Genomic DNA, 42,832 nt, shown 5'->3' with positions numbered 1-42,832 from the left:
CTCATTTTCCGATTGGCGTTCCTATGTCCATAAGGACGCGACACCTTGGACCGCGTTGTATCCAATCTTTCAATGGCGAGTGGTTTATGATGTTTAACGGCATAGTCAACGAGGGCCATGACCTCTGCTTCTATTATTTTCGTTGTCTGTCCACTCGTTTTACCCTCTAAGTTAAACGGGAGAGTAAAGGTATCCACACATTGACCAATGTCGTTGACATTGGCGACAGCGAGATGATTCACATTCAAATCAACACCAACCATACCCGTTGATGTTGAGGTATTCAAATAGGGTGAAGCCGGTACATCAATGAAGCATTTAACGATATAGTAGTCACCATGGTCCTCAAGCGACCATCCAATCGACTTCCCGTACTTCTTCTTATCTTTCAGGTTCATTTGTGTCTGAATGGCACGATTGACATGGTCTTGGCCATAAGGAAAAACAACGTTAGAGAGATTAATCACACATTGATCAATTGTCTTGAAGGTAAGGGCATGCATCTCTGGGTGATAATGAAAGACAAAGTTACCTGATTTGGCATCTTTGCGCCCAGAAATGGTCGTCTTACCGTAACGTGCTGCTGCCCAATCTTTCTGCCAACGCTCAGGATGAGCGTGATAAGACTTTTGCGTTAACCGGCCGCGCGCGAGTTTCTTACTCCCGAAACACACACCCGTCACTTTGTTTGTCAATTGAATCAATTGTTTTTCATATCGATCTTTCTTAAAGTTCAATTGGCCCAAGCGAGACTTTAGATATTTGATTTCAACATCAAGGTGTTGATGTTCAAAATCATAGGCGCAGTAAAATAAGCGTGTGTAGCGCTTATATGTCACAACAAAAAAGGCCCCTTTTTGTTGTTCACGTGATGTCTTATTGAACATCGGTGTTTCTTTGACAAAAGAGCCTTTTATTTTTTGAAGTGTCGTCAAGCGCGCCTTCGTCGCTTTTATTTTTCTTTTAACGGCGTTGATTTGTTCTTTTTTATTACGCATGTACATGTTCTTCAATTCTCTTTGCGCGGATAGAAGCGCCCGTCCTTCTTGAACAGCGCTGTTCGCATAATAATCATTTAATCCGTAACGTTGCTTTAACCGTTGATGGATGGAGACGGAACTTTTCGCTTTCGAGCCCCTAAGCTCACGGACCTCCGCTTGATACCGAAAATGTTTGGCTTGATTAAACACCCGGAGGGTGTGATCCATGGACATAACAAAATCAGCGTCGATCGTATGCTTATATAAGCGATTTGAAAAAATGGCCTTCATGCCCATGATGCCCACCCTCTCTTTGTTTTGTGATGATCATTGTTAATGCTTTAATTATACCACGCGGAATATATGTTTGTCACTTCAAAAATATTCAAAAAGAAGCGATTCATCACCCACCTAGTGCTAACGCACTTGAGGAAGGTGTCTTCTCGCCCTAAAACGATAAATCAAATAATGAGCCATTTAGAAAACGAGCGATATGTTAAAGTAGTTAAACAAAGACCAAAGGAATATAAAGTAACTGATGATTTTTTGGGAAATATATTAATGAACTAAGCAGTGGATAGACGACGCTATACTAGACAGTTTCGCTGAGGTTAATTAAACCTATGAGGCTCATCACTCGAGGGAGAGGCTACCCATGGAACAAGAGCACGCCAATCGTTCTCGAAAGCATTTGAAGAACAAGTCGTCAAACGATTCTTAGCCGGAAAAACTAGAAACGAGATTATTAAAGCGTTTGAGGTAGTGTCATCAGCCTTTGATAAGTGGATTCGTCGCCGATAGAGAAATCTATTATAAAAATAGGGGGAATGGATTAAGCATTAGATCAAACGTTCTCTCTCAGCAAAAAGCACACCTCATCGTAATGTCGTCGCAGAAGCAGCATTTAAAACACTAAAAACAGAATGTATTTTACGCGAACCATTTGTTTCACAAGAAGCGTTAGCCGTGGGTGCATTTTCAATTGCTCTGCTAAATTTAAAGACAATGCATTCAGGAATGAGTTTAAGTGCGCTGAGAGAGAAAGTGCCTGTTCTTTCTTTCGCGACGTCGATTAAAACGACCATGATCCTTAGTGAAAGATTAGTTAAACCGGTTAATCGCAAACGGGGACAGATCGACGTTTGCTTTACCAGAGATTAATAGATCGCTTAAAGCTTTACCAACCGCACTACTAAATTTAAATCCATGTCCAGAGAATCCGGCCGCAATAGCAACATGGCTATAGCTAGGGTGGAGATCAATAATGAATTTTTCATCAGGTGTCTGTGTATACATACACGTTTTTCCGTAGTTGAGTTCATGAACATTTGGGAAATACTGATGTAAAAATTGTGTTAAGTCGGTTTGATCTTCTAGTTTCTCACCAAAGGGCTGTATTGATTGGTTCGGATCTATTGATTCGCCTCCGTCATGTCTACCTAACTTTAACCCTGCTTGGTTGATACTCGGGAAGCCATAATACATGCCAGCGTCAGTATCGAATGAAAAGGCAGGAAACGCCTGGTGGTTGTATTGTTCTTCATCCGCATCAAACCAGGCAAACGTCTTTCTTACCGGTGTCAAAGGAAGCTCTAAATCTAGCCTTTCAAGGACCTCATTCGACCAAGCACCAGCTGAAACAATTAAGGCATTTGCCTGACAGGTGACTTCATCGGTTTTAACCGTGACCTGGTGCTCTTTTACTGATATATCACTGACCTTACTATTCGGAAGAAGAGTCGCTCCGTGTCGTTCTGCCAGTTCTCGGTAAGCTGTAATAGCTTCTTCACAGGCTAACACCCCAGATGTTGGTTCATAGCAACCGGTAAAATACTTGGGAATCGTAAGACCAGGCCAGCGCCGTTGAATCGTCTCAGCCTCATCACTTCTAGTGGTAACGCATAATCATTGGCACTTGAAATCGTCGATCGAATAAAGTCAGAATCAGGCTCTCCTACATTTAATACCCCTGTCTGCATAAAGATCTTCCTATCAGACGCTTCTGCTAAATCCTCCCAAAGTTTTTTTGCTTCAAGCACTAAAGGTACATATTCAGCCCCCTCACCATAAGCATAGCGTATTATTCTTGTCTCACCGTGGTGACTACCAGATTGGTGCGGTGGATCAAACGCATCGATTAATAAGACATTCTTTCCACTTTTAGCTAAATAGTACCCTGCCGCCATACCAACGGACCCGGCACCAATCACAATCACATCATAATGCATCGTTTCTTCCCCCTATGTATTTAATCGGTGACGTTTTAAATTGTCGCTTCAGCCTGATAGAGTGATGGCTGTAAACGTCGCCTAATCGTTTCTGTTTAATCATCATTGTATCATACGCATACTTGTATCTTGACACAGTATGCTTTTCCCTCTGTCATCAAATGAAAAAGTTGACCCAGACGATACGGTCATTGTTCATCGTCAACAAACAGCTGAAACAGGTGACATTGTGATTGCGGTGATTGATGATGAGGCAACTATGAAACGTTATAACCCAATGGCTCGCAAGTGATTCTCCAATCAGAGAATCATGCGTATGAACCCATTTTAATGGACAGTGCGGATGTGAAGATTAACGGAAAAGTCATCGGTGTACTAAAAGGAAAGTGATACGTTTAATAAGGCTCGGGGCATGGGAGAAACGGTGCCCCGAGCCTTATTTTTGATGACATGCTTCTTTAAAAATCGTTCGGTGAACAGTCGTGGACTTTCACTTGTCCATTTCGTCATTAAGAAAGACTAACGAAAAGAAGCTTGCCAAATGAACAGGCAAGGTTCTTCTAGTCGGTTATATTAAATTGAGCTGACGACTAAGTGATTGACTTAGTTATTAGCAAAAGCTTAAACAGTCGTCACATTAAATTTTACCGATAAGATAAGGTTGTTTACCGTCTCTTAAGAAGATAGGGATCGTGTCTATACTTGCGATTACCTTTTGCCACTGACCACCTTCAAATACTTGACCCGTTTGTGCGTCTGTCCATACAGCTCCCTTTGGTAAGAATACGTGACGCTCAGTCGCATACGCTTCTACTATTGGGGCGACTAAAATGTCCGGACCGTACATATATTGCGTGTCTAAATCCCATGCTTCTTTCTCTTCAGGAAACTCATAAAACATGGGACGTATCACGGGTGCGCCTACTTTATGGGCTTCTTTCATGAGTTGTCTTGTATAATCACGCATGTCCTCGCGTATAGCAATGAATTTTTTCATAATCTGATAATTCTCTTCGCCGTAACTCCAAACCTCATTCGGTGCGCCTGTCCATTCTGTCGGTTCACCGTCGGCTTTAAATAGCTCTTCATGTGGCATGCGACTGCCATGTATACGCATGACCGGACAAAATGTCCCGAATTGGAACCAGCGAATAAGCAAGTTTTGAAAATCCTTGTCGTAAATATTGCCACCGTGGAAACCACCAATGTCGGTCGTCCACCACGGAATACCCGACAAGCCCATATGGAGTCCTGCGACAATTTGGTTGCGGAAGTCTTGGTAGGTTGAGTGAATATCACCGGACCAAACTAACGTACCGTATTGTTGACTACCAGCCCATGCACATCGCACCAAGTTCACGATGTCGGATTGTCCATTACTTTGTTGTCCTTCATAAAAACCTCTGGCGTATTCTCTAGGATAGATATTTCCTTGTTGCAGCACGCTTCCTTCATAATACCGATAATTATCAAAATCATAGGTTGAAAATTCAGGTTCGGCTTCATCTAACCAAAACAATTTAATCCCATGTTTGCCGTAATGCTCGTGGCATTTTTCCCACACATATTTTCTTGCTTCTGGATTCGTCGCATCATAAAACACATTGTTGCCATGAAAACTCATTTGAACGTTAAGGCCACGGTCTGTTTGGACTAAGAGTCCTTTTTGGTGCATATCTTGGAAGTTTTCACTACGCCAATCTATTTGTGGCCAAATAGAGACCATGACTTCCATCCCGTATGAACGTAATTCATCTACCATCGCTTTAGGATCTGGAAAGGACGCTTCATCGAATCGGAAATCTCCGCAACGTGGCCAGTGGTAATAATCGATGACAAAAACATCGACAGGAATGTTGCGACGGTGGTATTCTCTAGCAATCTCGAGGACTTGCGCTTGATTATGATACCGTAATTTACATTGCCAGAATCCTAATCCATATTCAGGCATCATCGGCGTGCGCCCTGTAACAGCACTATATTGTTCTTCGATCTTTGCTGGGGTATCTCCAACGGTCAGCCAATAATCTAATTGCTTTGTACTGTCAGCACGCCATTCCGTTGTATTGTTACCAAACGACACGCTGCCAATCGCTGGGTTATGCCAAAAGAAGCCATAACCAAGATTAGAGACATAAAAAGGAATAGAAGCTTGAGAGTTGCGGTGGGCTAATTCGATATTACATCCTTTTAAATCTAGTAGGTCTTGTTGATACTGTCCCATCCCGTATATTTTTTCATTTGGATTAGCTTCAAATGTGGCTTTTAAGCGGAAATCACCACCAATATGCGCTTTAAAGAAACGGGCTTTACGAACAAGCGCGCCTCCACCGTTTATTTCTCTTAAAATCGGCTCTTTCTTATCATTATAGAAAGTAACAACAGCCGCACTGTTCCAGCCTCTCGTGTCAATCGTCGCAGAAATATTACCATTAGTTATGGTAGCGACATCCTCTTGGATCTCAATGGTGGCGGTTGATGCTTGTGGAAGTAGGGCGCTGCTTTTTAAATCTAACGGGCCATTTGGAACGGACACGACTCTGAAACTATTCTCTCCCCAGCTCATAATACGTAACGTTTCACCGGCATGATGGTACTCTAAATATTCTGGTCCTTTTGTGAAAACTGACATAGGACGCCTCCTCTTATTGTTATTAATGTAAATTATAGAGAGTAGACGGTGTTATATCCTTTATTATCATGTCAAATAGTATGACGATCGTGTCATTTTACGATAGTGTGTTGGCGTTATGCCGGTCACTTTTTTAAAGACAATCGAAAAGTAATTACTACTGTCAAAACCGACGTCTAAAGCAATATCAATAATAGGAGAATCAGTGTATTTAAGCTGTTCCATTGCCCGTTTTAAACGGAATTGTGTGACATATTGCATCGGTGTGGAATGAAACGATTGTTTGAAAAATCGGCAAAATTGTTCCTTACTTAAGGATAAGACCTTTGCCATTGTCTCTAAGTTAATGTCATCTTGATAGTGCGCACTTATAAAGGTGAGAATGTTCTTTTTTCTTTCTTCATTTACATCATTAGGTACGATTCCTATGTCACCTAATGGTCTGCCTTCGAGGATCTGATATAACATCAAAAAAAGATAACCTTTCATTTCTGTTTCAGCATAGTTCCGTCTGTTTTGATAGCTTTTTTCAAATGCATGTAACAAATGTATAAGGGCTTGGCTATTATGATCGTCTTGATTGATGACATACGAGGGAAGAAACGTCTGATTTAAAAAAGGTTCTAATTGAGTTGTTTGAATTTTATCATCGCGCTTACTTGCGATAAAATCTGGATGAAACACAATAGATGAGAACTGGCATTTTTTATTACTCGAAAGGTAGGCGCCATGAATAATGTTGGGTGGAATTAAAACGATCGTCTGTTCTTTTGCGACGAACGAGACTTCATTTATGACTAAATCAATGTCTCCTTCTTTTACATAAAACAACTCCGCTTCATCATGCCAATGATTATGAAAGATGAGTCCCTTTTCGTAATGGGTAATATTTTGATACAATTGCAGCGGAAAACCTTTGTTCCCATGTTGTGTTTGTTCCTTAAACTGTAAGGTAGGTTGTATGCGTGTATTCACCGTGATAACTCCTTCATATTATTTGTCTGACATGTATCAACGTCGTATCTTTTAAAATGGAAGTGCTTTCTTAAAATTATAGCTGATAGATAATCAAATGAACATCCTCCTTTAGAAGAACGAATGGTATCAGTCGCATTTTATGGGGAGTCACGTTACAATGAAAGTAAAGAAGCTCAGACACAGAAATAAGACAACATGTGTTATTTAGGGAGGAATGAACGATGCGACGGGTAATTTTTCATCTTGATGAATCTGATAAGTGGCAATTGGCGCTTAATAATGTCAACAACATGGTCGACTATGCCAGCGAAGAAGTGATTTTGTTAGTGAATGGACCGGCAATTAGTGGGTTAGTCAAAACGAGTGAAGTAAGTGATCGACTTAAACATGTGTTAAATAAAGAAGTGAAAGTGAAAGCGTGTCTGGTGTCATTAACGAATAAAGGCATCAGTCAAACGGATCTTGTGGAAGGCATTGATACTGTGCCATCAGGTGTTGTTTATTTAAGTGATCAACAACATCACGGGGCAAGTTATATTAAGCCGTAATATATAAATAAGTCATTATAAAGAGCACACACGTCTATAAGGTGTGAGGTTATACCGCTATTGATTAATCTTAATAAGATTAGTCAATAGCGTTTTTTATGTTCTTAATGCTTTGGTTTATTGATACAAGGAAAGCTTAACAGAGAAATTATATGCATTAATTAGACGAGAAAACACTGATTAAAGAAAATTTTTTAATTTAAAATAAAAAAGAAAACTATTTACAATGTGGATATTCTATGATAAATTGACAATGTAAGCGAATACAAAAACGAAAGAGGGGTTGGAATTGGACGTCAATCAATTTAAAGGAGTATTTCCCGCATTCTATGCTTGTTACGACGATGAGGGTCATGTGTCTGAAGAACGTACGATCGCTTTAGCCGATTATCTTTATCAAAAAGAAGTCAAAGGACTGTATGTCGGGGGCAGTTCTGGTGAATGTATTTATCAGAATTTAGATGAACGCAAAGAAACATTAAGAATCGTTGCAGAACGTCTCAAAGGAAAACTAACATTGATCGCTCACGTTGGAGCACCTTCTACGCGAGATAGTATCGAGTTAGCGAAGTATGCAGAGGCATTAGGGTATGACGCTTTATCTGCGATTCCACCGATTTACTTTATCTTACCGGATGAGTCAGTTATGTCTTATTGGTTGGATATTGTAAAGACAACGTCGTTACCGTTTATTGTGTACAATATCCCGCAACTAACGGGGTATCATTTAACCGAAAAAGTATTAGGTGAATTAATCAAAAATCCTAAAGTTGTCGGTGTGAAAAATTCATCGATGTCGACAATGGATATTGAACGGTTTAAATACGTTGGTGGGGAAGACTTTCTCGTTTTCAACGGACCAGATGAGCAGTTTATTGCCGGTCGTGCGATTGGCGCAACAGGTGGTATTGGTGGTACGTATGCGGCTATGCCAGAGTTATTTTTAGCTGCTGATAAGGCATTTACAGATGGCAATTTACACCTTGCTCAAAAAATCCAACAAGAAATCAACAACATTATCCAGTTACTTGTGTCTCAAAACGGACATATGTACGCGGTGATTAAAGAAATTTTACGACAACGTGGGGTTAACGTGGGCTCGGTGCGGGCACCACTAAAAGCCATTAAACCAGACGAAGTAAGTAAGATTACATCTATTAAAGACCGGATTGATCAAGCAATTGATACATTTACTAAATAAGGCATAAGGAGCTGAATGAAGATGAAAAAATTAGGTTTAATGTTCTTAAGTTTAGTATTGTTGTCTGTTATGTTAACAGCATGTGGTGGGGATGATACTGAAGGTAATGGCGGAGAGTCAAGCGATGAAGTGACGATTTCACTATGGTTAACACCTCAATGGAAAGGCGTTGTAAGTTCAGACGAAGAAGGCGCAGATTATGATAGTTTCTTTAAACATGCGGCTGAACGTTTCGAAGAAGAATATGATAAACATAATGTGAATGTTGAGATTGAAGTGATTGCTTCTGATCAACGTGATGAGTTACTAAACGTTAACCTGAATGGTGGAACACCACCAGATGTTTTCTTTGAAAGTACCTTTGCGATGGGTGATTATGTTCACCGTGGCGCGATTGCACCAATTACGGATATGATTGATGATGAAGCAAAATCAGATATCGCTGAATCGTACTGGGATGTTGTGAGCTTTGGCGATGATATTTACTTCTATCCATTCTCAAGTAACCCAGGAACGTTATCGTACAATGCTGATATGTTCCGTGCTGCAGGATTAGATGATTTTATTGCGGGTGAAGATGAGATCGCCACATGGACATTAGAAGAATTTGAAAATATCCTGTATACCTTACGCGATGATTTACCAACCGATGACTACTCTAATGCATTCCCAATGTCATTATTTGCTTTAAATAATCAAGGGGATACGTGGAATCTGTCTTATCTAAGAATGTTCGGTAACGACTTCTTTGATGAAGATGGTAATATCGTACTCAATGATGAAAGCGGTATCAAAGCGATGGAATGGTTAAAAAAGATCAAGGAAGAAGAATTATCAAATCCTGGACCAGAGTCTGTATCATCTAATGATGCTTTAGCGATGTTCCAAAACCAACAAATTGGTGTGAACTTTACGAACGCGATTCTCTTTAACAACATTAAAAATGATATGGCAAACGATGTTTCGCCAACATTTGATATGCGTTTAGCTAATATTCCGTCCGCAGATGGTGGCGCGTTAGAATTTACTTATGTCACTGGATCAGCTGTTTTTGACACGGGTGATGCCACACGTATGGAAGTAGCAAAAGACTTCGTTAAGTTCTATTCATCAGATCCTGAACTCGTCGTAGCTCAAACAAACGGTATTCCTGTGCGTTCATCTGTAGCAAGTGAATATGCGAGTGAGAATCCTAAATTTGAAGCTTATGAACAAAATGCTCAATACTTGTTCAACTTCTCAGGTAACGTACCTGGATATAACGAATTACGTCAAGTCCTTTATCCTGAACTTCAAGCCCTTTACACTGGTGAGAAAACACCAGAAGAAGCAGCGGCAAGTTATCAAGAGAAAGGTAATGAGGTTATTAATAACGCAAAAGCAGATTCTGTTATTTACTCAGAATAATGAAGTTGAAAGGAGTTGAGTCCATGGACTCAACTCCTTAAAAGAAAGAGAGGGATAAAAATGAAACGGTTGGAATCGATGAAAGACCATATCACGGGCTATCTGTTTATTGCCCCGCAAATCCTATTATTTCTAGTTTTTTTAGTCTATCCGATTTTTGAAGGTTTACGTCTAAGTTTCTATAATGTGTCATACGGAAAGGAAACGTTCATCGGATTTGATAATTATCAACAGTTGTTTGCTGATCCAGTGTTTACCAAGTCATTAATCAATACTGTCATTTTTGTTGTGGCCATTGTGGCCCTAACGGTTATTTTCTCACTGTTTGTTGCATCGGCGATTTTTGATAAAAATGCACGCTACGTGTCAGTTATACGGGGAAGCTACTACGTTCCAGTTATGGTATCGATGGTTGTTATGAGTATGATTTGGAGTTTCTTATTAAATCCAGCCAACGGTTTAATTCCTTATCTTACCCGTGAACTCGGTATGGGACATATTAATCTCTTAGGTAACTCAAAAACCGTGCTACCCGTGATTATCTTTGTCACGTTCGCTGGTAATGTCGGGCAAGCGATTATCTTATATGTGGCGTCTATGATTGGTGTACCAAAGGATTTATTTGAAGCGGCCGAAGTAGACGGGGCGAATCGTATTCAAGTGATTTTTAAAATTCTTATTCCAAGTATTCGCTCAACAACCATTTACATTACGATCTTAAATATTATTAATGTACTTAAAATCTTTGTCGTTATCCAATTACTTACCGGTGGTGGACCCAATAACTCTTCCACAACGTTAATGTATTTCCTCTACAATAATGCATTCAAATACAACCGCTTAGGTTTAGCTTCTGCGGTAGGTGTGATTATGCTTCTAACAGCATTACTGATTTCTTTACCATACCTGCGCTCAATGCTTAAAGAAGATTAAGGGGGTTAACAATTATGGCAACGGAGAAAAAAATAAAAAAAGGACCGTATGATATTATTTCTAATGTGATTGTGTCCTTTTTCGCATTACTTAGTTTATTTCCTCTTTACTGGTTATTAACAAGCTCATTTAAATATAGTTCAGATGTTGTAAAGATGCCACCCGATTGGTTCCCAACCAGTTTTACCTTAGATAACTATGTTGATTTATTTAATAATCAACCGCTTTTAGATGGGCCTTTAATAGTTTAACGGTGTCACTTGTATCCACACTGTCTCTGATTATTGTGAGTTCACTTGCGGCTTATGCTTCTCAAAGTTACGCTTTAAAGGTAGAAAACTCATCTTTATCATCTTTATTTCTAGCTTGATGATTCCAAAAGAAATTATTATTGTCCCGCTATTTAGAATCATTGATCAAATGGGCTGGGTGAACTCATTAAACGGGATGATTTGGCCAAACGTGGCGATAGCTTTTGGTGTGTTTATGTTGAAAGGATTCTTTGATCAGATTCCTGATTCGTTGCGTGAAGCCTCACGAATGGATGGCGCGAACGAATTTACCGTCTTTTATAAGATTATGTTACCGATTGTGAAACCAGGTATTGGTGCTTTATTCATTTTAAACTTCGTTCAAGTCTGGAATGATTATCTATGGCAATTAGTTATTGGTCAAGAAAGTGATGTGAAGACATTACAAGTCGGGATTGCGACTTTAATGCAAGACTTAAATCCAAACTTTGCCTATAAGATGGCAGGGGCGGTTGTTGCGGCCATTCCAATGTTACTTGTCTTTGGTTTCTTCCAAAGTTACTTTACAAAAGGAATCTCAGCCGGTGCAGTAAAAGAATAATATGACGTAAGGAGAGAGTGAGATGCAGTCAACGATCTTAGAAAAAATTAAAGGCCACTTAGTCGTATCGTGTCAGGCATTACCTGAAGAGCCATTACATAGCCCGTTTATTATGGGGAAGATGGCATATGCAGCGATGCTTGGAGGAGCGAAAGGTATTCGCGCCAATAGTGTAGCAGATATTAAAGAAATGAAACAAACGGTCGATTTACCGATTATCGGTATTATTAAAAACGTGTACGATTCTTGTGATGTATTTATTACGCCAACGTTTAAAGAAGTAAAAGCCTTGGTTGATGAAGGGGTGGATATGATCGCCTTGGATGCGACAAAAAGGGATCGCCCCGATGGTAAGACGTTAGCTGAATTGTTTAAAGAGTTAAAACAAGCCTTTCCCGACCAACTATTTATGGCGGATTGTTCCACGTTTGAAGAAGCGGTTTTTGCTGAATCGATTGGATTTGATTGTGTGAGTACAACATTAAATGGTTATACCGCTTATACAAAAGGAGAGTCACTACCGAATTTTGATTTACTAGGTCAAATGATTAACCATTGTGATATTCCTGTCATTTTAGAAGGTGGCGTATGGGAAACGGATGATGTTGAAACAGCGCTTATGCTTGGGGCACATGCAGTTGTTGTAGGCACAGCTATCACCCGACCGATGGAAATTACGAAGCGGTTTGTCGCCAAAACACAGGTGCAATCGCTGCATCACTAATGTTTAGGTAAGAAGGGAGGGAAAGTGGTGCGATATTTTGTTGCGGATATCGGAGGGACTTCCGTTAAAATAGGCGTGATTAATGAAGCAGGGCAATTTCTTAGTGAGAATAGCTATCCAACGGAAAGTGCTCAAGGTGGACAAGCCATTATTGAGAAGCTCATACGTGTAATCGAAGATTACTTGCCGATTGATGGGATTGGCATTAGTACGGCAGGTCAGGTTGATGAGGTCGAAGGCGTCATTAAATACGCCAACGAGAACATTCCTCATTATACTGGGGTGAGGATTAAAGACAGGTTGCAGTCAGTCTATAGTGTGCCGGTCATTGTGGAGAATGATGTTAATGCTGCCGCACTAGGTGAAGCGGCTTTCGGTTCAGTGACTGGAAAAAAAGATTTTCTATGTTTAACTTACGGTACGGGCATCGGTGGGGCTATTTATTTAAATGGAGAGTTACACCGAGGGTCGTCACAGGTTGCCGGAGAATTCGGCCACATGATTACACATGTCAACGGCTTACGTTGCGCTTGTGGGTTAGATGGCTGTTATGAACAGTATGCGAGTGTATCGGCTTTAATAAGACAAGCTCAAGCGGTCAATCAAACTATCACAAATGGCAAGGCACTCATGAACGTATACCACGAAGGGAATCAAGCCGTTCAACACGTCTTTGATCAGTGGATTGTGGAAGTAAGTGCAGGACTTTGGTCCTTGATAAACATATTTAATCCACGTACAATAGTACTTGGAGGAGGATTGATGGAACAATCCTTTATTATAGATAAAATCAACCAAGTCCTGAATAAGAACATCCATAAGAGCTTACACCCAATTGACATCATCCCGGCAATGTTAGGGAATAAGGCAGGTATGTTAGGGGTAGGTGCACAGCTAATCAAAGAAAAATAAGTCAAGAAGAGGTGGTTTTGTGGCGGAGTTTATGTCGAAAATTAAAACCCAGTATACATCGTTTACTAAAGCAGAAAAAAAGGTCGCCGACTATATTTTAAAACATCCGAGTGAAGTCGTATATATGTCGATTACCGATGTCGCTGATGCGTGTCATATTGGTGAGTCAAGTGTCTTTCGCTTTTGTAAAAGTATGGGATTAAAAGGCTATCAAGAACTTAAAATTATTTTAGCGCACACACTGCATACAGATCAAAATCAGACAGAGTTGACCGATGAAATATCATTAGACGATTCATTTGAAGATGTGGCTCAGAAGATACTGACAAGTAACAGTCATGCCTTGACTGAAACTTATCAACTGATTGAAAAAGAGCTGTATTTAGAAACAATTGACCTAATGATTAACGCTAAAAACATTTATTTTTTTGGTGTAGGTTCATCACAACTAACCGCTTTAGATGCCAATAATAAATTTTTGAGAATTACTAAGAAAACCCGCTGCATTACAGACCCTCACTTGCAAATTATGACGACATCGCTACTAGATGAACAAGACTTAGCGATATTCTTTTCTTACTCAGGTTCAACCATTGACACAAATGAAAATGCGCGGATTGCGAGTGAGAGAGGGGCAAAAGTTATTGCGATCACCCGCTTTGCGAAATCGCCTTTAACTAATTATGCCGATATATCGCTCTTGTGTGGCGCAAATGAATCCCCCTTCACGGTGGGAGTCTTTCAGCAAAGATTTCACAACTGTTAATCATCGATATTTTGTATACAGAATATTTAAGACGAACGAACAAAGAATCGACCGATAATAAACGGTTAACGTCAGATGCTGTACTTGGAAAGCTCTATTAATGTATGAGAAAGCGAGGTGTATCTATGAAAAGAGAAACAGTCGACGTATTAGTCGTTGGTGCTGGTATTGCTGGTGTAAGAGCAACTAAAACGTTGTTGGATAACGGCCATCGTGTGGCTCTTGTAACAAAAACTCAACTCGCCTCAGGTTCAAGTTTTTATCCGCTTAAAGCGTCCTTAGGTACACAAGTGACCAATGGTAAAGAAGATGTGGCTGTATTTTTAAAAGATATTGACGTGATGAGTCGCGGTATGCATCAAGAAGAGATTGCTAAAGTATACGTCAACGAAATTGAATCAGCCGTTAATGAATATGAGACGATTGGTATTGATGCGACGCCATTATCAGGCGTAAGAAAGGCGTGTTTTGCTGAACATCAACGACGGATTTATTTATTAAAAGATTGGAATAAGATTCGTAAAAATATGCGGGAGATTTTAGAAGAGTATCCATGGCTTACACTGCATGAGAAAACAACCGTTTTTTCGTTGTATAAACAAGACGGTCGTATTGTTGGAGCTGTGATGCTAGATCAGAATAATGACTATATTTACGTAGAAACAAAAGCGGTGATTTTAGCGACCGGTGGCTTTGGTAATATCTACAAACATAACCTCAACCCAGTAGATGTCGACGGTTCGGGTCATATTCTTGCCCTTGGTGCGGGAGCCTCTTTAGTGAACATGGAGTTTATTCAGTTTATTCCCGGGATGACGCAACCAAAATATAAAACGCTATTTGGCGAACATACGCTCAATTATTGTTTAGATGTTGTTGATGAGAATAATCAATCGTTGTTTTCAGAGTCGCAGTTAACAGAAAAAGAAATAAAAGACATACTTGCGATCAGAAGTACGCACGGGCCTTTTACTCATACATTGGATTCTCGAACATTTGATATCTTAATGATGAAGTCTATCGTTAAACATAATAATGAAAACGGTCTCAGATTGCTGTTTGATACTGCGTTGTATGAGAATAAAACAGAGTTTTATACTACTTATTTAGATTGGTTGAAAGAGCGTGATATTGATTTAGTAAAAGATCCGATTAAGATTAGCCCGTTCGCTCATGCGAGTAATGGTGGTGTGTGCATTGATGTAAATGGTCAAACAGAGGTAGAAGGATTATACGCAATAGGTGAACTGTCAGCAAATGTAGAAGGTGCTAATCGTCTAGGAGGCAATTCAACCGGTGCCAGCATGGTTTTTGGAAAGCGGGCAGCAAATCATTGTCATCATTATATAGGGCATACTTCTCAATATTCAGTGACGGATCAGTCTGTGCTGGAGCATATTCATGACGTCTTGAGAAATAACGTATCTAATAAGTCAAAAAGATTATTAGATGATACAAAACTGAACCAAATAATATCTGAAATTAAAGAATTACTTTGGTATCATGCGAATGTTGTAAGAAACGAGCAAGACTTAATGGCTGTACTTGATCGCTTACATGCATTAACGCACCAGATCAATCCCGAAGTATTTCTTGAACATAAACAGCTACGGAAGCTATACTTAAAAGCAAATAATTATTTACAGCTTGGTGAAGTATTGATTCAGGCAATGCTCATGAGAAAAGAGAGTCGCGGAGCCCATTACCGTGAAGACTACCCTCATGAAGACCCGATGTATGCTAAGCCCATTGTCATTCATCAAAGAACAGGAAAGTTAGCGTTTCATTTTGAAAATAATGAAGTTGAAGGAGAATAAGGATGGAAGGAAAAAGTGCATTTATGTCAGGGTTATACGTCGTCACCGATTGGTTTGTCAATCTAGCCTTTTTGAATTTTCTCTTTTTTGTTATGACGTTGCCATTTTGGTTACAGCTGATCAACACTATCGCAGCTGAGGCTCTTTCAGTCTGGCATGTTGGTGTGCTCTTTATATTAGGAACGAGTTTACTTTTTCCGTCCTTTCAAGCGATGTTTGTCGTTTTAAACAAGTTGTTAAAGAGTCCAGATTCAATGAAGTTAGTAAAAACCTATTTGATGGCATTAAAGGAACATTATATGCTTAGCTTAAAGCCAAGTGCTTTTTTCAGTGCTATGTGGTTGTTACTTAGTTTGGATTACTACGTGCTAAACCCGTTACATTCTGTAATTGGATGGGTATTATTGTTTATCGGTATCATCTTTTTTGTCTGGACTTTTAACTTTTTTGCGGATATTGTCAATCAAACAATGCCCTTAAAGAAACAGTTAGTGTCTTCTTTACAGGATACGATTAAACGGCCAAAGGTGATGGTATTATTTCTTTTATTAAATACAATCATGATGTTTTTAGTCGTGATGAGTGCATGGTTTCTTATTCCCTTTTTCGTGGTGAGTGTCAATGCGGTACTTGCTTTAAAAATAAGAGAAATGTCACTAACAGTAACCAATTAAATACTAAAGAAATGTAACTGTAAGAGGTGAATCAATCACTTTTTACGGTTTTTTTATTGGAAAAATAAAGAAATGAAAAATATGTACCCGCTTTATCTGCATAGCGGTATAATATCAACAGTGTGTTGAGTTATATGACGATTATCAATAGTATAAATGTGATGTAACTTTTCCATAAGCCGATTAAATAGATAGAAGTTAAGCTGTTCCACATTAATGTGGAAGAAAGATGTCATGGTTGAAAAAGAAAGCGTTTACTATAATGAAAGTGTAAAAGGTAAAGGGGACATGGATATGAATAAAACAGATGCGCGAAGATTTCATCTTTATAAGTTGTTAGCAGAAGAATTAGATTACCGGCCGGCTAATTTTTTTAGTAACCAATTATCCGTTTCTACAAAAACGATTTACGATGATGTTGCGTTTTTAAATGGTGCAATGGATGGGACAACTTGTATCGAAAAGATGCCTAGAAAGGGCTTGCTCTTAAAAGGTTCAGCTCAAGCAAAAGAAATTTTTGAGAAGAAGCTCATTGAACAATTATCCCCCCGTCATTTATCTTTTTCACCTGAAGAAAGACAGCGTGAGATTGTCAAACGATTGTTTTTACAAAATGAACAGATGACCTACGAACAATTATCAGCAGACTATGTCGTCAGTGCTAGTTCACTAAGAAAAGATATGGAAGAGATTCAAACGTTTTTGACTGGCAAAGATGTTCAATTAATTTCAGACCATTTTGGCACACGCCATAGAGGAGAAGAGAAAGATATTCAACATGTTTTAAAACGTTATATTTTTTCACTATTGGATGATGCACCATTAGTAGATGTAGTGAAACGTATGTCTATTTTAGAGGATTTGGCTGAGCAGTTTTTTAATCCAACGGTCATTCAATTTGTTCATCAAGTCTATGGCAATCTGATCGCCAAAGCGGGTAGACCTTTAAGTGATTATTACAAAGACTCGCTCTATATTAGTTTATTGATTTATGTTCAACGCCTTTATATTGGCTGTCACACGACAAAGAAAAAACAAGTTTTATTGAGAATGTGACGTATATGGAGTCGTATTTGATTGCGGTAGAACTTTCGGAATGGATGCATCATACGCTTGGTTTAGTGTTAGAAAAGCATGATATTGAGTATTTATCAAGTTTATTATTTGCTCATGACATTAAACCCGTACTCGAAATGCAACAAGCCCATCCAGAAAATGTGGAGATTGTTAAACAGTTGATTAAAAAAATGAGTCATATGTTGGAAGTAGACTTACAACATGATTCGCATTTGTTTCATGTGTTGATTGCCCATATGACAACGATGATTTACCGCTTAAAATTAGGCATAACCTTAACAAATCCGTTACTTGAAAGTATTAAGCGTCAATACAGTGTGTTATTTAATATTGTGTGGTACTTAATGAATGATATAGAAGAAACTTATGATATTCAATTAAACGATCATGATATTTCTTTTCTTACTATTCATTTTCAAGTATCCATAGAAAAAAAGATTCCAATGAACAAAATCTTGATTGTGTGCGAGAAAGCTTTAGCCACCTCAGAGTTAATTTACAACAGAATTAAACACGCGTTACCTGCGACAAATATGATAGAAACAATCTCACTCTCAGATTTTTATCAAAATAATCTAGATGAAGTAGATTTAATCATTTCGTCTGTACCACTGACCTATGAAAAGCAACCAGTGATTTATGTCTCACCGTTAGTCACAGAGTCGGAGATGATGTGTATCAAAAAACAATATGATGAGATGAGTCAAAGTAAGTTGGTTCTTAAACCGAAGCTAACTAAATCAGAAACAAAGCTTGAAAAGTATTTAATAAAAGATAATATTTTTCTTCATAAAGCGTTTAAGACAAAAGACCAAGTCCTCGACTTTTTCTCAGAAGAAGCGTATCAACGAGGATTAGTCACTGGCGAATTTAGACAATCGCTTTACGAACGAGAAGCAATGGGGGAAACAAGCTTGTACACTGGCGTCGCGATACCTCACGCATCAAGTCATACAATGAGACAATCGTTTATCTCCATTGTCTCATTGACACATAAGATTCAGTGGGGATCAAACAAAGTACAGCTCATTATTTTTATTGGCGTAGCTGAAAAAGATATTAATGAGATTAAAGATGTGTTTGCTGAGCTGTACCAATTAATTGAGAAAAAATCCTATGTCGAACACATAGTGTCGATGACGGATACTAGTGACTTGCTGATGTTTATAAATGAAAATACGCCTGTATAGATTGGAGTAATAATATGTTATTTGATAAGGAAATTATCATCCTACAACAAGAAAATATGTCTTCAAAAGAAGCGGTCTTAAAAGCTTTAGCGCAATGTTTTAAAGACAAAGACTTAGTAACCGATCAGTTTATTGATGGTGTGATTAATCGTGAACAAGATTTTCCAACGGGTTTGATTGTCAATAATATTGGTATTGCCATTCCGCATACCGATAGTGACAAAGTAAAACAATCACAAATCGGCTTTATGTCGCTAAAAGAACCCGTGGCATTTCAAGCGATGGATGGTTCCGAGAAGAGCGTCCCGGTGCGTCTTGTGTTTATGCTCGGTCTAAAAGAAGCGCATGAACAGTTGGATATATTAAGAAAATTAATGGATTTGATTCAGAAACAAACCGTCTTAGAAGCGTTACTTTCTTGCACGAATAAAGAAGACTATTTAACCATTATTCGAACGGAAAACCTAATTTAGTGAGGGAGGAATTTTTATGTTAAATGCACTACAGTGGTTTGTTGATTTAGGGGCAACTGTCGTCTTACCTATTCTTATTTTTGCTTTTGGTCTGATTCTAGGAGCCAGACCTGGAAAAGCGTTTATATCAGGTTTAAAAGTAGGGATTGGTTTTGTCGGTCTAAACCTTGTTATTGGCTTGCTAGGTAATTCACTTGGACCAGCAGCTCAAACAATGGTCGAACGCTTTGGCCTAAGTTTAACGACCATTGATGTTGGGTGGCCAGCAGCTGCAGCGATCTCTTACGGGACGATTCTAGGAAGTTTATCTATTCCTGTTGGTATTATCATTAATATTGTTCTATTAGTGTTTGGTCTAACAAAAACGTTAAACGTAGACATTTGGAATTTCTGGCATGCGGCTTTTGTTGCTTCACTTGTGTATGTCATTACCGATAACTTTGCCTTAGGTCTCTTTACAACCGCGGTCTACTTCATGATGATCATTTTACTAGGCGATGTAATTGGTCCGATTATTAATAAGTTTTATGGCTTCCCAAACATTACGTTTCCTCACGGGACATCGGCGCCAGGGTTTCTCTTTGCGGTGCCGATGAACTGGTTGTTTGACCGTATTCCTGGTTTTAATAAATTAGAAGCAGACCCAGAATCCATTCAAAAGAAATTTGGTGTTTTTGGTGATACGACGGTGATGGGTTTAATCATCGGTTTAGTCATCGGTGTCTTAGCTGGTTATGATGTTGGTGGTGTGGGTGAATTAGGCGTTTCAACAGCCGCTGTTATGATTTTGATGCCAAGAATGGTGTCACTGTTAATGGAAGGGTTAACACCAATCTCTGAATCCGCAACAGAATTTGTTAGAAAAAGATTCCCAGGAAGAGAGCTTTATATCGGGATGGACTCAGCTTTATCAGTAGGGCACCCAGCTGTCTTATCTTCTTCCCTCTTACTTGTCCCGATTACGATTGCGTTAGCATCATCTTGCCAGGTAACAGTACGCTCCCATTTGGTGATTTGGCGACGATTCCATTTGTGGTAGCGTTAATGGCAGCGGTATTTGGTGGAAATATTATTCGTACTGTTGTCGGTGGCACGTTTTATATGGCATCCATCCTTTATATTACGTCATGGGTTGCGCCATTAGTTACAGATGCGGCAATCGCTTCAAACTTTGATATGGCAGGTAACTCAAGTATTACGGCGATGGCAGAAGGCGGTCTATGGACAACGTTAATGTATGTGCTCGCATCCGACCATTTAGGTTGGATTGGTATTGGCATCATCGGTATCATCACTGTTTTTGGACTGTTTTATGTCAATAAGGTAAGACCCAATCGTTCACAGGTGAAAGAGGAGGCGTCATGATGAAAAAATTACTAATAATGTGCGGGACAGGTGTCGCAACGTCAACGGTCGTGACAGGTAAAATTAAAGATTGGTTAAAAGATCATGGGTTAGACAAAGAGGTCACGTTGTATCAATCAAAAGTGGCAGATGAGATGAATAAAATTGATGATTACGATGCGATTGTCACCACAACGGTTGTTCCAGACAAAATTAAAAGTAAAGTAATAAACGGCGTCCCGCTTCTGACAGGCATTGGTGCTGATCAAGTTTATGATGAGATTAAACGTCAATTGAGCTAATTTTACAGTTGAATCGACACATCTTGTGTCGGTTCTTCTTAACTATTGGAGGGAAGTAGTATGCTAGTCAGTTCAACAGAATTATTTCATATCGCAGATAAGAAGAACTTTGCGATTCCAGCGACAAACTTTATTGATGCACTAACGGCTAAAGTTTATACAGAAACAGCCGAATCGTTAGGTTTACCATTAATTTTAGCGTATGCTGAGTCGCATCAAGATTACCTTGGTTTAGAAGAAGCGGCCTGGATTGGTAAACACTATGCAGAAAAAGTAAGCGTGCCTATCGTTTTACATTTAGATCACGGCTCGGATCCCACCTTTATAAAAGAAGCGATTCGCTTAGGTTTTACATCGGTTATGATTGATGGCTCATCGTTATCTTTTGAAGACAATGTTCAGGTAACGAAGTCGATTGTTGAATATGCTCATTCACACGGGGTTGTTGTCGAAGGGGAAATTGGTCATGTCGGCTCTAATACCGTTTCATATGAAGGGGAAGATAATGATCAATCACAGTATACGACGTTAAGTGAAGCAAAAGCCTTTAGCCAATCTACGGGCATCGACTCATTAGCCATCTCCATTGGAACGGCCCACGGTGAGTATACAGGTAAACCTGAGATTAACTTTGAACGATTAAATGAAATCGATAAGGAACTGTCGGTGCCCCTTGTGTTACACGGCGGTAGTTCGACAGGGGATGAGAATTTAAAGCGCTGCGCAAGAGAAGGAATGCGTAAAATAAATATTTTTACAGATTTAATAGTGGCGGCGCATAAAGAAGCACAAACACAAACACCACATTATATGGCGTTAAGAGATAATCTCGAACGAGGGTTTAAAGAGGTATTAACCCACTATTATCATGTATTTGAAACACAACCAATAGAACTGAAGGATGATACTATGAAACATTCAACGAAGAGTCGACCATTTTTTATGATCAACCCAAAGTCGTATTTAACCGGCAAACATGCATATGAATTAGCTATTGCTGCCGACCGGTATGCAGAAGCAGCTGATTTTGATGTGTATTTTACTGCGCAGTATGTTGATTTAAAAGCCTTAGCTGATCAAACAAACAATCTTATCATCACAGCCCAACATATGGATGGGATTCATTTAGGACGAGGGATGGGATTTGTAACGGGGGATAGTTTAAAAGAAGCAGGGGTATCGGCGGTGATGCTAAACCATGCTGAACATCCATTAACCCTTTCTCAACTTGTTGCTTCCATCGATAAAGCAAAAGCAGTTGGCATAACAACGATTGTATGTGCTGACTCTGTTAAAGAAGCGAAAGCCATCGCCATGTTAGCACCCGATATCATCTTATGTGAACCAACAGAATTAATTGGAACCGGACAAACCAGTGATGCTAGCTACATCGAGAAAACGAATGAAGAAATTCGGGCGATTTCTTCAGATATTCTTGTTATGCAAGCGGCAGGGATTACCACACCAGAAGACGTCTATCATACAATCGCAAAAGGTGCAGATGGTACGGGATGCACGAGTGGTATCGTGTTAGCTGATAATCCAAGTGTGATGGTAAGAGATATGTTACAAGCCGTCACAGACGCAACAAAAACGGATAGAAAGTAGGGAAACTATGGCAACTTATTACGACCAACTGATACTCACATCAAATGGTACACGTGTCACATATCACAACATTACAAATCAAATTCGAAAAATAGTCGAAAAAAGTCAAATCACTCATGGTATTTGTGTGGTTTCTTCACCACATACAACATGTTCCGTTGTTTTTGAAGAATACGTTCATGATACCGACTTTAATGGTGATGAGTACATTCAAGTCGATCTTAACCGAATATTAAATAAACTGATTCCGCGACAACTAACAGAGTCAGATTATCTCTATCCAGGACAAGCCCATGTTGATTTTCTTCACGGTTTGGATGATCCTGATTATCCGACGGATGAAGCGACAATATTAAATGCGGATGCGCATCTTCGAGCGACGCTATTTGGCTCTAGTGAAAACTTTGTCTTAAAAGATAAAACATTGCTTATCGGTTCTGTCGGGTATATATATTTTATCGACTGGGACCAAAATAGAGTACGTGATCGTAAGTGTAATATCATGATAGTTGGAGACTGAGTTAATTAAACCGCCACGCAACAATGTGGATGTTAAGAAATATGTATCGATAAATAAAGAGCGCGGAACTGTGTAGCAACAGTCAACGTGCTCTTTTTTCGTGTGTATGTGTTTGATCGTCTTAACGCTTGCATATGGGCTAGATTGTGAAGTGAAACAATTTAAGTTAAAAACTTAAACTGCCTGACATCAAATTTTTAAAACGACATCGTTTGGCGTTGTTAAGGTTATCCTATGACTAAGAGGCAGGCATGTTACAAAAACAAGTCAAAAAATATCTAAAGCTGAATGTTTAAAAGAACTTCACCGCGAGTATAAAAGCATAAGGAAATTCGGCACATTGTATCGGATAAAAACAGCTGAATTAGCTTATGCTATTGTGAAAGAGACTCCAGACGTTTTTGTTTTTTAAACAAACAGTCTATGCGTAGAATTGTTCAATAGGCTAAATTAAAGCCTGCCATTAATAAGGAACGAGAAGATGATGTGGTGAAATTTTTACATGTACTTTATCGTGACCGCTCAAGTGATAATCCGCTCTCGTAAACATTGCAACAAGAAGTACTTAAAAAAAGCAAGCAGCCCTATCGATTAGTAAAAGTATCTCCTTCTAAATAAAAAGATGTTTCATCTATGAGGCATGGGAATAATAAAAGCGTACGGATCTGCTTTTATACAGATCCGTACGCTTTTTTAAATGAATAAAGGTTTAAAGCTATGGCGTTAACAATGGTAAGTCTGCCGTTTTTTATAAATCATGTACCCGATACTCATGACGATAAGTAATCCGCCAATGACTAATAAGTTAAAGATGTGAGAGGCCGTATGTGGCAGTGCGTCTCCATTTTCTGCACTTGGCGTGTCGTTTGTATCGTCAGGGTGTGTTGACGTCTTGTCATCGTCATCGGTTGATGTATCCTCACCTGTCGTAAACGTGGCATCATTGTACACCGCAAATGTACTAAAGTGGTTAACGGTTGTTATAACGTAGCCATCACGGTATGATCCACCAACATCTTCCCAGGTTTGGGTCTCTTCATTAAAATAATAAATCGATAAAGCATCCGTCTCTGTCTCATCGATATTAAAGGCTAATGTCACAGGGTGATCAAATGCCGTAACTTCCTTACCGCTTGACGTCACACTAAACGTATAGATGGGACTCACAGCTTGATCGCTATAGACAGGTGTAAATGCGGTCGTTTTTGAGATAGCAATCACACTCTCACCAGATAAGTCTTTTGAGTGAATCGATACTGTCACATCTTTTGTGACGACTTTGATCACGGCATTTTTTTCTTGTAGCTTTTGGACGTGTTCTTTGGATAACACGAGTGATGAAGTATCGGTCAGAGTTACGGTTAATGTCCCGTTAGATTTAAATGCTTCGATCTGTTTATCTAACACTGTAGCTGAGTCATCATCTGTATTTGTTTGATCATCGTTCGTGTCTTCTTCATCTTCTTCCGGGTCAGTTGATGGATCATCAGGATCAGTGACCGGTGGTGATGCTTCTTTTGTTTCACCGGTGACCGTTGTGCCGTCATGTGTGACGAAGTAATCAATGGTCTCGCCGTTTAAGAAATGAAGACGAAGGGTCACTTCTTTATTTGCTTCAACCTCGTTAAAAAGCCGACTGATGTTGTTCCACTCATCATAAATGAGCGTGAGTACATCATCTTCATAGTCTGGTGAAAAGACATAACCGAACTCTTTAAATGTTGTCCAGTTTTGTGGACCAGCTGGTCCAGAACCATCGCTATAGAAAGCTTCTAAGGTAATTAATTGATTCCCTTGATAGTTGACTGGAATGGCAAAGTCTTGAATAGGAGCAGTATGATTTTTCAAGGTGACTTTTCCTGATACGAAAAGGTCCACCGTCCAATCAGCCCCTTCATCAAATTGAAGCGTCAACGTGCCTTGATGGCCAATGGTTGATCGATCAACGATCGAGTCAAGGAAGGATTGAGTAAAGGTCAAGGTTGCATCAACAAGCGTAAACGCGTCTCCATCATTTAGTGTCGTGTCGTTGTAGACAACACGTTGAAGGGTTCGCCCATTTAGTTCTAATGCTAGTGTCCGCGCAGTCACGTCTTTATTTAAATCAAAATAAAGATAGTCTTGATTAGCCGTTGCCGAACGACCAGCGATACTTGCTTTTAGCATGTCTCTTAATTCAGTATCAAACCATTGGTAGTTGTTTCGGTCGATATGTTGACCGTTATCCCACAACATATGAACCAAATCATGTTCATTCATATAGTTAATCACATATTCAAAGAACTTCAGTTTCTCGCCTTGTTGAATGGTACCGGTATGTTGGTCAAATCCTAGTAAACCAAATTCACCTACAACGACGGGCGTATCAATGGCACTGAAAATGTCATGTGTCTTCCCAAGATAATCTTCGACATGTTGCTTCGAGTCTTGTTCGAAGGTAGTATAACCGGCAATATTAACACTAAATGGCCAGAAGCATAGTAATGGACGGTTGCCATGATGAGGTCATCATGTTGCGCGTCAATCCATTCAGCGGTTGCGTTTAAGTAGTGCGCATCCATCGCGGTATGCATCGTTGGAATGATGACCGGACGAAGAGCGTTATTCCCACCACTACCTCTAACAATCTGCATAAAGGCATCGTTTAATTGATTGAGATAGCCTTGGGCTAAGTCATCTTCAGGATTAAAGCGCGGTTCATTAATGCTCTCAAAGCTAAGATCAACCGGATAATCTTTAAAATGCTCAGCGAGTTGTTGCCAAATGGTTTCAAAGCGTTTGAGCGTGGCTTCAGGGTCTTGTGGCATCTCATTTTCAATCCATACCCAAGAATCGTGATGGATATTCATCATCACCTTCATATCACGCATCAAAGCGCAATCTACGGTTTGAGTAATCCGAGCGAGATAATCAGGGTCAATCATATCGTCATCAGTTAAACGACCGTCAAAGGTAATGGGAATCCGAATACTCTTGTAGCCAGCGTCACTGACAAATTGAATTAGCTCTTCTGTGACACGTGGATTACCCCAAGCGGTTTCATCGGTTACCTCCCCCGCAACCGCGTCATAGGTGTTTCCTAAGTTCCATCCAGGTTGCATCGTGTTCGCATAGTCATCAATCGTGTAGGTCGAGACAGTCTCATCTTTTTTAATGATGGTTTGTTCAATGACTTCACCACTTAAGAAATGAAGCTTCAATGTGACTGGACGGTTGTCATCGATGTCATCAAATAACCGTGAATGACCGTCCCACTCATTATAAGTAAAGACCAATTGATTGTTGTCATAGTCTGGTGAAAAGACATAGCTAAATTCTTTAAATGTCGTCCAGTTTTGTGGACCGGCACCTGACCCGTCAGGATAGACCGCTTCAAGGGTCATGAGTTGATCCCCGTTATAATCAACAGGTAAAGTGAACGTCTGGTAGTCATCACTATTCGTCCCAACTGTTGGTGTATCATAGACGCGTAAATCAATCGTCCAATCAGCCCCGTCATCAAAGCTAAGGGTAATGACACCCTTTGTCCCAATAGCGGACGCGTCAACGACTGACTGTAAAAAGTCGTCAGTAAATGTAATCGTATCATCTGTCAGATGATAATCCATATTTGATACGATGGTATCGTTATAGTGAATACGAGAGAGCGTCCGTCCATTTAGCTGTAAACCGAGCGAGCGCTTAGTGACGGTTTCGTCTTGTTTAAAGTACAAGTAATCCGCTTCAGCTGTAGCTGAACGTGTGTAAAAGCTGGCTTTATTGATGGCTTCAAATTCATTGTCATACCATGTGTAATCATGGCGATTGATATGTTGACCATTGTCCCACAACATATGAACGAGATCATGTTCACTCATGTAGTGGATGACATATTCAAAGAATTTCAGTTTTTCACCTTGTTGAATCGTACCAGTATGTTGATCAAAGCCGAGTAACCCAAATTCACCGACAACGACAGGAATGCCGCTCTCTGTAAAGGTATCATAGACACGGCCGAGTTCGGTATGGATATGTTGTTTCGCTTCTTCATTGAAGGTTGTTGCTCCGGCAATATTGACACTGAAAGGCCAATAGCTATAATAATGGACAGTGGCAATAATATTTGGATCATTCATTTCTTCTATCCATGATTTTAAAGAAGAGACGTGTGGTTCTTCTGAACTTGTGTGCATCGTGGGGATGACGACAGGTCGGGTTGTATTATTGCCACCACTACCTCTAACAATCTCCATAAATAACGTATTCAGTTCATCTAAGTAGTTCTGGGCTTGTTGTTTTTGATCAGCATCAGATTGACTATAATCCACCGTGAACTGTGGTTCATTTAAACTCTCAAAGCTCACGTCTTGTGGATAATCTTTAAAGGTGTCACTTAACTGTTCCCAGATTAACTGGAAGCGTGTGACGGTCTCATCATGATTGTTCATCATGCCGTCACTCAGCCAAAGCCAAGAATCATGATGAATGTTAATCATGACTTTTAAGTCAGATTCAAGTGACCAATCGACGGTTTGTTTGATCCGATTTAAATAATCTTTATCAATTACCCCATCCTTCATTCGACCATCAAAGGTAATCGGAATACGAATACTGTTGTAGCCATCTTCTGAAATAGCTTGAATGAGTTGTTCTGTCACGCGCGGGTTGCCCCAAGCGGTTTCATCTGTCACCTCACCAACGACCGCATCATACGTATTCCCTAAGTTCCACCCCGGCTGCATATCTTTGGCGTATTGTTCAATAGTTGTTTCTGCTGAGACGTTTGTTGTAATGAATAAACTGAAAAAAAGCATGAATAAAAAGCCGACGAAACGTTTCTTCATGTAAACACTCCTATTCGTTTTTACGTGCATGTTTGAAAAGTAGTAAGAGAAGAAAAAACAATAAAATATAAAACAAAAAAATCGTATGATTGATCATACACCAGCTAGATAACGTTAAGCTGTCGACACCTCCTTAAAAAGAGATTTTTTTCAGGTGATGAGTCAAAATGAAGGGGGAGTCAAAAGGGGGTAGTCATCACCTGAAAACGCTTACGTATTAAACTTTAGCATATCTCTGTCGTTTAAAAAACCTAACAGAACAGTGATAAAAACCGGTGAAAAGAAGTAACAAACGTAAAAATTAAGGATATATTTTTTGATGAATAAGTGGGAAGGCACAAACGTTAACGCTGTGTGATGGCAATTGTTCAGTTAGAGCTCATTCTTCAGAAACGAAAAGATAGTTTGATGAATGAACGTTGTTGTAACAAAATCTTTTACCCAATCCCAGGCAATTGCTTTTCAAGGATTGATTAGGTGTTGTTCTTCAATTAAGTCTGTTGAAGTAACTTTAGTACCTTTCATCCTTGGAGAGAATACAGCCCCATTTAATTAGTTTCTATTTCTTTGTTTCTTTGATATAATGAAACAAAGAAATAAAGATAGGAGTGAGTAATATGGGGCAATTAAAAGCTAATCAAAAACAAATAGATCGGAAGATCATTCGCGTGTCCAACAAAAGACAGATTACGATCCCGCTTAAATATTTTGAAAAACTCCAACTAGGTCAAGAGATTGAATGTGTATTAGAGGACAATCAAATAGTTTTAAAGCCAGTTCAAGATCAAACATTTAATTACTCAGTAGAAATATTAAAGGAACTCGTTGCAGAAGGTTATGAAGGAACGGATCTTATTTATGCATTTAAAAACAAAAGTAATCAAATAAATCAGGCGGTTGAGACATTAATTGATGAGGCGGAAGCTATTGGAAGAGGTGATAAGCAGGGAGCAAGTTTTAACGACATTTTTTCAATGGATGATGATTAATGTACGATATAACTTTCACTAGTCATTCAGAAAAGTACTTTAAGAAACTAAAAGAGAAGCCACTAAAGAAAATGTATAAACTGACTTTAGAAAAAATTCAACACAATCCATATAGTGGTCAACAAAAACGAGGGGATTTGTCGAAAGTTTATAGTTTTGATATGAGATATCAGGGTGTTAATTATGAAATTGCTTACCTTATTATTGAACACCCCCAATCCAAAATAGTTGTTATATTAGCTGGTACAAGAGAAAACTTTTATGAACAGCTAAAGAGATTAATTTAATAATTTTTTCAAGCTGAATAGCGTCATATCAAGTAATATATCTACTTGATATGACGCTATTTTAAATGTGTGCCATTGTTACATGATTACTGCTTGGTCATCGATAAGTAGTGGGCATCAACATGGCCTGGTTGTGCATTTGTTGAGGTCGTATAAATACCTAACGTACACCCGACAAAACCACCAGCACTTCGGTACTTAAGTAATGACTGTCGACATCTTCTGCCACAACGATTGTCTCCTCATTGATTCGGCAAAGGCCTTTGACGCGTTGACCTTCGCCTTGAATTTCAAGTGTGACGTCATCGCCATGAATGGGGACAGAATTTAAGATCGTTTCTTCACCGTCAATCAAGCTTAGCATTTGAATCGTTGTCTGACTGTCTTCAACAACAACAACTAACCTAATCGAGTAGCGTTCATTTTGTAAGATGGCAAGACCCGCTTCAGACCCAGAAGTTAAGGCAAGGTTTAATCGTGTCGTGAGGTGATAATCCATCGCTTGTTGCTTCACACTAATGTAAGTGGGTGAGGCAAGGTCCTTGATTGTTTCTGTCGTTGGATATAACCGTAACCGGCCGTCGCCTACATTAAACGCATAGTGTGTCATCACGGGGTTGCGTAAAAACATAAACTCAGGCCGTAATGATTCAAATGTAAAGTGTGTCAATTCTTCGACAGGTACAAGCGGTAATTTGTGTGTTTGTTCTTCTAACAAGCGACCGACGCCAGGGTTTACGACAGGCCAGCCGTCTTCAAATACGACTTCAGCTAAGAACGTTTCACGGCCAAGGTTACTATAGCCATCAAATAATCGACTCGCAAGCATCGTCATGTACCACTGACCGTCTGGCGTTTGAACAAAATCACCATGACCCACATTATGAACCGGAAAGTCTTTCCCGAGATGACGGTGAGTTAGAATCGGGTTGTTTTTATTTCCGATATAAGGCCCGTCCACTCGCTCACTGCGTGCGACGGTACAGGCGTGATTATAGCCGGTGCCACCTTCAGCAATCAGTAAATAATAATAGCCATCGATTTTGTATATGTGGGGAGCCTCTGGCCAAATAGCTGTGTGTAGCGCTCCTTTCCATAACTTCGTACTCACGCCACTAAGCTGCATCGTAGTAAGGTCAAGTTCTTGTAACCAGACTTCCCAGTCACCGTTATACTTGACACCTTCAGGGTTGGGTCTTGTGCCAATATAGTAACACTTCCCGTCATCATCAAAGAAAAGACTCGGATCAATCCCTGGCGCATGATCAATATAGTAAGGGTTTGACCATGGACCGGCTGGGTCTTTGGCAGTTACGACAAAGTTCCCACCTTCAGTGACATTTGTTGTAATCATATAAAACGTCCCATCATGATAACGAAGACATGGCGCAAAAATGCCGCCGGAATGTGCTGCCCCTGAAAGCGGTAATTGTTCTTCCCGGTCTAAGATATTCCCGATTTGTTTCCAGTTGACTAAGTCTTTACTATGGTAGATTGGGACTCCTGGAAAATAAGCAAAAGTAGACGTGGCTAAGTAATAATCGTCACCGACCGCACACACCGATGGATCGGGCGCAAAGCCTTTGATGACAGGGTTTTTAAATGTTGGCATAAATAGTCGCTCCTTTAATTCATTCATAGTGTCGTGATTGTCTTTTTGTACGTGTTAATTGTATTCATTTATATCAATCGTGTCCGTCAGTGTCTTACAACCGGTGAGGACTTCAGAACGTGCTGAAGGCGAGGCAACATTGACATAGATTGTTGCTTTTGTCCCGTCCAGTAACCTTTCACCGTCGTCATTGACAACCGTTAAGTTCTTCATTGGGATGTTTAAAGTCAGTCGCTCCGTTGCGGCAGCTTTTAATGCGAGTCGTTTAAAACCAATCAATTTTGTCTCGGGCACTTCAAACTTAGAATCCGTTTTAGCGTACACTTGAATGACTTCTTCAATCACGGTATCACTGTGATTAGTGACGGTGACCGTGACGTCAATCGAATCCAGTTGTTTTTTCGTTACCGTTAAATCGTCGAGTGTGACGTTACCGTACGTAAGTCCAAAGCCAAAGGGATAAAGGGCTTCTTCTTCTAAGTATCGATAGGTCCGTTTTTTCATCGAATAGTCGCTAAAGTCAGGTAAGTTTGTCGTATCGTGATAAAAGGTGACCGGTAGTTTGCCACTCGGACTCACCTTACCGAAAAGAATTTCAGCGAGTGCCTTCCCGCCAAAACTTCCGGGATACCATGTATGAAGAATCGCTTGTAAGTTCGGATGTTTGTCTAAACCATTTAGACTGATCGCTGAACCTGCTGAAATTACCGCAATGACCGGTTTTCCTAAATCTAATAGTTTAGTCAGTAATCGCTCCTGGACCTTCGGTAAGAACAAGGTTTCTTTATCCCCTGAACCATACACATTCCCTGCATCACCTTGTTCGCCTTCAATCGTTGGATCAAGTCCAAGACATGCGATGATGACATCTGAATGTTGACCGGCAATGAGGCTTCTGATTCCCGTTCATGTTTTCTAGACAAGGTTGATTCAGCGTGGTCGTTATACAGGTGACACCCAAAAGCATAATGGACGCGTCCCGTCGGTAAAAAGGCGTCTTGGATGCCGCGTAAAAAGGTTGTATAACGTGAAGCGGTTCCGAAATAATTTCCTCGTAGTGCTTCTAAGCTGTCGGCGTTAGGACCAACAACGGCCACCGAGCTTAACGCTTGTTTGTTTAGCGGTAAGAGCTGATCATTTTTCAGTAAGACGATGGATTTCTGTGCCGCAGCGAGTGAGCGCGCGTGGTGTTCATCAGAGTCATTTGCTTCAAAAGGAATCTGATCATACGGGTTATCACTCGCGAACATGCCGAGTCTGACCCTGGTCGTGTAGAGCTCAACGACGGAGTCCGTGATTTCTTCTTCAGTCACCAGTCCTTGGTTAATGGCCTCATGTAAGTGATGTGAAATATTACCGGCACACAAGTTACACCCAACTTTCATCGCGAGTGCCATTGTTTCAGCGGCGGTCTCTGTAAAGTGGTGGTTTAGATGCACATCTTCTAACGCCGCATAATCGGACACCACATGCCCTTTAAACTGCCAATCTTCACGAAGAATCTCTTGGATAAGCGTTGGACTAACAACGGCAGGGGTTCCGTTAACAGCGTTGTATGCGCCCATAAAACTTTCAACATCCGCTTCTTTCACGGCTGTTTCAAAGGCGGGTAAGTACGTTTCATACAAGTCCTTTTGACTCACAACGGCATCAAATGAATGCCGATCGGCTTCTGGCCCGCTATGGACGGCAAAGTGTTTGGCACAAGCCGCTAATTTTAAATAAGGTCCATCCCCCTGTAAGCCTTTAATGAAAGCAGCCCCTAAGCGAGCAGTAAGATACGGATCTTCTCCGTATGTTTCCTGGCCACGCCCCCAGCGCGGGTCACGGAAGATATTAATATTTGGTGACCAGTAAGTCAGTCCTTTATAAATATCATGATCACCTTGTGCGTGATATTGGTTATATTTGGCCCGACCTTCGATCGCGATGATGTCAGCTACCTCTGTCATCAAGTCTTCATCAAACATCGCTGCTAGGCCGATCGCTTGCGGGAACACAGTCGCCACCCCAGCCCGAGCGACACCATGCAGCGCCTCATTCCAATAGTTATAGTCCGGAATATTTAGCCGTTCAATTGCTGGTGCGCGGAAATTAATTTGGTCGATCTTTTCTTCAAGTGTCATCTGACTGACAATGTCTTTGGCTTTTTGTCTTGCGGTCGTATGTGAAATCATTTTGTCTCCTCCTTCAGGGGTCTAAGTAGTCTATGTCACCCATTTTCTATATTATTTTGTCATGTAAGCGACGTCACTCGCATCATATCAAAGGATGCAACGGAAACATACCGAAAGGTTAAAGACAAAGATGTAAAAATTAAAGACCTTGCCAAAAATGGTGTTTCAAGTCGTGGAATTGTTTTATAATGCAAGTGATTTTAATAGGACTAAGAAAGTTTGTCGTATTTGATAAAAGATCAACCATAAGTAGGAGGAGAATGAAAATGGCTGTGTATCAAATTGATTATTTTTCCCGCGCCCTCGAGCGGACCGTGATGTGTCATATGGTATTACCGAATGATGTGATGGATTATTATAAAGAGGATAACCCGCATTTTAACAGACCAATGAAAACATTGGTGTTGCTGCATGGGTATTTCGGGTCGTCAACGGAATGGTTATATAAAAGTGACATCGTGGAACTTTCGAGTCGCTATAACGTGTGTGTGATCCTTCCGAGTGGTGAAAATAGTTTTTACACCGAAGGTACCGCCTCAGGGCGGCAGTATCAAACGTTTATCAGAGAATTACTAAACTACGCGAGAGATACCTTTCACTTATCGAAACGAAAAGAAGATACGTTTATCGGTGGCTTTTCAATGGGAGGATTTGGCGCTTTACTCACAGGACTCACTGATCCTGGGACGTATGAAAAAGTGTTTCTTTTTTCCGCTGCGCTTATTACCGATGAGGTCGCAACGTTTGATGAACGCGACCACCAGATGGCGAACGGTGACTATTATCGCTTAGTCTTTGGTGAACTGAGTGAGGTGAAAGCATCAAAGCATCATCCTTTACATCTGTTAAAGCAGCGACAAAAAAACAACGCACACATCCCGTCACTATTTGTCGCATGTGGAACGGAGGATTGGTTAATCAACCATACCCGCCGGTTCATCGATGAGTTAAAGGATAGCCACGTACCTGTCACCTACCACGAAGAAGCAGGTGGACATGATTTTCGCTTTTGGAATAAGATGATCGAACCCGCAATTCAGTGGTGTCTAGAAGAATAGAAACAAGCCGTGCTGTTCGTTTAAGCACGGCTTGTTAAGGATAAAAACAGTATAATGGTTTCGCTGTCCCAACAGAATGTGCGTCATTCTTTTCTTAGGGTAGATGATTCGTTGTTACGCATCATTAAATCCATGTTGATAGAGCTGAAAGTAGAAGCCTTTTTGGTCGAGTAGGTCTGTGTGACGACCAGATTCAATGATCTCACCGTGGTTTAAGACATAAATGCGATCCGCTGATTCAACCGTATTGAGTCGGTGGGCAATAACAATACTTGTACGACCGGCCATTAACCGCCGGAGGGCTTGTTGAATCTTCACTTCTGTCACTGTATCGATGCTACTCGTTGCTTCATCAAGAATGAGAACGGCCGGGTCACGTAGAATCGCACGCGCAATCGATAATAATTGACGTTCACCTTGACTGATCCCCTTACCATCCTCACGTAAGCGTGTGTCATAGCCATTGGGTAACTGTCTAATAAAGCTATCCGCATTGGCAAGTTTGGCTGCTTCAAGCCACTCATCTTCTGTTGCCTCTGGGTTACCAAAGAGTAAGTTATCTTTAATTGACGCTTCAAACAAATACGGGTCTTGTAAGACAAAGGCAAGCGGACGTCTTAACTGTCTGTTGGATAAGTTTAAAATGTCATGCCCATCTAACAAAATACGCCCCTTATCTGGTAGGTAAAAGCGCATCAGTAAGTTCAGAATCGTCGTTTTACCCGCGCCCGTTGGACCGACGAGGGCAATGGTTTCACCCGGTTTAGCATGGAGTGAGATGTTTCTTAGAATCCATTCATCTTGATAGCGGAACGATACATGTTGGAAGCTAACATCTCCTTGAACGTTATCGAATAACGCACTACCTGGATGAGTGTAGGCTTGTTGTTCATCAAGTACATCAAATACCCGCTCAGCACCTGCGACGGCAGACAAGAGACCGTTGAACTGATTGGCAAGGTCATTTAATGGACGGGTGAATTGTCTAGCGTACTGGGTAAAGGTCACAATCATTCCGACAGAAATGGTTTGTGAGATTGCTAATAAGGCACCAACAAAGGTCAGGACCGCAAAACTCATATTGTTTAACATATTCATAAATTTAGGAATAAAGCCAGAATAGATTTGGGCTTTATAGCCAGATTCCCGGAGCTGTTCATTCTTTTCGGTGAATTGTTGTTGAAAATGCGCTTCTTGTGAGAAGATTTTAATCACAGCTAAGCCAGAAATCGATTCTTCAATAAAACCGAAAAGATTGCCTAAATCTTTGGCCTGTTGCTTAAAGTAAACCCGTGTCCGTTTGGTGAGCCACTTCATTCCGAAATATAACGCAGGCACAATGAGTAACGTGACCAATGTGAGTGGTAAACTTAGTGTCACCATCACAATCAGTGTTCCGACTAACGTGAGCACACTGGAAAAGACTTGAATCACCGCGGTATTCAGTGTTTGTGAGACATTTTCGATATCGTTCGTTAGGCGACTCATGACGTCCCCATCTTGATGCTCATCAAAGTATTTAAGTGGTAACGTATGTAAATGCGTGAATAACTTCCTGCGCATTTCAAAGACCGTTACTTGTGAGAGTTTAATCATCAGAAACTGTTGAACATAACCGGTGACGATACTAATCAGATAAACACTTGCGAGTAACGAAAGCGAGTACATGAATGACCGAGTAGTGGCAACGTCAAGAAAATCATCAATCAGCGTTCCGAGTAAATACGGCCCCATTAGTGAAAGTAAACTACTCGTGATGACAAGCGCTAAGACAATGATTAGCGTCCACTTGCGAGTACCTAAGTAGTGCCACATGCGCCGTAATGTGGGCCACAGATTGTCAACTTTCACCCGTTCTTTTGGTAAGTGTCTTGGACTCAATGTGTCACCTCCTCGTGTTGTGATAGGGCAATCGTTTGATATAGCTGAGATGTGTTGAGTAAGTGTTGATGTGTGCCATTAGCGGCAATATGCCCTCGTTCCAATAGAATAAGGCGGTCCATTTGTTTCATTGTTGATACTTTTTGGGTCACGATGACGAGGGTGGCATTGCGTTTTTTAATGGCGGTTAAAATATGACGTTCAGTCGCAAGGTCTAAGGCACTCGTCGCATCATCAAGTAATAAGAGTTCGGGACGTCTAACAAGCGCCCGAGCAATGGCGAGACGTTGTTTTTGGCCACCGGAGAGATTAACCCCGCGTTGGCCGAGAATCGTCTGGTATTGGTCCTTGAGTGTCATAATCGTATCGTGAATCGCCGCATCTTTTGCGGCGTTGATTACTTCTTCCATAGTTGCCCCGGGCTTACCGAAGCGTAAATTTTCTAACACCGTTCCGCTAAACAGTTGCGTTGACTGCGGGACGTAACCGATATGTTGTCTGACGCTTTCTAGCGTTAACCTTGGTAAGGCTTGATTAAAGAGCGCCACCTTACCCGATGTTGGGTCATAAGCTCGTGGTATTAATTCCATAAAGGTCGTTTTACCTGAGCCAGTTGCGCCAATGAGCGCGATATGTTCTCCCCGTAAGATGGTAAGGGTAATAGCTTTAAGAGCGTAAGGAAGAGCAGGACGGTAACGGAAAAAGACCGATTGAAACTGAATATGAGTGGCAGCTTGAGTCTTTAAAACATCGGGTCCCGATGATAAATCAATGGGCTCTGTTAACACCTCATTGATGCGGTTCACCGATGCTTTTGAACGGGTGTAAGCCATACTGATCCAGTTCAGCATCCCAATCGCTTGCATCATTCGGATCGTATAATTAAGGATAGCAACGAGGTCACCTACCGCAAGCTGATCGGTTAAAATAGCGTCTCTTGCTTGAAAGAGAATCAGTAAAATCGCCGCGTTCATCACGAGCATAACGACAGGCCCAGATAAGTCCATTAAGCGTATCGTGAAAATGGTATGATTTTTTAAATCCGTTGAGCGGGCATGAAACCGGTTTGCTTCTTCGGTCTCACGACCGTAAGCTTTAATCAGTCTTATACCAGAAAGATTTTCGCGCATGACTTGATTGACCAGGTCGAGTTTGCGTTGAATCTGCCGGAATAACTTGGCCCCGTATCGAATTAACACCATCATAAAGACGACTAACAGAGGAAGAGCAATAAGTAAGATAAGGGATAAGCGCACGTCAATAATGAGTGTCATGACCGTACTGCCAATCACGAGAAGTGGCGCTCTTGTGGCAACACGCATTAACATAAAGGTAAACCGTTGGAGCTGATTCACGTCATTTGTTAGTCGGGTAATCAAAGTCGAGGTAGGATAGCGGTCTAAATTTTTAAATGAAAATTGTTGGACCTTCGTGTAAACCAGTTCACGTAAATCAGCCCCAACTTGCTGAGAAACATAGGCTGAGAAAAATGAGTTGATGATACCGGATAAAAAGGCAAACAGACTAATGCCAATCATTAGACTGCCCCAAAAAAGGGTGGCGTCTAAGTCAGCTTCTCTAATACCGGAATCAATGATTTTTCCCATAAAGAGCGGTAAGACGAGTTCAGTTGCTAGTTCGGTCAACATAAACAATAAGGCTATTGAGATTTGTTTAGGGTAGCGAGCGACTAAATTAAAGATTGTTTTCATGATAGCACCTACTTTTTTTCATTCCTTTTCATTATATTTATATTATAAAACTTGTTATACATGAAGCGTCTGCCTGAGTGGGTGAGCATTCTTAAAATAAAGGTGATACAGACTAAAAAGTGACATAATTTTTTCCATTCGGGCTTTTGTCATCTGGACGTGTTTTGTCTTCCCAGACGTAAAGTGAAAGGTAATGCCGTCAGCTTGAGCTGTGTAATGGGTGAGGTGGGTCGTCATAATAAAGACGCAGTGATCCGCGCGCGGGGAATGGGTTTGAAAACAGTAGAGGTCATGGTGAGGAGAGATAGGAAAGATGGGTGTTTGATTCAAGTTAAAAATTTTCTGCATCGATTTTTTTCGTCCGGAAACAGTTGAACCAAAACGCAGGCACGTCTGTTCTAAAATCGTCACCATCGATTGGTGACACGTATAAGTAGCGTGGGTTTCTTCAATGATGGTTTCTGATTGAAGGTCAAAGCTTTGTTCCAGGTAGAGGGTCTTATGAGAGATGAGGTAATGGGGTAAAGTATTGATGGGTGTTCACTCCTTTTCAAATATATTGAAGCGCTTACTTTTTAAAGTATACCCTAGAAATTGAAAAATACCTAGTGAAAATTGAAAAATCGCATAAAAAACGTCAGTGTTTTTAAAAATCAACAGAGAAAACAAAAAAGCAGCGTAAAATCAGAAAAATCTTACTTTTTCTAACAAGCTTGCGAAATTAAGACACGTACACGTATAATAAAATCGTCACTGTTTTTTAAACAGGTCTATTTTTTTATTCGAAGGAGGAATTTTATGTCAGCGAACATGATTGGTTTTAGCTTTTTAATGATTGGCGTCTTTTTAATTATCGGTAAAGTCGTCCGTCTGCACACAAAAGCCTTACGTGATTTGTTTTTACCGAGTTCGATTATCGCTGGATTTATTGCCTTGATTTTAGGTCCAGATGTCGTTGGACGTATCACCCCGTTATTTTTAGAGGAGTCCTCCATGTTTTATAACGGTTTGATTCCTAGTTTTATTTTAGACGTCTGGAAGACGTTACCGGGGATGTTTATTAATGTCGTCTTTGCGACCTTGTTTTTAGGACAAGCTGTACCAAGTGTGAAAAAGATTTGGCGCATGGCCGGTCCGCAAGTCATTATGGGGCAAGCTGTCTCTTGGGGACAATATGTGATTGGTCTTTTACTTACCTTACTCGTATTAACCCCGTTTTTTGGTATGAATCCACTGGCTGGGGCCTTAATTGAGATTAGTTTTGTTGGGGGACACGGTACCGCCGCAGGTCTGAAAGATACGTTTGATACCCTTGGTTTCTCTGAAGGAGCTGACTTAGCGCTCGGTCTTGCGACCGTTGGTATTTTAGTTGGGGTTATTGTCGGGATCTTCATTATTAACCTTGGCTTTAAAAAAGGTATTGCTCAACACGTGGGTGGACGCAGTCACTTTACTGATGCGGAGCGTGAACAAATTGCCGAGCGTCACGGTTATGATACAGATACAGAAGTGAAACAAGTAAAAGCGATTGAACCTCTTGCTTTCCACTTATCACTCATTGCCATCTCCATCGTGTTAGGTTACATGATCCAACAAGCGCTTATCGGGCTAGAAGCTTTAACTTGGGGCGCTTGGACCGATGTCTATCTCTTCCCATATGTGCCACTTTTCCCGCTTGCATGATTGGTGGGATGCTCGTTCAACTCTTCTTTGATAAACGTGATATTCATATGTATATCGATCAAGATTTAATCAGTAAAATTTCAGGATTTGCTTTAGATGTCTTACTCGTTTCAGCGCTTGCGACGTTGTCACTCGATGTGATTGGTGAAAATATTGTGCCATTCTTATTACTGGCATTTGTGGCGATGGTATGGAACGTGTTTGCCTTTTTAAAGCTTGGACCACGCATGATACCAGAATACTGGTTTGAACGCGGTCTCGGTGACTTTGGTCAAGCGACTGGGATGACAGCAACTGGTCTTCTTCTTATGAAGATTGCTGATCCAGATCATCAAACACCAGCCTTGAAGCGTTCGGTTATAAACAGATTCTCTTCGAACCGTTTGTCGGTGGCGGTCTTGTGACGGCAGCGTCACTGCCACTCATTTATCAATTTGGACCGGTCACGTTCTTAATTATTTCGAGTATTATTACGGCTTTCTTCTTAATTTTTGGTATGGTACACTTTGGACCGAAGAAACCAAAAGCACTTAGAAAAAAATAAAAACGTCAAAGCACCTAAGTGAAAGTAAATAATTTATTATAGCGCTGTAAGGCAGAAAAACAACTACTCTCGTATAGGGTAGTTGTTTTTCATTGTAGGTGAATCTTTAACTATTTGAAAAACAGCTTAAGTCCTTTCACTTTCGTCAGCCGTCAAATTAAGTTAGAATAGTATGTAAGCGCACACATTAAAGGAGGCACAATTAATGAAATACAACACATTAGGTAAAACCGGTTATCAAGTAAGTGAATTAAGTTTTGGCACCTGGGCTATTGGGGGTTCATGGGGAAAGACCAATGACGAGGAATCATTACGCGCGCTACATAAAGCAATGGACGAAGGGGTTAACTTCTTTGATACCGCGGATGTTTATGGTGACGGTCATAGTGAGGAGCTCTTAAAGACAGCAACCAAAGGGAAAGAGAATGAGATTAAAATCGCGTCGAAGTTCTGTCGTAAAGGGGATATTCATGACCCGAAAACATATGAAATGAATCAGGTCAGAAGCTATTTAGAAGATACACTCACACGTCTCGGCCGTGAGTCACTAGATCTTTATCAAATTCATTGTCCACCTTTTGAGATTTTAAAAGAAGGGGCCGTATTCCAAGTGTTAGATGAGTTGAAAAAAGAAGGCAAGATTAAACATTACGGTGTCAGTGTTGAAACGGTAGAAGAAGGCTTATTCTGTCTCGAACAAGACAATGTCAGCACCTTACAAGTGATTTTTAATATGATGCGTCAAAAACCGTTAGATGAACTCTTCCCAAAAGCAGCCGAAAAGAATGTCGGTATCATTGCCCGCGTGCCACTTGCGAGTGGGTTACTCACAGGGAAGTTTACGAAAAATCATCAATTTGAACAAGATGACCATCGCAACTTTAATAAAGACGGGGAGGCGTTTAACGTAGGTGAAACCTTTGGTGGTTTACCATTTGAAAAAGGCGTAGAACTTGCCCATGATTTATCATGGATTAAGGAAGCGCGCGGCGATATGGCGCAAGCAGCATTAAAATGGGTGATGCAACAACCAGGTGTTTCTACTGTTATTCCTGGCTTTAAAAACACAAAACAAGTAGTTGATAACCTTGGTGCGACTGAAGTCAAACCGTTTACGGATGAGGAACTGAATCGCTTGCGTGATTTCTATCAACGAAATATCCATCAACATATTCGTGGTGTTTATTAAGGAAAAAATCATGCGCGTCTAGGCCTGAAATTAAGAAATTAAAGTAAGTAGAAATGACAAAAGCCCTTATAACATGAAGCAGCATAAAGCTGATGTTATAAGGGCTTTTTTTGTTTATTAATGTTAAAAGGACAAAGTGTTCTAACCGATTAGCGCAATGCCAACAATATAATTGTGATCATCAAACCTATTACCCTTCTAGTTCTTCTACAATGTCTGGACCACGCTCAACAACCGCACGCCCCATCCAGCGTTTACTGCGCCATCGCCACCACATAATCCCGGCACGAATCCACTCATCCATCAACATCGCAATCCAAATACCGACAAGACCAAAACCTAAGTGAATCCCGAGGAAGTATGACATTGGAACGGCAAGCCCCCACATAAAGAGAATCCCCATCATGACAGGAAACTTGGCATCACCAGAGGCTCTGAGGGCACTGATGATAATGATATTCGACGTTCGCCCTGGTTCGACGAATAAACCAATCATAAGTATGGTCGCACCTAACGTGACAACATCTGTGTCACTAGTGAAGATCCCCATGATTTGTTCACCGAAGAGAGCGAGAAAACCTCCAATCGTAATAGCGATGGTTAAGCCGTAACGCACGCCAATAAACATATTGTGATAAGCTTCTTCATCTTTACCAGCCCCAACAAGTTGGCCGATAAAAATCTGCATCCCTTTAGAGATGGCCATTGGGAATAAGACCATAAAGGACATCAAGTTTTGCGCATATACCCGTGTGGCGAGTGCCGTTGCCCCAAGGGATGTAATAAACATCGTAATGACGATTTGTGACGTATTATAGCTCAGTTGTTCACCGGCAGCTGGCACCCCAATTTGTAGGATCTTTGCCATATAGTCTTTTTCTAAGTTAAGGAATGCTTTAAATGGTAATTTAATCGGCATACGTCTGACAAGTAATAAGAATAAGACAATCATCGCCACAAATCGCATGGACGCCGTCGCAAGAGCAACCCCTTGGACACCTAGTTGTGGAAAGCCTAAGGCACCAAAAATAAAGACATAGTTACCGAACACATTCAGGATGTTCATCCCCATGACGACAAACATCACATCTTTTGTATGTCCCATTGCCTGCAGGATCGCTGACATGGTTAAAATCATCGCTTGCGCAAAGAGAAAGAGACCAACAATCGTGATATATGTATTCGCATATTCAAATAGATCAGGTGCTAAATCAAAGAAGGTTAAAAACCAATCTTTAAGTAAAATAACGAGGACGCTAATCGTTACGCCAAAAGTAAGATTGACGGTAATCGCATGCGCAATCGTCTTTCTAACCCCTTCGGGGTTATTGGCCCCAACAAATTGAGACACAACAACACCTGAACCCATCGCGGTAAAATTAAATAAGACAAAAGTAAACATCATAATTTGATTGACAACGCCAATACTTGCCACAGCATCATCAGAAATAAAACTTAACATAAACGTATCAGAAAAGCGCATCATCACTTGGAGGAAGCTTTCAATAAGAATGGGCCAAGTGATCATAAAGAGCTGTTTCTTCGGTGAAATAATTGCTGTATTCGTTAAACGATCCATAAATAATCTCCTAAAATAGTTAGTTTGTGCAAGCGCTATTATAACATAGGTTGCTTAAAAATTAACGTGATTGATTCGTTTTGCGAAATATCTTAAAGAAACTCTATATTTTTAAGTGTCGAATGAATTTCC

39 protein-coding genes and 1 pseudogene are annotated in these 42,832 nt (G+C 40.4%); 26 read left to right on the top strand and 14 right to left on the bottom strand.

From position 1 onward, the window contains the following. The 3 genes from JCM19043_RS12270 to JCM19043_RS18995 all read right to left on the bottom strand — a co-directional run. Positions 1–1,277: hypothetical protein (locus JCM19043_RS12270; RefSeq protein WP_062322884.1), on the bottom strand; the 1,277-nt coding region annotated here is incomplete at its 3' end. An 804-nt stretch (positions 1,278–2,081) separates the two neighbouring features. Beyond that, on the bottom strand, positions 2,082–2,822 hold the full coding sequence (gene solA / locus JCM19043_RS12265) for an N-methyl-L-tryptophan oxidase (protein ID WP_369813866.1): 741 nt from the start codon (positions 2,820–2,822) through the stop codon (positions 2,082–2,084). Further along, entirely contained in the window at positions 2,774–3,208 is a 435-nt protein-coding gene (locus JCM19043_RS18995; protein WP_369813865.1) for an FAD-dependent oxidoreductase, read from the bottom strand. The genes solA and JCM19043_RS18995 overlap by 49 nt, the downstream gene beginning before the upstream one ends. Before the next feature lie 139 nt (positions 3,209–3,347). On the opposite strand from JCM19043_RS18995, the gene JCM19043_RS17785 reads away from it, so the two are divergent. Further along, positions 3,348–3,500, top strand: coding sequence for a LexA family transcriptional regulator (locus JCM19043_RS17785; protein ID WP_231631542.1), 153 nt, complete (start codon positions 3,348–3,350; stop codon positions 3,498–3,500). Between the two features lie 345 nt (positions 3,501–3,845). Here the strand turns inward: JCM19043_RS17785 and JCM19043_RS12260 are convergent, their stop codons facing one another. Together JCM19043_RS12260 and JCM19043_RS12255 are read right to left on the bottom strand one after the other, a co-directional pair. Next, entirely contained in the window at positions 3,846–5,840 is a 1,995-nt protein-coding gene (locus JCM19043_RS12260; protein WP_062322882.1) for a TIM-barrel domain-containing protein, read from the bottom strand. Between the two features lie 66 nt (positions 5,841–5,906). Further along, positions 5,907–6,815 carry an AraC family transcriptional regulator gene (locus tag JCM19043_RS12255; protein WP_062322880.1) on the bottom strand — a complete coding sequence of 303 codons (909 nt, stop codon included), beginning with the start codon at positions 6,813–6,815 and terminating at the stop codon, positions 5,907–5,909. Positions 6,816–7,039: 224 nt separating this feature from the next. Here JCM19043_RS12255 and JCM19043_RS12250 point away from each other — a divergent pair, with 224 nt between their 5' ends. The 18 genes and pseudogenes from JCM19043_RS12250 (at position 7,040) to JCM19043_RS12170 (ending at position 23,166) form a co-directional block, all read left to right on the top strand. Continuing rightward, positions 7,040–7,366, top strand: a complete 327-nt coding sequence (locus JCM19043_RS12250; RefSeq protein ID WP_062322878.1) for a DsrE family protein — start codon at positions 7,040–7,042, stop codon at positions 7,364–7,366. Between the two features lie 289 nt (positions 7,367–7,655). Next, on the top strand, positions 7,656–8,567 hold the full coding sequence (locus tag JCM19043_RS12245; protein WP_062322876.1) for a dihydrodipicolinate synthase family protein: 912 nt from the start codon (positions 7,656–7,658) through the stop codon (positions 8,565–8,567). 21 nt (positions 8,568–8,588) lie between these two features. Then, a complete protein-coding gene (locus JCM19043_RS12240; protein ID WP_231631541.1) occupies positions 8,589–9,974 on the top strand; it encodes an ABC transporter substrate-binding protein in 1,386 nt (461 codons plus the stop codon). A 60-nt stretch (positions 9,975–10,034) separates the two neighbouring features. Next, the gene (locus JCM19043_RS12235) at positions 10,035–10,907 is read left to right on the top strand and encodes a carbohydrate ABC transporter permease (protein WP_062322873.1); all 873 of its coding nucleotides are present in this window, start codon (positions 10,035–10,037) and stop codon (positions 10,905–10,907) included. 14 nt (positions 10,908–10,921) lie between these two features. Further along, on the top strand, positions 10,922–11,158 hold the full coding sequence (locus JCM19043_RS17780; RefSeq protein ID WP_231631540.1) for a hypothetical protein: 237 nt from the start codon (positions 10,922–10,924) through the stop codon (positions 11,156–11,158). A gap of 118 nt (positions 11,159–11,276) precedes the next feature. After that, positions 11,277–11,759 (top strand): carbohydrate ABC transporter permease, encoded by a 483-nt coding sequence (locus JCM19043_RS17775; protein WP_231631539.1) that lies wholly within the window; start codon positions 11,277–11,279, stop codon positions 11,757–11,759. 22 nt (positions 11,760–11,781) lie between these two features. After that, entirely contained in the window at positions 11,782–12,483 is a 702-nt protein-coding gene (locus tag JCM19043_RS12225; RefSeq protein ID WP_062322871.1) for an N-acetylmannosamine-6-phosphate 2-epimerase, read from the top strand. Positions 12,484–12,510: 27 nt separating this feature from the next. Then, a complete protein-coding gene (locus JCM19043_RS12220) occupies positions 12,511–13,395 on the top strand; it encodes an ROK family protein (protein WP_062322869.1) in 885 nt (294 codons plus the stop codon). A gap of 19 nt (positions 13,396–13,414) precedes the next feature. After that, on the top strand, positions 13,415–14,161 hold the full coding sequence (locus tag JCM19043_RS12215) for a MurR/RpiR family transcriptional regulator (protein WP_231631538.1): 747 nt from the start codon (positions 13,415–13,417) through the stop codon (positions 14,159–14,161). Positions 14,162–14,286: 125 nt separating this feature from the next. Beyond that, complete coding sequence (locus JCM19043_RS12210) at positions 14,287–15,978, top strand: FAD-binding protein (RefSeq protein ID WP_231631537.1); 1,692 nt, start codon at positions 14,287–14,289, stop codon at positions 15,976–15,978. A 2-nt stretch (positions 15,979–15,980) separates the two neighbouring features. After that, complete coding sequence (locus JCM19043_RS12205) at positions 15,981–16,652, top strand: DUF624 domain-containing protein (protein WP_062322865.1); 672 nt, start codon at positions 15,981–15,983, stop codon at positions 16,650–16,652. Positions 16,653–16,946: 294 nt separating this feature from the next. After that, positions 16,947–17,708, top strand: a complete 762-nt coding sequence (locus JCM19043_RS12200; protein ID WP_197274808.1) for a helix-turn-helix domain-containing protein — start codon at positions 16,947–16,949, stop codon at positions 17,706–17,708. Between the two features lie 5 nt (positions 17,709–17,713). Then, positions 17,714–18,919, top strand: a complete 1,206-nt coding sequence (locus JCM19043_RS12195) for a transcription antiterminator (protein WP_062322861.1) — start codon at positions 17,714–17,716, stop codon at positions 18,917–18,919. Positions 18,920–18,933: 14 nt separating this feature from the next. Next, positions 18,934–19,392, top strand: a complete 459-nt coding sequence (locus JCM19043_RS12190; RefSeq protein WP_062322859.1) for a PTS sugar transporter subunit IIA — start codon at positions 18,934–18,936, stop codon at positions 19,390–19,392. A gap of 16 nt (positions 19,393–19,408) precedes the next feature. Further along, a pseudogene (locus JCM19043_RS12185) lies at positions 19,409–20,757 on the top strand (PTS galactitol transporter subunit IIC). Further along, positions 20,757–21,038, top strand: coding sequence for a PTS sugar transporter subunit IIB (locus tag JCM19043_RS12180; RefSeq protein ID WP_062322857.1), 282 nt, complete (start codon positions 20,757–20,759; stop codon positions 21,036–21,038). Before JCM19043_RS12185 ends, JCM19043_RS12180 begins: the two are co-directional and overlap by 1 nt. Positions 21,039–21,098: 60 nt before the next feature. Then, positions 21,099–22,646 (top strand): ketose-bisphosphate aldolase, encoded by a 1,548-nt coding sequence (locus tag JCM19043_RS17770; protein ID WP_231631536.1) that lies wholly within the window; start codon positions 21,099–21,101, stop codon positions 22,644–22,646. A gap of 7 nt (positions 22,647–22,653) precedes the next feature. Further along, positions 22,654–23,166 carry a YjbQ family protein gene (locus JCM19043_RS12170; RefSeq protein ID WP_062322855.1) on the top strand — a complete coding sequence of 171 codons (513 nt, stop codon included), beginning with the start codon at positions 22,654–22,656 and terminating at the stop codon, positions 23,164–23,166. A gap of 723 nt (positions 23,167–23,889) precedes the next feature. On the opposite strand, the gene JCM19043_RS12165 is transcribed toward JCM19043_RS12170, so the two are convergent. After that, positions 23,890–25,425: a X2-like carbohydrate binding domain-containing protein gene (locus JCM19043_RS12165; protein WP_062322853.1), complete on the bottom strand. Its 1,536-nt coding sequence runs from the start codon at positions 25,423–25,425 to the stop codon at positions 23,890–23,892. Between the two features lie 89 nt (positions 25,426–25,514). Next, entirely contained in the window at positions 25,515–27,989 is a 2,475-nt protein-coding gene (locus tag JCM19043_RS12160; protein ID WP_062322851.1) for a cellulase family glycosylhydrolase, read from the bottom strand. 617 nt (positions 27,990–28,606) lie between these two features. On the opposite strand from JCM19043_RS12160, the gene JCM19043_RS12155 reads away from it, so the two are divergent. Both JCM19043_RS12155 and JCM19043_RS12150 read left to right on the top strand, forming a co-directional pair. Then, positions 28,607–28,978, top strand: a complete 372-nt coding sequence (locus tag JCM19043_RS12155; RefSeq protein WP_062322849.1) for an AbrB/MazE/SpoVT family DNA-binding domain-containing protein — start codon at positions 28,607–28,609, stop codon at positions 28,976–28,978. Next, positions 28,978–29,265 carry a type II toxin-antitoxin system RelE/ParE family toxin gene (locus JCM19043_RS12150; protein WP_062322847.1) on the top strand — a complete coding sequence of 96 codons (288 nt, stop codon included), beginning with the start codon at positions 28,978–28,980 and terminating at the stop codon, positions 29,263–29,265. Before JCM19043_RS12155 ends, JCM19043_RS12150 begins: the two co-directional genes overlap by 1 nt. Positions 29,266–29,425: 160 nt before the next feature. On the opposite strand, the gene JCM19043_RS12145 is transcribed toward JCM19043_RS12150, so the two are convergent. From JCM19043_RS12145 to JCM19043_RS12140, 3 genes are read right to left on the bottom strand one after another with little or no spacing between them, the layout of a single operon-like run. Next, positions 29,426–30,877, bottom strand: coding sequence for a glycoside hydrolase family 43 protein (locus tag JCM19043_RS12145; RefSeq protein ID WP_231631535.1), 1,452 nt, complete (start codon positions 30,875–30,877; stop codon positions 29,426–29,428). A 54-nt stretch (positions 30,878–30,931) separates the two neighbouring features. Then, positions 30,932–31,711 carry a glycoside hydrolase family 3 C-terminal domain-containing protein gene (locus JCM19043_RS18250; RefSeq protein ID WP_255349968.1) on the bottom strand — a complete coding sequence of 260 codons (780 nt, stop codon included), beginning with the start codon at positions 31,709–31,711 and terminating at the stop codon, positions 30,932–30,934. Beyond that, positions 31,621–33,054, bottom strand: a complete 1,434-nt coding sequence (locus JCM19043_RS12140) for a glycoside hydrolase family 3 protein (protein WP_197274806.1) — start codon at positions 33,052–33,054, stop codon at positions 31,621–31,623. The genes JCM19043_RS18250 and JCM19043_RS12140 overlap by 91 nt, the downstream gene beginning before the upstream one ends. 266 nt (positions 33,055–33,320) lie before the next feature. On the opposite strand from JCM19043_RS12140, the gene JCM19043_RS12135 reads away from it, so the two are divergent. Next, positions 33,321–34,112 (top strand): alpha/beta hydrolase family protein, encoded by a 792-nt coding sequence (locus JCM19043_RS12135; RefSeq protein ID WP_062322845.1) that lies wholly within the window; start codon positions 33,321–33,323, stop codon positions 34,110–34,112. A gap of 114 nt (positions 34,113–34,226) precedes the next feature. On the opposite strand, the gene JCM19043_RS12130 is transcribed toward JCM19043_RS12135, so the two are convergent. The 3 genes from JCM19043_RS12130 to JCM19043_RS16085 are packed head-to-tail and all read right to left on the bottom strand — an operon-like array spanning position 34,227 to position 38,215. Next, positions 34,227–35,993: an ABC transporter ATP-binding protein gene (locus JCM19043_RS12130; RefSeq protein WP_062322843.1), complete on the bottom strand. Its 1,767-nt coding sequence runs from the start codon at positions 35,991–35,993 to the stop codon at positions 34,227–34,229. Then, a complete protein-coding gene (locus JCM19043_RS12125; RefSeq protein WP_062322841.1) occupies positions 35,990–37,705 on the bottom strand; it encodes an ABC transporter ATP-binding protein in 1,716 nt (571 codons plus the stop codon). The genes JCM19043_RS12130 and JCM19043_RS12125 overlap by 4 nt, the downstream gene beginning before the upstream one ends. Positions 37,706–37,759: 54 nt before the next feature. After that, complete coding sequence (locus JCM19043_RS16085) at positions 37,760–38,215, bottom strand: competence protein ComK (RefSeq protein WP_255349967.1); 456 nt, start codon at positions 38,213–38,215, stop codon at positions 37,760–37,762. Between the two features lie 288 nt (positions 38,216–38,503). Here JCM19043_RS16085 and JCM19043_RS18990 point away from each other — a divergent pair, with 288 nt between their 5' ends. From JCM19043_RS18990 to JCM19043_RS12115, 4 genes are all read left to right on the top strand, one after another. After that, on the top strand, positions 38,504–39,388 hold the full coding sequence (locus JCM19043_RS18990; protein WP_369813863.1) for a sodium/glutamate symporter: 885 nt from the start codon (positions 38,504–38,506) through the stop codon (positions 39,386–39,388). Beyond that, positions 39,385–39,792: a hypothetical protein gene (locus JCM19043_RS18985; RefSeq protein WP_369813862.1), complete on the top strand. Its 408-nt coding sequence runs from the start codon at positions 39,385–39,387 to the stop codon at positions 39,790–39,792. Before JCM19043_RS18990 ends, JCM19043_RS18985 begins: the two co-directional genes overlap by 4 nt. Further along, positions 39,789–39,932 carry a hypothetical protein gene (locus tag JCM19043_RS18980; RefSeq protein WP_369813861.1) on the top strand — a complete coding sequence of 48 codons (144 nt, stop codon included), beginning with the start codon at positions 39,789–39,791 and terminating at the stop codon, positions 39,930–39,932. The genes JCM19043_RS18985 and JCM19043_RS18980 overlap by 4 nt, the downstream gene beginning before the upstream one ends. Before the next feature lie 205 nt (positions 39,933–40,137). Continuing rightward, complete coding sequence (locus JCM19043_RS12115; protein WP_062322839.1) at positions 40,138–41,121, top strand: aldo/keto reductase; 984 nt, start codon at positions 40,138–40,140, stop codon at positions 41,119–41,121. 190 nt (positions 41,122–41,311) lie between these two features. Here JCM19043_RS12115 and JCM19043_RS12110 read toward each other — a convergent pair whose 3' ends face one another. Then, positions 41,312–42,700 (bottom strand): MATE family efflux transporter, encoded by a 1,389-nt coding sequence (locus tag JCM19043_RS12110; protein WP_062322837.1) that lies wholly within the window; start codon positions 42,698–42,700, stop codon positions 41,312–41,314. Between the last annotated feature and the right edge of the window lie 132 nt (positions 42,701–42,832).

This window comes from Halolactibacillus sp. JCM 19043 (assembly GCF_001310395.1).
In the GTDB taxonomy this organism is placed as follows: Bacteria; Bacillota; Bacilli; order Bacillales; family Amphibacillaceae; genus Halolactibacillus; species Halolactibacillus miurensis.
Note: the sequence above shows the minus strand (reverse complement) of the source record. Positions and strands in the feature narration are given on the sequence as shown.

What these genes read in the sequence shown, in the direction of transcription:
- JCM19043_RS18995 (WP_369813865.1), bottom strand. Translation starts at nt 3,208, where the DNA reads ATGCATTATGATGTGATTGTGATTGGTGCCGGGTCCGTTGGTATGGCG.
- JCM19043_RS17785 (WP_231631542.1), top strand. Translation starts at nt 3,348, where the DNA reads ATGCTTTTCCCTCTGTCATCAAATGAAAAAGTTGACCCAGACGATACG.
- JCM19043_RS12260 (WP_062322882.1), bottom strand. Translation starts at nt 5,840, where the DNA reads ATGTCAGTTTTCACAAAAGGACCAGAATATTTAGAGTACCATCATGCC.
- JCM19043_RS12250 (WP_062322878.1), top strand. Translation starts at nt 7,040, where the DNA reads ATGCGACGGGTAATTTTTCATCTTGATGAATCTGATAAGTGGCAATTG.
- JCM19043_RS12240 (WP_231631541.1), top strand. Translation starts at nt 8,589, where the DNA reads ATGAAAAAATTAGGTTTAATGTTCTTAAGTTTAGTATTGTTGTCTGTT.
- JCM19043_RS12235 (WP_062322873.1), top strand. Translation starts at nt 10,035, where the DNA reads ATGAAACGGTTGGAATCGATGAAAGACCATATCACGGGCTATCTGTTT.
- JCM19043_RS17780 (WP_231631540.1), top strand. Translation starts at nt 10,922, where the DNA reads ATGGCAACGGAGAAAAAAATAAAAAAAGGACCGTATGATATTATTTCT.
- JCM19043_RS17775 (WP_231631539.1), top strand. Translation starts at nt 11,277, where the DNA reads ATGATTCCAAAAGAAATTATTATTGTCCCGCTATTTAGAATCATTGAT.
- JCM19043_RS12225 (WP_062322871.1), top strand. Translation starts at nt 11,782, where the DNA reads ATGCAGTCAACGATCTTAGAAAAAATTAAAGGCCACTTAGTCGTATCG.
- JCM19043_RS12210 (WP_231631537.1), top strand. Translation starts at nt 14,287, where the DNA reads ATGAAAAGAGAAACAGTCGACGTATTAGTCGTTGGTGCTGGTATTGCT.
- JCM19043_RS12205 (WP_062322865.1), top strand. Translation starts at nt 15,981, where the DNA reads ATGGAAGGAAAAAGTGCATTTATGTCAGGGTTATACGTCGTCACCGAT.
- JCM19043_RS12200 (WP_197274808.1), top strand. Translation starts at nt 16,947, where the DNA reads ATGAATAAAACAGATGCGCGAAGATTTCATCTTTATAAGTTGTTAGCA.
- JCM19043_RS12195 (WP_062322861.1), top strand. Translation starts at nt 17,714, where the DNA reads ATGGAGTCGTATTTGATTGCGGTAGAACTTTCGGAATGGATGCATCAT.
- JCM19043_RS12190 (WP_062322859.1), top strand. Translation starts at nt 18,934, where the DNA reads ATGTTATTTGATAAGGAAATTATCATCCTACAACAAGAAAATATGTCT.
- JCM19043_RS12180 (WP_062322857.1), top strand. Translation starts at nt 20,757, where the DNA reads ATGAAAAAATTACTAATAATGTGCGGGACAGGTGTCGCAACGTCAACG.
- JCM19043_RS17770 (WP_231631536.1), top strand. Translation starts at nt 21,099, where the DNA reads ATGCTAGTCAGTTCAACAGAATTATTTCATATCGCAGATAAGAAGAAC.
- JCM19043_RS12170 (WP_062322855.1), top strand. Translation starts at nt 22,654, where the DNA reads ATGGCAACTTATTACGACCAACTGATACTCACATCAAATGGTACACGT.
- JCM19043_RS12165 (WP_062322853.1), bottom strand. Translation starts at nt 25,425, where the DNA reads ATGAATGAACATGATTTGGTTCATATGTTGTGGGATAACGGTCAACAT.
- JCM19043_RS12160 (WP_062322851.1), bottom strand. Translation starts at nt 27,989, where the DNA reads ATGAAGAAACGTTTCGTCGGCTTTTTATTCATGCTTTTTTTCAGTTTA.
- JCM19043_RS12155 (WP_062322849.1), top strand. Translation starts at nt 28,607, where the DNA reads ATGGGGCAATTAAAAGCTAATCAAAAACAAATAGATCGGAAGATCATT.
- JCM19043_RS12150 (WP_062322847.1), top strand. Translation starts at nt 28,978, where the DNA reads ATGTACGATATAACTTTCACTAGTCATTCAGAAAAGTACTTTAAGAAA.
- JCM19043_RS12145 (WP_231631535.1), bottom strand. Translation starts at nt 30,877, where the DNA reads ATGCCAACATTTAAAAACCCTGTCATCAAAGGCTTTGCGCCCGATCCA.
- JCM19043_RS12140 (WP_197274806.1), bottom strand. Translation starts at nt 33,054, where the DNA reads ATGATTTCACATACGACCGCAAGACAAAAAGCCAAAGACATTGTCAGT.
- JCM19043_RS12135 (WP_062322845.1), top strand. Translation starts at nt 33,321, where the DNA reads ATGGCTGTGTATCAAATTGATTATTTTTCCCGCGCCCTCGAGCGGACC.
- JCM19043_RS12125 (WP_062322841.1), bottom strand. Translation starts at nt 37,705, where the DNA reads ATGAAAACAATCTTTAATTTAGTCGCTCGCTACCCTAAACAAATCTCA.
- JCM19043_RS18990 (WP_369813863.1), top strand. Translation starts at nt 38,504, where the DNA reads ATGTCAGCGAACATGATTGGTTTTAGCTTTTTAATGATTGGCGTCTTT.
- JCM19043_RS18985 (WP_369813862.1), top strand. Translation starts at nt 39,385, where the DNA reads ATGATTGGTGGGATGCTCGTTCAACTCTTCTTTGATAAACGTGATATT.
- JCM19043_RS12115 (WP_062322839.1), top strand. Translation starts at nt 40,138, where the DNA reads ATGAAATACAACACATTAGGTAAAACCGGTTATCAAGTAAGTGAATTA.
- JCM19043_RS12110 (WP_062322837.1), bottom strand. Translation starts at nt 42,700, where the DNA reads ATGGATCGTTTAACGAATACAGCAATTATTTCACCGAAGAAACAGCTC.